The organism is Streptomyces rhizosphaerihabitans (assembly GCF_025399795.1).
Taxonomy (GTDB): domain Bacteria; phylum Actinomycetota; class Actinomycetes; order Streptomycetales; family Streptomycetaceae; genus Streptomyces; species Streptomyces rhizosphaerihabitans.
Genome location: NZ_JAODTZ010000020.1, coordinates 114,948 through 157,205 on the forward strand (window position 1 = coordinate 114,948; position 42,258 = coordinate 157,205).

The 42,258-nt window shown below is 71.0% G+C and carries 40 protein-coding genes and 2 pseudogenes (1 of these 42 cut by a window edge); 31 read left to right on the plus strand and 11 right to left on the minus strand.

Translation table 11 applies throughout. The annotated features are described in order from the left end of the window. From N4G66_RS21270 to N4G66_RS21280, 3 genes are all read left to right on the plus strand, one after another. A protein-coding gene (locus tag N4G66_RS21270) for a hypothetical protein (RefSeq protein ID WP_261705727.1) crosses the window boundary here: on the plus strand, positions 1 to 271 show its 3' portion. It extends 353 nt beyond the left edge of the window; only the last 271 of its 624 coding nucleotides appear in the window; its start codon lies off the left edge, out of view; it ends in the stop codon at positions 269 to 271. 241 nt (positions 272 to 512) lie between these two features. Further along, a complete protein-coding gene (locus N4G66_RS21275) occupies positions 513 to 1,067 on the plus strand; it encodes a hypothetical protein (protein WP_261705728.1) in 555 nt (184 codons plus the stop codon). A 104-nt stretch (positions 1,068 to 1,171) separates the two neighbouring features. Next, positions 1,172 to 1,540: a VOC family protein gene (locus N4G66_RS21280; protein ID WP_261705729.1), complete on the plus strand. Its 369-nt coding sequence runs from the start codon at positions 1,172 to 1,174 to the stop codon at positions 1,538 to 1,540. Positions 1,541 to 1,785: 245 nt separating this feature from the next. Here N4G66_RS21280 and N4G66_RS45930 read toward each other — a convergent pair whose 3' ends face one another. From N4G66_RS45930 to N4G66_RS21295, 3 genes and pseudogenes are all read right to left on the minus strand, one after another. Further along, the gene (locus tag N4G66_RS45930) at positions 1,786 to 2,328 is read right to left on the minus strand and encodes an aromatic-ring hydroxylase C-terminal domain-containing protein (RefSeq protein ID WP_391858846.1); all 543 of its coding nucleotides are present in this window, start codon (positions 2,326 to 2,328) and stop codon (positions 1,786 to 1,788) included. After that, positions 2,265 to 2,486: pseudogene (locus tag N4G66_RS21290) on the minus strand (tyrosine-type recombinase/integrase); the annotation flags it as partial. The pseudogene N4G66_RS21290 and the gene N4G66_RS45930, both read right to left, overlap by 64 nt. Positions 2,487 to 2,915: 429 nt before the next feature. Then, positions 2,916 to 3,161 carry a hypothetical protein gene (locus tag N4G66_RS21295; RefSeq protein WP_261705731.1) on the minus strand — a complete coding sequence of 82 codons (246 nt, stop codon included), beginning with the start codon at positions 3,159 to 3,161 and terminating at the stop codon, positions 2,916 to 2,918. 550 nt (positions 3,162 to 3,711) lie between these two features. Here N4G66_RS21295 and N4G66_RS21300 point away from each other — a divergent pair. From N4G66_RS21300 to N4G66_RS21315, 4 genes and pseudogenes are all read left to right on the plus strand, one after another. Beyond that, positions 3,712 to 3,885, plus strand: a complete 174-nt coding sequence (locus tag N4G66_RS21300) for a CsbD family protein (protein WP_261705732.1) — start codon at positions 3,712 to 3,714, stop codon at positions 3,883 to 3,885. 84 nt (positions 3,886 to 3,969) lie between these two features. Further along, positions 3,970 to 4,155: a hypothetical protein gene (locus N4G66_RS21305; RefSeq protein WP_261705733.1), complete on the plus strand. Its 186-nt coding sequence runs from the start codon at positions 3,970 to 3,972 to the stop codon at positions 4,153 to 4,155. A gap of 355 nt (positions 4,156 to 4,510) precedes the next feature. Then, a pseudogene (locus N4G66_RS21310) lies at positions 4,511 to 4,615 on the plus strand (PRC-barrel domain containing protein); the annotation flags it as partial. Positions 4,616 to 5,256: 641 nt separating this feature from the next. Continuing rightward, complete coding sequence (locus N4G66_RS21315) at positions 5,257 to 5,832, plus strand: DUF5994 family protein (protein WP_315903667.1); 576 nt, start codon at positions 5,257 to 5,259, stop codon at positions 5,830 to 5,832. A gap of 442 nt (positions 5,833 to 6,274) precedes the next feature. On the opposite strand, the gene N4G66_RS21320 is transcribed toward N4G66_RS21315, so the two are convergent. Then, positions 6,275 to 6,670 carry a DUF5994 family protein gene (locus N4G66_RS21320; protein ID WP_261705734.1) on the minus strand — a complete coding sequence of 132 codons (396 nt, stop codon included), beginning with the start codon at positions 6,668 to 6,670 and terminating at the stop codon, positions 6,275 to 6,277. 1,577 nt (positions 6,671 to 8,247) lie between these two features. Between N4G66_RS21320 and N4G66_RS21325 the strand changes: the two genes are divergently transcribed. Together N4G66_RS21325 and N4G66_RS21330 are read left to right on the plus strand one after the other, a co-directional pair. After that, entirely contained in the window at positions 8,248 to 9,600 is a 1,353-nt protein-coding gene (locus tag N4G66_RS21325; RefSeq protein ID WP_261705735.1) for an alpha/beta hydrolase, read from the plus strand. Beyond that, positions 9,600 to 11,186, plus strand: a complete 1,587-nt coding sequence (locus N4G66_RS21330; RefSeq protein ID WP_391858848.1) for an alpha/beta fold hydrolase — start codon at positions 9,600 to 9,602, stop codon at positions 11,184 to 11,186. The genes N4G66_RS21325 and N4G66_RS21330 overlap by 1 nt, the downstream gene beginning before the upstream one ends. 101 nt (positions 11,187 to 11,287) lie before the next feature. On the opposite strand, the gene N4G66_RS21335 is transcribed toward N4G66_RS21330, so the two are convergent. After that, positions 11,288 to 12,322, minus strand: a complete 1,035-nt coding sequence (locus tag N4G66_RS21335; protein ID WP_261705737.1) for a cupin domain-containing protein — start codon at positions 12,320 to 12,322, stop codon at positions 11,288 to 11,290. Between the two features lie 59 nt (positions 12,323 to 12,381). Continuing rightward, a complete protein-coding gene (locus N4G66_RS21340) occupies positions 12,382 to 13,425 on the minus strand; it encodes a nucleotidyltransferase family protein (RefSeq protein ID WP_261705738.1) in 1,044 nt (347 codons plus the stop codon). Positions 13,426 to 13,856: 431 nt separating this feature from the next. On the opposite strand from N4G66_RS21340, the gene N4G66_RS21345 reads away from it, so the two are divergent. Genes N4G66_RS21345 through N4G66_RS21365 form a run of 5 tightly spaced genes read left to right on the plus strand, consistent with a single transcriptional unit; the run spans position 13,857 to position 18,454 of the window. Then, positions 13,857 to 15,074 (plus strand): M16 family metallopeptidase, encoded by a 1,218-nt coding sequence (locus N4G66_RS21345; RefSeq protein ID WP_261705739.1) that lies wholly within the window; start codon positions 13,857 to 13,859, stop codon positions 15,072 to 15,074. Continuing rightward, a complete protein-coding gene (locus N4G66_RS21350) occupies positions 15,071 to 15,859 on the plus strand; it encodes a hypothetical protein (RefSeq protein ID WP_261705740.1) in 789 nt (262 codons plus the stop codon). Before N4G66_RS21345 ends, N4G66_RS21350 begins: the two co-directional genes overlap by 4 nt. Continuing rightward, a complete protein-coding gene (locus N4G66_RS21355; RefSeq protein WP_261705741.1) occupies positions 15,856 to 16,878 on the plus strand; it encodes an ABC transporter ATP-binding protein in 1,023 nt (340 codons plus the stop codon). The genes N4G66_RS21350 and N4G66_RS21355 overlap by 4 nt, the downstream gene beginning before the upstream one ends. Further along, complete coding sequence (locus tag N4G66_RS21360) at positions 16,878 to 17,645, plus strand: ABC transporter permease (protein ID WP_261705742.1); 768 nt, start codon at positions 16,878 to 16,880, stop codon at positions 17,643 to 17,645. The genes N4G66_RS21355 and N4G66_RS21360 overlap by 1 nt, the downstream gene beginning before the upstream one ends. A 32-nt stretch (positions 17,646 to 17,677) precedes the next feature. Then, entirely contained in the window at positions 17,678 to 18,454 is a 777-nt protein-coding gene (locus N4G66_RS21365) for an ABC transporter permease (protein WP_261705743.1), read from the plus strand. Here N4G66_RS21365 and N4G66_RS21370 read toward each other — a convergent pair. Next, the gene (locus N4G66_RS21370) at positions 18,448 to 19,071 is read right to left on the minus strand and encodes a hypothetical protein (RefSeq protein WP_261705744.1); all 624 of its coding nucleotides are present in this window, start codon (positions 19,069 to 19,071) and stop codon (positions 18,448 to 18,450) included. The two genes, N4G66_RS21365 and N4G66_RS21370, sit on opposite strands and share 7 nt — an antisense overlap. A 350-nt stretch (positions 19,072 to 19,421) precedes the next feature. Here N4G66_RS21370 and N4G66_RS21375 point away from each other — a divergent pair, with 350 nt between their 5' ends. The 12 genes from N4G66_RS21375 (at position 19,422) to N4G66_RS21430 (ending at position 31,873) form a co-directional block, all read left to right on the plus strand. Next, a complete protein-coding gene (locus tag N4G66_RS21375; RefSeq protein ID WP_261705745.1) occupies positions 19,422 to 20,681 on the plus strand; it encodes a nucleotide sugar dehydrogenase in 1,260 nt (419 codons plus the stop codon). Between the two features lie 215 nt (positions 20,682 to 20,896). Next, positions 20,897 to 21,052 (plus strand): hypothetical protein, encoded by a 156-nt coding sequence (locus N4G66_RS21380; protein ID WP_261705746.1) that lies wholly within the window; start codon positions 20,897 to 20,899, stop codon positions 21,050 to 21,052. Between the two features lie 113 nt (positions 21,053 to 21,165). After that, positions 21,166 to 22,530, plus strand: a complete 1,365-nt coding sequence (locus N4G66_RS21385; RefSeq protein ID WP_261705747.1) for a protoporphyrinogen/coproporphyrinogen oxidase — start codon at positions 21,166 to 21,168, stop codon at positions 22,528 to 22,530. 26 nt (positions 22,531 to 22,556) lie between these two features. Continuing rightward, entirely contained in the window at positions 22,557 to 23,228 is a 672-nt protein-coding gene (locus N4G66_RS21390) for an AAA family ATPase (protein ID WP_261705748.1), read from the plus strand. Then, complete coding sequence (locus N4G66_RS21395; protein WP_261705749.1) at positions 23,225 to 24,109, plus strand: glycosyltransferase family 2 protein; 885 nt, start codon at positions 23,225 to 23,227, stop codon at positions 24,107 to 24,109. The genes N4G66_RS21390 and N4G66_RS21395 overlap by 4 nt, the downstream gene beginning before the upstream one ends. Continuing rightward, the gene (locus N4G66_RS21400; RefSeq protein ID WP_261705750.1) at positions 24,106 to 25,260 is read left to right on the plus strand and encodes a hypothetical protein; all 1,155 of its coding nucleotides are present in this window, start codon (positions 24,106 to 24,108) and stop codon (positions 25,258 to 25,260) included. The genes N4G66_RS21395 and N4G66_RS21400 overlap by 4 nt, the downstream gene beginning before the upstream one ends. After that, positions 25,238 to 26,248 carry a phosphotransferase family protein gene (locus tag N4G66_RS21405; RefSeq protein WP_261705751.1) on the plus strand — a complete coding sequence of 337 codons (1,011 nt, stop codon included), beginning with the start codon at positions 25,238 to 25,240 and terminating at the stop codon, positions 26,246 to 26,248. The genes N4G66_RS21400 and N4G66_RS21405 overlap by 23 nt, the downstream gene beginning before the upstream one ends. 174 nt (positions 26,249 to 26,422) lie before the next feature. Further along, the gene (locus N4G66_RS21410; protein WP_261705752.1) at positions 26,423 to 27,424 is read left to right on the plus strand and encodes an NAD-dependent epimerase/dehydratase family protein; all 1,002 of its coding nucleotides are present in this window, start codon (positions 26,423 to 26,425) and stop codon (positions 27,422 to 27,424) included. A gap of 136 nt (positions 27,425 to 27,560) precedes the next feature. Then, on the plus strand, positions 27,561 to 28,673 hold the full coding sequence (locus N4G66_RS21415) for a radical SAM protein (protein ID WP_261705753.1): 1,113 nt from the start codon (positions 27,561 to 27,563) through the stop codon (positions 28,671 to 28,673). A 13-nt stretch (positions 28,674 to 28,686) separates the two neighbouring features. Continuing rightward, positions 28,687 to 29,661: a hypothetical protein gene (locus tag N4G66_RS21420; protein WP_261705754.1), complete on the plus strand. Its 975-nt coding sequence runs from the start codon at positions 28,687 to 28,689 to the stop codon at positions 29,659 to 29,661. Positions 29,662 to 29,692: 31 nt separating this feature from the next. Next, positions 29,693 to 30,673 (plus strand): aKG-HExxH-type peptide beta-hydroxylase, encoded by a 981-nt coding sequence (locus N4G66_RS21425; RefSeq protein ID WP_261705755.1) that lies wholly within the window; start codon positions 29,693 to 29,695, stop codon positions 30,671 to 30,673. Between the two features lie 45 nt (positions 30,674 to 30,718). Further along, positions 30,719 to 31,873, plus strand: a complete 1,155-nt coding sequence (locus tag N4G66_RS21430) for an aminoglycoside phosphotransferase family protein (protein ID WP_261705756.1) — start codon at positions 30,719 to 30,721, stop codon at positions 31,871 to 31,873. Between the two features lie 191 nt (positions 31,874 to 32,064). Here N4G66_RS21430 and N4G66_RS21435 read toward each other — a convergent pair whose 3' ends face one another. Further along, positions 32,065 to 32,655, minus strand: coding sequence for a histidine phosphatase family protein (locus tag N4G66_RS21435; RefSeq protein ID WP_315903668.1), 591 nt, complete (start codon positions 32,653 to 32,655; stop codon positions 32,065 to 32,067). 132 nt (positions 32,656 to 32,787) lie between these two features. Here N4G66_RS21435 and N4G66_RS21440 point away from each other — a divergent pair, with 132 nt between their 5' ends. The 4 genes from N4G66_RS21440 to N4G66_RS21455 are packed head-to-tail and all read left to right on the plus strand — an operon-like array spanning position 32,788 to position 37,037. Next, positions 32,788 to 33,753 carry a class I SAM-dependent methyltransferase gene (locus tag N4G66_RS21440; RefSeq protein ID WP_261705758.1) on the plus strand — a complete coding sequence of 322 codons (966 nt, stop codon included), beginning with the start codon at positions 32,788 to 32,790 and terminating at the stop codon, positions 33,751 to 33,753. Then, on the plus strand, positions 33,750 to 35,378 hold the full coding sequence (locus N4G66_RS21445) for an MBL fold metallo-hydrolase (RefSeq protein ID WP_261705759.1): 1,629 nt from the start codon (positions 33,750 to 33,752) through the stop codon (positions 35,376 to 35,378). The genes N4G66_RS21440 and N4G66_RS21445 overlap by 4 nt, the downstream gene beginning before the upstream one ends. After that, positions 35,375 to 36,022: a 2OG-Fe(II) oxygenase gene (locus tag N4G66_RS21450; protein WP_261705760.1), complete on the plus strand. Its 648-nt coding sequence runs from the start codon at positions 35,375 to 35,377 to the stop codon at positions 36,020 to 36,022. Before N4G66_RS21445 ends, N4G66_RS21450 begins: the two co-directional genes overlap by 4 nt. A 13-nt stretch (positions 36,023 to 36,035) precedes the next feature. After that, positions 36,036 to 37,037, plus strand: coding sequence for an aldo/keto reductase family protein (locus N4G66_RS21455; RefSeq protein WP_261705761.1), 1,002 nt, complete (start codon positions 36,036 to 36,038; stop codon positions 37,035 to 37,037). Between the two features lie 162 nt (positions 37,038 to 37,199). On the opposite strand, the gene N4G66_RS21460 is transcribed toward N4G66_RS21455, so the two are convergent. Beyond that, positions 37,200 to 38,528, minus strand: a complete 1,329-nt coding sequence (locus tag N4G66_RS21460; protein WP_261705762.1) for a hypothetical protein — start codon at positions 38,526 to 38,528, stop codon at positions 37,200 to 37,202. A 623-nt stretch (positions 38,529 to 39,151) separates the two neighbouring features. Further along, positions 39,152 to 40,483, minus strand: a complete 1,332-nt coding sequence (locus N4G66_RS21465) for a helix-turn-helix domain-containing protein (protein WP_261705771.1) — start codon at positions 40,481 to 40,483, stop codon at positions 39,152 to 39,154. 467 nt (positions 40,484 to 40,950) lie between these two features. Here N4G66_RS21465 and N4G66_RS21470 point away from each other — a divergent pair, with 467 nt between their 5' ends. Beyond that, complete coding sequence (locus N4G66_RS21470) at positions 40,951 to 41,364, plus strand: helix-turn-helix domain-containing protein (protein WP_261705763.1); 414 nt, start codon at positions 40,951 to 40,953, stop codon at positions 41,362 to 41,364. A gap of 169 nt (positions 41,365 to 41,533) precedes the next feature. On the opposite strand, the gene N4G66_RS21475 is transcribed toward N4G66_RS21470, so the two are convergent. Further along, complete coding sequence (locus tag N4G66_RS21475; RefSeq protein ID WP_261705764.1) at positions 41,534 to 42,076, minus strand: GNAT family N-acetyltransferase; 543 nt, start codon at positions 42,074 to 42,076, stop codon at positions 41,534 to 41,536. Positions 42,077 to 42,258 lie beyond the last annotated feature (182 nt).

Genomic DNA, 42,258 nt, shown 5'->3' on the forward strand with positions numbered 1-42,258 from the left:
CGGCATGAGTGGTGACGTTCCGCTGCACATCGGCGAACCCACCGACGTCGAGTTGGAACTGGGTGTCGGACAGCGCTGGCTCGAAGACGGATGGCAGGACTGGCGGGAATCCGAATTGGACGCCTGGTCCGCCGCCATGCCCAGCGAACACCATGTCATGCGAATCGCCCAGAATTGGGGTATCTGCCCCCTCGATATCCCGGACGACGCGGTCGACGTCCCAGGTATCCACGGCTTCCCGTCAGGCGTCGAGCCCAGCCACAAACCCTGACGTTCGATCGAGAAAGGCCCTCACCGCGTCGGCGCGCGGTCCGGCACGCGCCGCGGGTGGTCAGCGGTCCGGCAGAGCCTCAACAACTCGGGCAGGCCAACAGGTTGCGGCTGACGGCCCGCGAAGGCCCTGGCCTTCCAGATGTGAACCATGGTCAGGGCCGCCGGTGAAGTCTCGTCGACCGGTGAGATGGTTTCCGGGGATCTTCCGCTCCCACCACCGTGTCGGAGATCATCACCATATGAACTCTGAGCACGCGGCCTATGAAGCACGCTTCGGCTGGACCGCCCGAACGGTGCTGATGACCCTGATAGGCCTCGCCTTCTTCGGTTGCGCCTTCCTCCCGAACGCACCGCTCCTCATGGCCGTGTCGGTCGGCGCGTTCGGGCTCGTCGGCCTCCTGACGTTCAGCGTGGGTGCGCTCTCCCGCAAGGTCGCGCTCCGAGTCGACGAGAACGGCGTCACACTGGGGGGAAGCCCGCTTCCCGTCGGCTACAAGACGGACGTCGTGCCTTGGACGGACATCATCTCCGTCGTGCTGTGGACTCAACACGTAGGCCGGAAGAAGATGCCTTACATAGGACTTCAGCGGAAGCAGGGATCTCCGCAGCTTCCCGGCCAGCCGTACGGCCCTCATCGCCAACGGATGTACGAGACTTTGATTCCTCATGTATCACCCGAAATCGTCCATGCAAGCCGACCGGTCAACTTGTGGAACCTCGACCGCGCTCGCCTCGAATCCGCAGTGGAAACCTTCGCGCCACAGGTCGAAGTCGTCGACATCAGCCATAGATGAAGCCCGGCTGACCGCCCCGGTTCAGGGCGAGTTCTCACCGAGCCCTCGCGGGTGCCAGGGACGACGGAAGTCGACGACGCGTCTGCCGCTGCCAGAATCAGCGCATGCTGAGGATCGGATCCATCGTGATGGGTGTCTCGGATGTGCCGCGCGCTGCCGCGTTCTGGACGGAGGCTCTGGGTTACGTCCCGCGCGAGGAGATGGAAGACGACTGGGTGGTGCTGGTGCCGGCGGAGGGGTACGGGCCCCAACTGTCGCTCGGCCTCAGCGAGACGGTGGTCCAGACGTATCCGCGGGTCCATCTGGACCTCTACGCCGGGGACGCGGCAGACCAGGCGGCCGAGGTCGAGAGACTGGTGGCCCTGGGCGCCCAGCGCGTGGACTGGGATCTCTATCCCCACGACGCGGATTTCATCGTGCTCGCCGACCCCGAGGGCAATCGGTTCTGCGTCATCGACACCGGTCACGGTTGACGGACTGCCGGCAGCCGCAGACAACTCGCCGAGGGAGCCGTACGGGAGGACCGGCGGCGCCCTCGCGGCCATGCGCTGGGGGCTTCTGACCGTGATCTACAACGACGCGTGTGGGCCGCTCTCCTGAATGGCCCCAAGGTGTCCGCCCTCGGACGGTGGCTGAATGGTCCCAAGGTGCCCGCCCTCACGGCAGGAGGCGGGGCTGCCGTGCTCGGTACCTAGGCGCGCAGGCCGGCGCCGCGTGATCACCCCGCCGCACCGAACCAGGTCCGCAGCGGCTCGTCGAGGTCCTGGCTCGGAGCCGTCCAGCACACATGCCCGTCAAGCCTGACCAGCACCGCCTCCACGCCGTCCCACGGCAGCGCTCCCACCAGCACCGCCTTGATCCGGTCCCGGTAGGACAGAACCGGCGCGAGATACTTCTCGTCGGTCATCAGCAGCACTCCCTGGCCCGTGTGGAACAGGTCGCTCGCCCAGCCGTCCTCGACCTCGAGACTCGACCAGCTCGTACTCGTCGCCGTAGAACAGGCGGAAACGGCGGGCCACTTCCTCGGTCGTGACGTCGGCCAGCTCGATGTCCCCGCCGGAATACACGAACCGGGCCAGGCCCGGCTCGCCGATCGGTACGACGCTGGCGAAGCTCCCGTCCGGCCGACTCCTCCGGGCCTGGCCCATCGACGTCCATCCGGTCGGCGGCTGCGCCGTACCGGCGCCGAGCACGACACTCGTACTCGCGAAGCAGGTCCTCGATACGCCGGTTGGCGACGTCCCGCCGTCCGTCGAGACACTTCGCATAGCGGGTCAACAGGACCTCGACGCTGTTGCCGGCGCGCTCGGCCACCTCGGTAGGGTCGACGCCCGCGTTGAGCCACGTCGACAGCGCCGAGTGACGAAGATCGTACGGGCGACTCGCGAGCGGCGACATCGCGACAGCCGGTGGAAGGGCGCACGGGGTGGTCCGCGGACACGCTCACGGGCCGGACGGCCGCCGCCGCTGGTGCGCGGCGGCGGCCGTGGTCGCAAGGACGCGAGGCCCCCCCGGGCCATCGTGTTCTCACGCACTGCCCTCCGTGGCGGCGGGGTTGCGGGAGCACCCCGAGTGGAAAACGCCGGGAGGACGGAAGCTGGAGCCGCGTTCTCCGACGATGCGGCTCCGGCCGGCCTCGATTGCGACTCGGGGGCTGGGAGCCTGGGGAGGGGACTTGCCGGTTCCGTCGATACCCGAACCGAAGTCCCGCCTGCCCTGTTGGGAGCCTAGAGCAGTTGCAGGACGAGCGGAACAGGGCGTGACGTACGCGTTCTCGCCTCGCGGCGGCTTCGGCACCTGGCAGGCACGGCTGGCAGAGGGTGTGCGCACGCCCGGAGACCGCGTCGGTCACCCGCGGCGTCCGCGGTCCCGCCGGTCCTCGCGATTCCAGCGCGCTCGGTGCTGACGGCTGTAGCGGCGGTCCCAGCGGTCCTGACGGTCCCGGTAGTCCTGGTACTCAGCGAAGTCCGACCCGCCACCACGGCCGTAGCGGGTGGCTCCGAAGGCCAACACAGCCGCGGCGACCCACCAGATGGGGTTCAGGAAGCCGAAGCCGAACAGGACCACGATCAGGACGAGAAGCAGAACGAACACAGTGGTCCTCCCAGAGAGCGGAACACAGCATCGGTACCGGGGACTGGGGCCTTACCCACAGCGTAGTCCTGCCTGAAAACTGCCGATAGCGCGCGACACATCGTCTACTGCCGCACGTCGATGGCCACTTGACACCCGTCGAGGAAATACGGGCAGGGCTCGCGTACGATCCGCCGCCCCTGCCCCCGGCACAGCGACCCCGACGCGGCCTGGTGGAAGGAGCATGTACTGCCGCCGACCGAGCCGACGGACACCCTCACCGAGGGCGCCTCCACCCCAGCTGCCCCAGGCCTGCCCCTGGAACTCCCCTATACCGACGTCGTGTTGACACTGGAAGGCGCCGGGCGTTGACTGACAGCACGCGACGTAGGGGCATGCCAATCCGGATCATTCGGGCGACGCATTTCCTCCTTCCCGCTCCGCCCTGCCCCCGCGGAATCACGAGTCTTCCCGCGATCCGGAGGTCCGGCGATGCCGCGGATTCCTCTCCTTCCGCCGATCCGTACCGACCGCGGTCGCAGGTAGTCCACCTTCAACGACGAGGCCGACCATGAGTGTTGGACGAACCGTCAAGAACAGGTCGCAGGAAATCAAGGGCCGGATCACCGAAGCGTTGGGCCGGGCCACCCGCAACGGGAAACTGGAACGGCGGGGCAAGGTCGAACGGATCTCCGGCAATCTGAGGCAGGCGGGTGAGAAGGCGAGGCAGGCCTTCAAGCGGTGAACGCAAATACCGCGGGCGGTTCCCCCGTCGTACGAACACGGTCTCGTCGGCATCGACGCGGAATTCGCCAGGAGGACTGAGGGAATGGCAGCCGTGTTCATTGTCGTGATCACCACCTTGATCGTCCTCGCGACGACGGCCGTACTCGTGGGACGTGGACCGGTCCGGTACAGCGGCGGCCCGAGCCTGCGCTTCGGACCCTCGTACGACCCTGCCCTCACCCATGACGAAGACCCCGGCGTGGCTGATCCGAGACCCGGCCGGCATTGAAGCCGTACGGCTCCCTCCGAAAAGATCACCGATGCGCGTCCGACCGCCTCAGCCCAGGCGGCAGAGGCTCCGAAATCGGCCCATGGCGACCAAAGGCGCAGGTATGTCAACACGCATGTGTGCGTATCGACGTCATCCTGGACCGAAGGCGGTGATCGCCGTGGCCGCCACCGCCGCGTTCCGGGCGCCGCGAGGCCGGCCGGGAAGACGTCCCAAAGCCACAGACCGCAGTACCGTTGGTTTTGGGTTGGTTCACTCTCACGTGCAACCGCCCGGAAGGGCGGCTCCGGCGTGTTTGCGCCGGAGCCGTTGACTCATGCCTCGTGAGGATGCCGCGCCTGGAAGGGATGGGGCCACGGACGACATCCTGCCCGCCGAACAGGAGAAGGGGATCTTCCAGCACTACGGCATGACCTACCAGCCAGGTGTGAACGGCGAACGCCAACTCGCGCGACGCTGAGCGACGCTGAGCGACGGCACCCTGTCCCACCCGGACCGGTCCGATCCGATCCGATCCTTGCCAAAGAAGGCGTTCAGACGATGGTGCTCTTCCTTCTCCTCGTCCTCGCTGCCGTCATCCTGGGAATCATCGGCGTCACAGCGCAGGGCCTGGGATATCTGCTGGTCATCGGCGTCGTGCTTCTCATGGCCGATGCCGCCATCGCATACGCCCGATGGTCCCGGAGCACCAGGTGTCGCCCCCATCCGCCGGCGGCGGGCGACGGGCGACCGCGCGTCCGGCACACCGTGGAACCCGCACCACGGGAACCGTCTGCCGGACTCCGGCCAGGCGCGCACAGGCTCCTGCCGCTCTCCTGCACCTCCGGCCACGGGGCCCCTGATGATCCCACCCGAGACCGACGCCGTCTCCGGCCGCCCGGTTGATGACCACCGCCCCGGATCCGGGGGTGGGTGAACGGTGGGCTGCACAATGGGCGGTGTTCGGAACCGGTGCCTCGACAGGGCCCGTCCGACGTGCGTGGGAGTAACGTGGAGGCATCGAGAGTACTTCGCACACCGGCCACCATGCCCGTGTCGTTCTCGGCGAGTGACGACACCGGGCCGCCACGTCAAGCGGCGGCCGGGAGACAGGTGCCCGCGATGTCCGCGACCACCAACCACCCCCCGCTGCGGATCGCGCCCTTCAGGGCTCCGACCGCTCGTCTCGCACTGAAGACCGTCAGTACGTCCCGAGGCTCTCTCGACGGTGCCTGGTGGCCCCACTCCCGGGACCTGGCTCACGAACTCTCTGCTCTGGCCGACGTACTGGACCCACTGTCCGGACGGATCACCCGGATCGCCGTCAACCCGACGTACTGGCCGGCCATCCCGAGCAGCGTGCCCGTCAACGGTCATCTGGTGAAGCTCCGTTGGTTCACAACGGAGCTGGACCCCCACAAGATCCTGCTGCTCTCCCACACCACGGGCAGCTGGAACCTGCTGGTGGTACCGCCGGAGGCCGGGGCCGCGGCGGCCGGACGCCTGATGACCGCCGCGAGCGACGGCTCCGGCCCTCCGACGACCGCGAGCGCGCTCATCGCGGCGGAACACGCCCTCCATGGTGGTTCCGTGACTGACCGGGACCAGGATTCCGAGGAACCCTGGGAGGAGGGCGATGACGCCTCCTCCTGCCGGACAGCCGGCGCCCGAACCAGCCTCCTGATCACGGCGAACTGAGCATCATGGTCACCGCCGTCGCCTTCAGCTCCCTGCTGATCCTTACCGTTGTGGCCACCCGTGTGATCACTCGGCTCAGCGCACGGCGCGCGGAGAACAGCGATCTCCGCGCGTACGGCAGCCCACCGGCCGGGGGGAACATCCCGGAGGGGCCGAGCAGTAGCGGGACGCCGTCGCGGACTCCCATGTCGCGGCCTGCCACGGGGCTGCGGGGGCCGAACACCGCGACCGCCAGAGCTTTCTGAGCCGCTTCGAACAGCATGTGCAACGCCCGGCCTTCGACACGGTGGTCGCCGACAACGGGCGTCCTGGTCGGCCGCCCAGGGGTTCCGAATCGCCCGTACCGGGGACTGGTGGTCGAGCTTTCGAGCAGAGAGGCTCCCGCGTCGGTCCGGACACGGACGAGCAGCCCGTGTGGCGCGGGCGCCTGGAGCCGGGGCTGTCAGCAGTCGCCGACCGCCGCAGCCGCCATCAGCGGCTCAGCGTCCGCCGCGTCGACCTCCGGCGGCACGACCAGCAGGTCTCTACGGCCCCGGCCCTGGCTGAGCAGACTGATGGTGTGTCGCCCGTGCGGCCCGGCCGACCTGCGCAGCAGTACGACGTGGTTGGCGACGAGCATGCGTCCGGGCGACATCGGCCACATCGCCGTATGGACCGTCACGGCGACGATCTGTCCCCACAGACGGGGCAACGTGCCGATCAGAAGCGGGAGTTCGCCGAGGAGATCGCGTGAGCGTGGCCACCATGCCCCGTCGATACGCCGGGGCAGGGCACTGTGCGGCGCCAGCCGCACGCGGGCGAGAGGCAGGGAGGACAGGGGTTCGAGGACAGTGGCCATGGAAACTCCGGTCTGGGGGCACGTCTTCGGTGCACCGAGGCTCGCGCCGCGACCCGGCGGCGAGCGGGACGCCTCGGTCGAGCCGAGGGCCGGACAGGACTCCTTGAGCTCGTTGGCCTCGTTAGTCTCGGTGGCCTCGGTGGCCTCGGTGGCCTCGGTGCGAACCGTACGGCCGCGGACTGGGGCTGCCTTCGTACAGGGGCGGGCGGGCCCTCGATCGATGGCCCCGTTCCCGCTCTGCTCGTCGTCGACAAGGCGCGGGCGAAATATGCGCGCGGCAGACACTCCGCCTCGGAATGGGCGTCGGTTCCAGGGTCCGTGCGTCGGCCCGCACAGCGTGGCTGGAGCGGCCGGGTGACTCCGGCCGCCGCACAGCCGAGCGGAGGGCGGACGCTTACGGCCGTCATTAGGGCGGCACCTGCTCCGGGCGATGAGCCGCCCGGCGTCGTCCTGCGCCGGGGACGAGACCGGCCCGATCACCGGCGTACGACGTGCCCTCGGTTTCCCCACCGTACCCCGCCCGACGGAAAACGGGACTGCGGAGACCGCACGTCGTGCGGAACCGCCGCCCACGCCCCGCCCGTTGCGGCCTTCGCGATCCGCTCCGCCGATCCGAGACGGGCTCTCGACGCAGCCTTCGATGTCGTCGTCAACGGCGCGTCAACCGTGTCCGGGGCGGCCGGAGAAGCACAGCGCGACTGAGCCGCAGGTTGCTGCCGGCCGGGTCCTTCTCAAGCCTTCGTCACCCCTTTCGACCTGGACGTCCGGTGAAGCGGGCCGCGGCGATGTGACGCGACGGGCCCGGTTCGTCGAACGCGTCCGCGGAGCAAGGCACAAGCCTCCGGAGCCGGTCGGGGCCCGGAGGCTTCCTCGTCCCGCGCTCCGCCCATGGCCGCCTTGGCCGCTGCAGGAGGGCGGCGCAAACGTTCGTTGCCGAGACCGCGTCACCTGCCCGCGTGCCACCGCCGACGAAGCTGTAGGCGCTCGTTCCCCGGATCCGGCCCGCTCGGGACATGGGAGTCGCACCCGGACAGCTGGGGCGAGCGCGGCGGGCCGTGTCGGCGGACGTGCGCAGGGATCCCGGCGGCCGCGAGCTGCGCGGCACGGCGGGGTGACCGGCGTCCGGGTGACGCCGAGGCCCCAAGTGGAGCCCACGAGTGGTGGACGTCTCCCCGCCGACCCAGGCTGGCGGACGCAGTGCCCGCCCCGGCCATGCGGCGGCGGGTGGAACCACGCCCCGGCCGTCCCGGTCGAGACGGCCGGGGCCGTCAGAGAGACGGGATCACATGAGGGAACAGGACATCGGTCCATGTTGCCTGCCGTCCGTTCGCGGGAGTGGCAGGACCCTACGAAGGAGGGCGCACCACCGGTACACACGGCGACGTTCACGGAGCGCGCGCACCACGATGGCGCTCGTCGCAACCGCTCTGGTCTTCCTGGGAGCGGCCGGTACGGCACCGGCCGGTGCCGTGTCATCACCCGCCGGCGAGCCCCGGTCGAAACCCCCGGCGCGATTCGTGCCCGGTCCTTGCCCGAAGACGCCCGAGCCGGTCCCCGGGCGATGCGGGGTCCTTGAGGTGCCCGAGAACCGCGCCCACCCGGCAGGGCGGACCATCCGGCTGGCCGTCGCGATCATTCCGGCCGCGTCGGCGACACCGGCGAAGGACCCGGTGGTGTTCATGACCGGGGGTCCCGGAGGCGACGCGATCGAGGAGATTCCTTTCCTGATCGGCGCCGGTGTGAACCGGGACCGCGATCTCATCGTCATGGCCCAGCGCGGAACGCTGCATGCGCAGCCGAACCTCGCCTGCCCGGAGATCGACCGGTTCTACGCGGACGCCGTGGGGCTGCGCTACGACGCGCCGTCGACCGGACGTCTCCTGGTGCGCGCGACGAAGGAGTGCCGGGACCGTCTGACGGCCGGCGGAGTCGAGCTGAGTGCCTACAACACCACCGAGAACGCCGCCGACTTCGCCGATCTGCGCACGGCGCTGGGCATCCACCGGTGGGACGTCTACGGGTACTCCTACGGCACCGACCTGGCCCTCACCTTCCTGCGGCGGCACCCCCAGGGGATTCGTTCGGTGGCGATCGACTCCGTCGTACCTCCGCAGATCGTGAGCCTGCCGTGGACCTGGGACAGCGCCCGGGAAGGGATCGGCGCGATCTTCGCGGCGTGCGCGGCCCAGCCTCGCTGCGAGAGCCGCTACCCCGATCTCCCGCGCACGCTGACCCGGCAGGTCCGGCGGCTGGAGGCGCACCCCCTGGCAGTGACAGCGCAGCCGCCGGGTGGCGGAGACCCGGTGAAGGTCGTCCTCGACGGGGGCGCGCTGGTGAATCTGCTGGTCGCCAACGCCGTCCCCGCCGTCGACGTCCCCGCGGCCCTCGACGAACTCGCCCACCGAAACCCCGAGCGCTTCGCGCAGGCCCGCGCCGCCGGGGCGAATCCCGTCATCGGCGAGTTCGCCCACGGCCTGACCCAGTCGGTGGCCTGCAGCGAGTGGGTGCCCGGCCATCCGAGGTCCGACCTGCTGAAGGCGGGGCGCAGGGCGTTCCCCGGATGGCCGGACTCGGTCCTGGCCCAGGCACCCCAACTTCCCTTCGAGCACGACGTCTGCCGGGTCTGGAACGTCCCGGACCGCACCCCCGTCCAGCGGATCGCGACCGTCAGCAACGTGCCGACGCTCATCCTCTCCGGGACCTTCGACGCGAAGACCGGAGCGCGCTGGGGGCCCTACACGGGCCGTACGCTGCCCCGCTCGACCGCCGTGCGGATTCCCGGCATCGGCCACTGGGTGGTCCCCCAGTCGCCCTGCGCGGCAAGCGTCCTGGCCTCCTTCCTCACCCGTCCGGTCTCGCCCGACACCGCCTGCGTGGCGGGACTCGCACCGAAACCGTTCACCATCACCCCCGCCCCGGAGAACTCATGATGTCCATCCGCCCGCCCCACCACCGGCGCACTCTGCGACGGTTCCCGGCCGCACTGGCCGGAGCGACGGCCGGTGTCCTCGCCTTCGGTCTCGCCGTGACACCCGCGCGAGCCGAGGGCAGCCCCGCAGCGCCGCTCGGCACGGTCGCCCGGACGGTGGGCGACGCCCGCTTCGTGCCGGGCGCCTGCCCGAGGACGGCGGACCCGATCCCCGCTCTCGAAGGGGCCCGGTGCGGAACGCTCACCGTGCCCGAGAACCGTTCCCGTCACAGGGGGCGGAAGATCACCCTCGGAGTCGCGATCGTGTCAGCGGCCGCGAGCGGACCGGCACGCGATCCGATCGTGTGGTTCGCCGGCGGGCCCGGCGACGACGCGGTCTCCGAGGCCCAGTTGGCGATCGACGGTGGCCTGAACCGCGACCGGGACGTGATCTTCATGTCCCAGCGCGGGACCTACTCGGCGGACCCGGTGCTCACCTGTCCCAACGTCGACGAGTTCAACGCACGCGCCGTCGGACTCGTCTACGGTGCGCCGTCCACCGGGCGCCTGCACGTCGAGGCGACGCGGGCCTGCCGCGACCGGTCGGCGAGCCGCGGCGACATCAGCGCCTACGACAGCACCGAGAGCGCCACCGACTACGCCGATCTGCGCGTCGCGCTGGGCATCAAGCGGTGGAACGTGTTCGGTATCTCCTACGGCACCGATCTGGCTCTCCAGTACATGCGTGACCATCCCAAGGGCATCCGGTCGGTCGGCATCGACGGCGTCCTGCCGCCCTCCCTGGCGGGCGGGGCAGTGACCTGGAGCGCCGCACGGCAGGGCTTCGACGGCCTGTTCAAGGCCTGCGCCGAACAGCCCGCCTGCAACAACCGCTATCCGCATCTGTCGGACACCTTCGAACGCCTCGTCCGCCGGCTCGAAGCCCGTCCGCTCACCACCACCGTCACGCTGCCGGGGCAAGCGGCGCCGGTGAAGGTCGTGCTGGACGGCGGGGTCCTGGTGAACTGGCTGACCTCCGCCACCCACGTGGCGGCCGGAGTGCCCCGGTCCATCGACGAACTGGCCCACGGCAACCCGCAGCGCATCGCCGAGCAGTGGGCGGGAGGCAAGCTCAGCCCCCAGGCCATGGGCAGGATCGCGCACGGGCTCGCCTATGGCGTCTTCTGCCGCGAGTGGACACCGTTCGAGAGCGAGGCCGACGTGATCCGGGGCGGCCGACGGGCGTTCCCCACGTTCCCCCTCTCGGTGCTCGCCAACGCTCCCCAACTCCCCTTCCTCCATGCGGACTGCCGCGCCTGGGACGTCCCGGCCGCGCCACGCTCGGTGCGCGCGGTGACGCGGAGCGACATCCCGACCCTCGTCATGTCAGGCGGGTTCGACGCCCAGACCGCGCCGAGCAACGGTGCGTACGTGGCTCGTACGCTGAGCCGGTCCACCACCGTCACGGTTCCCTACGTCGCCCATGTCGCCTTCGCCGAGTCCCCGTGTGCCCAGGCGATCACCATCTCGTTCTTCAACAGCCCGACCGCGCCGAACACGGGTTGCCTAGCAGGTCTGCAGCCGCCCGAGTTCGACACCGGATCGTAGGACCCGGGCTGCAGGAACCGGACCGTAGGAACCGGGCCGTAGGACTGGGGGCAGTCACCCGCCCCCACCGGTCAGGTGTCCCTCGGGACTGTGCCACATCGTCAAACCGCGCCCCGGCCCGTACTCTCCCGGGACAGTACGGGCCGGGGCGCGGGCGGTGAGGTGTCGGTGGCCCGCGGTGTCTCCCAGCGGGCCGCCAGTTCCGCGAAGGAGGCGGCCTCAGGTGCCGACGGCATGCCGGCCCGGCCTCGCCCCCTCGCCCGGCTCACCAGTTCCTGCGGGGTCAGCGCGGCGAGGCGTTCGGTGGTGTGGGCGAGCAGTCGGGCGGCCGTGGCGGTGAGGGCTTCCTCCCCCAACGGCCGCTCCGGGAGCCGCAGTTCCTCGGCGAGGAGGGCCCGCAGTGTGTCGACCAGGTCAGGGGCGCCGACTTCACGGACTGTCAGGGAGAGGTGGGCGGAGAGCCCTTCGTCCGCGGAGGCCCAGTGAGCGAAGCCCCGGGGCACGTACAGGACGTCACCGGTGTGCAGTGTGGTGCGCAGGATCTCGGCCGGACGGGGCCCGTCCTGCTCGGTGACCCGGCCCGCGTGCCAGTTCTCGTCCGTGGGACCTTCGTGAATGTGCCAGGTCTTGCTTCCGGCCACCTGGACGACCAGGACGTCGGCGTCGTCGCGGTGCAGGGGGAGCCCTTGACGCCCCGCCGGTGTGACGAAGAAGAACGCTTCGACATGCCGTCCGAGTTCCTCGGCCAGGGAGACGAGCAAGGTGCGGGTGGGGGCGTGCCACTGGTCGACACAGCGCAGGAGCAGGGTGGCGCCCTTGTCGAGCAGCTCCCGGATCTTGCGGGCATCGGCGAATCCGCCCGGTGTGCTGCGGGCGACGGTCCGGGCGGTGGTGAACTTCCTCGTCGGCAGTTTGTCGCCGTCCCACATCTCGACGTAGGGCTCCCGGAAGAATTCCGTGGATATGGCGGCGTCGAGGTCGTCCAGCGTGAAGGAGCTGTAGCCGCCGCCGGCCGGTTGAAATACGCCGGGGCGGCTGTTCCAGTAGGAGATGAGGAACTCATCGGGGTTTCCCACCCATTGGGCGAGCGTCGGCGCGTGCATGGCCGTCCCTTCTTCGGATATGCGCTCGGTCACGGTTTTCCATGCATTTCAGGGCACCCTGACGTATGCCGGGCCGCCGGGCTTTCGGGGTGTCATACGGGCAGGACGGCCTCGGGATACCGTTCCAGGGCGGCGTGGGCGAGTTCGAGCGGAACGGAAAGCGTGTCGACCATCAGAAATCCGCCCACGGGGCACCGTACGACCGTCATGTCGGCGTCCTGCTCGACGACGACGCCGGGTGCGCCCAGTGCCGGGCCGAGAGGGAAGCCGTAGTGCGTGACCGTCGTGGCGCCGTCCGCCGATCCGGCCGCTGTCCGCCGTGCTCGTTCCCGCTCGGCGGAGCCGGAGAGCTCCTGCGCCAACCGGCGTGAGGTCCCGGTTGCCAGGCCGGGCACGGCGTTCACCCGTTGCACCGCCTCGTGCGCCTCCGGTGCCAGCAGCCATCGCTCGGCCGCGTCGCGCAGCTCCGTCACGTCCTGCTCCGTCAGTGCGTCGACCAGGACCGCGACGTCGACCACGTCCCGCCCCCGCAGGGGCTGCTGGAACAGTTCCTCCGCGATGAGCAGCAAGTGGGCGACCGTCTCGTCAGCGGGCAGTTCCGCGCGCAGGGGCACGGTCGCGGAGTTTCCGACGAAGGGCGCGGTGAGGAACTCGGCCGCGTACACGTAGTCCAGGTCCGACTCCGGGGAAGGCCAGTTCAGGGCCACCGCCCAGTGGCGCCGACCACCGCTCACGATCATGCTGACGCGGGCCTCGTCCACCGGCCTGTCCCGCGAGACCGCGGCCACGGCCGCCCACAGCTCGGCCTCGTCCGGCATCAGCAGGTCCACGTCCCTGCTCGTGCGCAGCACGCCCGGCGGGTAATAGCGCTGCAGGGCCGCTCCCTTGAGGACTTCCGCGCGGCCCACCCCGCGCACGAGCGCGATGATCCGGTCGTGCTCGTCGCGTCGTGCCCGCTCCACGTCGAGCAGCACGTCGCCGAGCCGTCCGAGCCTGCGGCCCTCGGCGGCAGCGAGCGAGCACACGGCGCCGGTCAGGCGCTGGTCGCGCCGGGCGGCCCGCTCCAGGACCAGCCCCAGCCGCACGTCCGGGGCCACACCCATGACCTCCCGCACGGTCCGCAGCGACAGATCCATGGTGCACCTCCAGGGAAAGGGCCGGCCGGTGCGCCAGGGGAACGGGAATACCGTCGTACGCCTGCCGACGCACCCGTGGCACAGCGGAATTTCGAGCATCGTAGCTTCGCGGGGCGGCACCGGACCCGCGTGATGCGGATTCCGGAAAACATTCGGCTCCGGGCATGACACGGGTTCTTGAGGTGAGGGAAGCCGCGACGTGCGGATTACGGAAGCAGCTGTTGCCGGGGCAATGGGGCCCGCCTACAGTCCCTTTCGTTCGACCAACTCCCAACGAAGGAGAATCACATGATGAAGCACGCTTCCATCCTGCGTCCGCGTCTCGACAAGGTGAAGCCGCAGAGCCGCTGAACCAGTATCTGAAGTGGAATGCCGCCACCTTTCGTGTGGCGGCATTCGCTTATACGGATCATTGAGGGAGAGTGCTTTCCTTGTACGAATTCCGGACCATCGACGGGCCGCTTCCGGTCATGGCGGTCGTCGACGAGCGGCTGAGCACGACCACGGTCTGTCTGAGCTCGAAGTACGGTTCGCGGGACGATCCGTCGCGGGACTGCGGTCTCGCCCATGTCCTCGAACATGTGCTGATGTCCGCGCCCGTGGGCCCGGTGCCGTCGTTCAGCGAGTACGTCGAGCGGCTGGGCGGGCACGCCAACGCGGAGACCGGCCTGGACCGCATGCTCTTCTACGCGCAGGTGCACGCCGACGACGCCGAGGAGATCACCGGTCTGCTGCAGCACGCGGTGCTGGACCCCCGGTGGGACGAGAGGACGCTGCCCCAGGAAAAACGGGCGGTCTTCCAGGAGTTGGCGACCGCCGCCGCCGATCCGAGCGACGTGGTGCAGGACGCCTTCCTCGATCACCTGTTTCCCGGCCACCCGCTGGGCCGGCCCGTGGGCGGCACACGGGAGACGGTCGAACGCTTCGATGTCGCCGCGATGGCGGCGGGGCACGAGGAACGGCTGCTGACCGCCCCGTTGTCGCTGATCGTGGTCGGCCCGGCCGTCCCCGCCAGTGCGGACCCGCTCCTCGCCGGTGTCCCGGCAACGGCGCTGGCACGACTCGGCACCGCGGAGCGTGACCTGGCCTCTCTGCCCGCACCCGGTCCGGAGCAACCGGTGCGCTGGCCGGACGAGTTCGCCTGGGTCTGCGCGGGAGCGCGTTCGGTCGGCAACCACGATCCGCGCCGCCCCCACTTCAACGTCCTCGCCCAGTTGCTGGGTTCGAGTCCGTCGTCGGTGCTGTACCGGCGGCTGCGCGGCGAGGCCGGTCTCGCCTACGCGTTCCAGTCGTGGAACCGCGGCTACGGCGAGACGGGCGCCTGGCGGGTGCTGGCCGGCGTGGACGCCGGCAACGGCGACGCCGCACTTGCCGTGATCCGAAGGGCACTTGAGGAGATCGCCACGGACGGCCCCAAGCCGGACGACCTGGACTCCGCCCGGCGCCAGGCGCAGATGCGGATCTTCACCTCCGTCGACGCCCCGCTGGAATGCGCGCGTTTCCTGGCCCTGCGCAGCGGTGGCCCGGCCGACTGGTCACCCGCCGCCGAGGTGGCGAACATCGCCGCGGTGAGCGCCGCCGATCTCCGCGAGGCGGCCGCGCAGGTGCTGAACGGCTGGCGGGCCGTGGTCCGGCCGGAGGCACCGTGACGGCCACGCGGGAATACCTCCGCCAGGCGGCCTCGGCCGGACTGGCCGACGAGGCAGCCGGGTTCGGCTTCGTCGCCGACCGCTGCGACGACCCGTTCACCGGGCGCCGGCAGGTCCTGGTCGAGTACTGCGACCCAGGACTGCCCGCCTCCCCCGCCGCACTGGAGGCGTTGCGCACCGCACTGCGCGCCCGCGGTCACGAGGCCGACACCGTGCTGCTGCGGGTTGCCGGCGATCATCGGCTGCCCACGCCGTGGCGACCTCGGCTGACGTACGTACGCCACGACCGGAGCCCGGCCACCGGGGCGGGCAACACCCCCTCCCCCGCCGGCCTCACGGTACGACGGGCGACCCGCGCCGACGATCCACGCGTACGCGACTGGCTGGTGCAGGCGTTCCGTAACGCCTATCCCGGCCAGGAGATCCGGTCCGGGCACCCCGGTGTCGCGGGCATCATGGCCGCTCCGGGCCGGTTGTCGTTCATCGCCGAACTCCATGGCGAACCGATCGGACACGGCACCGTGCTGACCTCCGAGCAGGACAGCGTGACCGGCGAGGAGTTCGCCGAGCTGGTGGACACCCTGGTGGACGACGCGCAGAGCCGGCGGGCCGCCATCGCCGCGCTGGTGGCAGCCGCCGTAGAGGCCACCGAAGGACGCCCCTTGTGCGGCCATGTCGTACACCCGTATGAGCCGGAGGCGGCGCGCGGAGCGGACAGCGTGCTGCGCGCCCTCGTGGCCGGTGACTGGTCGGTCGACCACTGTTTCTGGGAGAGCCCGTGGTGAGCAATGCGGAACAGGGTCCGGTGCGCCAGGAAGCGCCGGAGTACGCCCCGGGCGGGAGCGCGGCGACGGACGCCATCGTCGTCGAGGACGTCGGGCGCGTCTACGTCGACCGGCGCAGCCGCCCCACCCGTGAGGTGACCGCGCTGAGCGGTGTGAGCCTGCGGGTGGCGCCCGGTGAGGTGCACGGCCTGCTGGGTCCGAACGGCGCGGGCAAGACGACGCTGTGCAAGATCCTGACGACGACCCTGGAGCCCACCACGGGTTCGGCACGGGTGCTGGGCCGGGACGTGACCGGGCAGTCGCGGGCCGTCCGGCGGTCGATCGGCCTGGTCTTCGGTGGTGACCGCGGACTGTACGGGAGGCTGAGCGCCCGGGAGAACCTGTGGTTCTGGGGTGCGATGTACGGGCTGCGACGGTCCCGACTGCGGGCCCGTGCCGAGGTGTTGCTCGAACGCGTGGGCCTGGCGGATCGTGCCGACTCCCGGGTCGACACGTTCTCCCGCGGGATGAAGCAGCGGCTGCACCTGGCACGCGGGCTGGTCGGGGATCCGCGGGTGCTGATCCTCGACGAGCCCACGGTGGGCATGGACCCGGTGGCGGCGCTGGACTTCCGCGCGCTGATCGGAGAGCTGCGTCGCGAGGGCCGGACCGTCCTGCTGACCACGCACGACATGGCGGAGGCCGAGGCGGTCTGCGACCGGGTGTCGCTGATCGACCGGGGCCGGCTGATCATGACCGAGAGCACGGACGCCGTCGGCCGGCTGCTGTCGGGCTACGAGCGTGTGGTCGCCGACGACGTGCCCGCCGAACTGGCGCGGCGGGTCGAGGCGCTCGACGGCGTCGTTGCCGTGCGGCACGAGGCGGGCCGGGTCGAAGTGGAGACGGAGCAGCCGTCCGCCACCTCCGCGGTCCTCTCGGTCCTCGCCGGAGCGGGGGTGCACCGGGTCAGCACCGCGCGGCCGGACCTGGGCGAGGTGTACCTGCACCTGGTGGGCCGGCGGGGCATGGCGGTGACCTGATGTCACTGTTCCTGGTGTCCCTGCGCTTCCAGTTGCGCCTGGCTCCGCGCTCCCCCGGCACCTTGCAGGTATGGGCCACCGCGCCGCTGTTCACCGCGGTGTTCCTGTCGATCGCCGAGCACGCGGGGCGGACGGATCTCACGTCGTACGCGATCGTCGCACCGACTCTCATGGGGCAGTGGGCACTGGCCCTGGGCATCGCGGGCGAACTCATCACGGAGGAGCGCAGCCAGGGCACTCTGGAGGCGATGATCGCGACACCGTGCCGACTGTCGGTGGTCGTCGTGGGCCGGATCTGCGCGGTCAGTCTGCTCGGCATCACCGCCATGGCGGAGGCCTGGCTGGTCGCGGGCCTCGGCTTCGGCCGGTGGATCGCCGTACCGCACCCCTTCGTGCTGGGCGCCGCGCTGCTGGCGAACGCGGCGGCCATGGCCGGGACGGCGAGCATCCTGTCGTCGCTGTTCGTGCTGATGCCGTCCGCGCGCATCGTGCAGAACACGCTCAACTATCCGCTGTATCTGCTCAGCGGAGTCCTGGTGCCGCTGTCGACGCTGCCGGGATGGCTCAGGCCCTTCGGTCGTCTGGTGTTCCTGAGCTGGAGCGCCGACCTGTTCCGGGACGCGCTGGACGGCGCGGCGGTCTCCGGGCCGGCCGCGCGGATCGCCGTCGTCGCCCTGCTCGGGCTGTCCGGCTACGTCATCGGGGCGCTCCTGCTGGCCCGCGTACTGCGCCGGGTCCGTCGGCTCGGCACCCTCACGCACACTTGAGAGTAGATGTGTACCCATCCGCACTTCACCTCGTGCGCTACGGCTTCCTCAACGCCGTGGCCGACTTCAAGGCCACCTACACCTGGCGGAGCTGGCTGTTCGGCTGGCTGGGCAGGATGTTCGCCCAGGTGCTGTTCTTCACCGGTCTCGGCCGGGTTCTGGACCAGCCCGGTGCGGTCCGTTATCTGGCGCTCGGCAACGCGCTGATGACCTGTGTCGTCGACACCATGGCCGTGGTGGCGACGACGAGCGGGGAGCGCCGGGCCGGGACGCTCTCGCTGCTGGTGGCCAGTCCCGCCGATCCGGTGTGGGTGTTCGTCGGGCGCAGTCTGCACTGGCCGATCAGCGGCGTCGCCACCGCGTCGGCGGCCCTGTTCGGCCTCGGCCCGATCTTCGGGATCACCTGGAGCGCGTCGCAGGTTCCGCTGGTCGTGCTGCTGACCGCGCTCACCGCGCTGGGCACCTACTGCGTCGGCCTCTTCCTGGCCGTGGTGGTGGTCAACGTCCCGCGGCTGCGCAACGTGGTCTCCAACTGCGCCTATCTGGCGATGATGGCGTTCTGCGGCGTCCAGGTGCCGGTGGGCTTCTGGCCGCGGGGGATACAGGCGGTGGTCCAGGCGGTTCCGCTGACCCATACGCTGCGGGCGCTCAGGGCCGTCAGCGACAACCGTCCGGCGGCGGATGTGTTCGGCCCGGTCGTGCCCGCGCTGCTGACCGCCGGCCTCTGGCTGATCGCCGCGGTCGTCACGTTCCGCTGGCTGGTCGCGGTGCCCGCCCGGCGGGCGGGCACCCTGGACCTGTCCTACTGACGGCGGGGGTCCGAGACCGGCCCCCGCTCGCCGCCGGCACAGCCGCACGGTTCGTCCGCCACGGGCCGCCGGCCGAGCAGCCGGGCGGTGAGCACCGCGGTCGCCGCGTCGACCGTCGCGAAGTAGGCGTCCGCGCCGGCGCCGGGCGAGGGCTCCAGCCCCAGGTCGAGCACGGGGTAGGTGCGCCCGGTCCGCCCGCACGTCAGGTCACAGGTGCTCAGCGTGATCCGGACCGGTGCGGGAACGTCGGGGGCCGCCGCGCGCACGGAGCGGCACAGGGCCGCCCCGGCCCGCGCGAACTCGTCCCGGGTACGCGGCAGGACGCCGACGCGGCGCCAACCGGGCGTGAGGGACGCGGAGTCGTAGGCGTGCCCCTGGCAGCTGTCGTAGGTGGCGAGCCGCCAGTCGCCCGTGGTGAGCGCGTCCACCAGGGGCCAGACACCCTCCTCGATGGCTGCACGCCACTGGGGGTGGGCGGGGTCGACATCGTCCGCCTCGTGGATGCCCGGCAGCCCGACCGTGTTGATGTTGCCGTCCGCGCTGGTGCGGAGCCGGGCGGCGCGACGCGGCGCCCCGGGCGCGTTCCACCGGCCGAGGAATTCCGGGACGTCAGGCATGACATTCGGGAATCGCGGGCGGTGCGTGAGCGTGTGGCAGCGTGCGAACGGCCCGTTCACCCCCGCGGTGATTCCCTCTTCCGTGCTCGTCACAATTCCCTCCGGTTTCCGGATACTGGCACTGATCGGGCGATCCTAACGACACGTCGTGCCGCAGCGGCCCGATTCCGCTGACGGCGGGCCAGGAATGCGTATTCACGCAACACCGCCAGGTGGCCCTTCCATTCTTCCGTTCGCATTTCCGCAATTTCTTGGCCACGGGATACGTGCCTCGGTCATCCTGCAGAGACGTGCCGCATTCGCGGCGGATCGCAGAATCCTCTTCCTGCGCACTGGAAGGAGTCGGGGCCGTGGCTGAAAAGTACGACCTGGCCGTCGTCGGACTCGGTTACGCCGGGCTTCCGCTGGTCGTCGCGGCTGCCCGCAACGGCATGCGGGTCGCCGGCTTCGATGTCGACGCCGCACGCATCAACTCCCTGGCCCGCGGGGTCAGTCACGTGGACGACATCTCGGACGAGGAGATCGCCGAGGCGCTGGCCTCGGGATTCGTCCCGGCGACCGACCCCGACGTCATCGCCGGGGCGAACGCCGTCACCATCTGCGTACCGACGCCGCTGCGGGACTCCGTACCCGACCTGACGGCCGTTCTGGACGCCGCTCGGCTGGTGGCGCCGCGTCTGCGCCCGGGAGCGCTCGTGGTGCTGGAGTCCACCACCTACCCGGGAACCACCACCGACGTCCTGATGCCCGTTCTCTCACAGGGCGTCAAAGCCGTCGGCGAGGACTTCCTGCTGGCCTTCTCACCCGAGCGGGTCGACCCGGGCAATCCCGCGTTCGGCCTGCACAACACACCGAAGGTCGTCGGGGGTGTCACCGCCCGGTGCACGGCCGCCGCCACCGCGCTGTACGAGCGCATGGTGCAGAAGGTGGTCACGGTGAGCACTCCGGCGGCCGCCGAACTCACCAAGCTGCTGGAGAACACCTATCGACAGGTCAACATCGCGCTGGTCAACGAGCTGGCCGTGTACTGCGACGGGCTCGGCGTGGACGTGTGGGAGGTGGTGGCCGCGGCCGGCACCAAGCCCTTCGGCTTCCAGACGTTCTCACCGGGCCCGGGGGTGGGCGGCCACTGCATTCCCGTCGACCCCGGCTATCTGGCCTTCAGCGGCCGGGTCTCCGGCCACCCGCTGAGACTTCCCGAAATGGCACAGGAGGTGAACGACCGGATGCCGGCCTACGTCGTCGACCGCATCGTCCGCCTCCTCAACGACCGCCGGCGCAGCGTCCGCGGCACGCGGGTGCTCCTGCTCGGGGCGACCTACAAGCCGGACATCGCGGACGGCCGCAACTCACCGGCGGTTCCCGTGGCCGAGCTGCTGCTGGACCTCGGCGCCCACGTACGGTTCCACGATCCCCACCTCAGCGCGCTGCGCCTGAACGGACACCTCGTCGCGGCGGCAGGTTCGCTGGAGGACGCGGTCGCGGAGGCCGATCTCGTCGTCCTGCTGCAGCCGCACCTCGACTACGACCTGGCCGCCATCGCCGACATCGCACCCCTGCTGTTCGACACCAGTGGCCGTACCGTCGGCGCGCACGTGGTGCATCTCTGACCCCCACACACGGAATCACACGGAATCACCCGGCCGGCATCCGAGCACGAAAAGGGATGCCCGCCGGGACATTCGCATTCCCAAGAACCGGCACTGCGAATAACTGCGGATATCGGAAATCAACGGTTCGGCATTTCATTGATCCAACCGTCGAGGCGCTGCTAATTTCTTTCCCGGGAATCAAATTTCCCCGTCTCCAGAGGAAGAGGTTCATCATGTCCGAGAAGAACGAGATCTCCTTCGACGCGTTCGTCGACGCCGTCAAGTCGTACGACTTGGAATCCGTCAGCGCCAAGGACACGGCTCACTCCTCCGCGGTCTCGGTGAAGCCGTGGGAGCACATCACCGAGCAGACCTCGGACGCCGTCTGACCTGCGTCACCAGAACCGGCGGGCGGCTGTTCGCAGCCGCCCGCCGGTCCCCGCGCCCGCCGCGCACCAGCGGCTCGGCGTTCGTCCCCGCCGGCACTGCGAGGTGGCTCGTCATGCACAACCCGTCCCCGTGGGCGGACCCCGCCGACCGTGAAGTGGAGACCGAGGTACTGATCCTCGGCGCAGGGCTGGCCGGCCTGGCCGCCGGTTCGCTGCTCGACGACCGTACTGTCGTCCTGGAGGCCGAGGACCGCCCCGGTGGCCTGGTGCGCACCGAGCGCATCGGGGAGTACTGGTTCGACCACGTCATCCATCTGCTCTACTTCAGCCACCCCGACGTCGAGGACCGCGTCAGATCGCTCCTCGGCGACGTCCTGCGCCCCTGTCCCCCGGACGCCCGGGTCGAGACCGGCCGGGGCGCCACCCGCTTCCCCGTCCAGCTGAACCTCTTCGGTCTCCCGCCCGACGTGCGCGCCGCCTGCCTGGCCGACCTGCGCGCCGCGCACGAGAAGACCACGCCACCGCGCGACTACGAGGAACTGCTCCTGGGCGCCTTCGGCCGCACCCTGTGCGAGCTGTTCTTCTTCCCGTACAACCGCAAGCTCTGGCAGCGTCCGCTCAGCAGTCTGTCGGCCTCCGGCTTCCACTGGAACCTGACCCGGCCCAGCGTCGCTGAGATCGAACGCGGCGCGAACTCCGCACGCCCGGCGTCCGGTTACAACTCCCGCGGCTGGTACCCACGCCCCACGGGCGACGGGCGGCGCGGCATGGAGGTGCTCTCCCAGGCGCTGGCCGGCCGTGTCGCCGACCTGCGGCTGCGGCACGTCGTCACCGCCCTGGACCCGGACGCCCGCACCGTGCGGACCCGCTCGCCCGAGGGCATCACCGACTTCCACTACACGCACGACTGCGTCTCCACGCTCCCCCTGCCCACCACGGTGTCGCTGTGCCGTCAGGCACCCACCGCGCTCGTCGAACGGTGCCGCGACCTGCCGCGCAACCGGGTCCGGTCGGTGGCCCTCGCCGTGCACGGCCCCCGGCCGCGCGACACCGGGCACTGGCGCTACTACACCCGGGAGGACGTTCCGTTCACGCGCCTCGTCTTCATGACGGAGTTCGACCCGGACACGGCGCCCGCCGACGGCTGGGGCGTCCTCGCCGAGGTGCTGGAACCGTCCGAGGGGCCGCGAGCTCCGGACGACTCGCTGGTGGCCGAGGTACTGCGCGGCGTCGAGGAGGTGGGCCTGCTCGGTCCCGGCAGCCGGATCGTCGGATCGCGGGTGTTCACCTCCGACCCCGGATACGTCGTGTTCACCGACACCGCCCGGGACACCGCCGCCGAAGCCACCCGGTTCCTCGCCTCCCGTGGCGTCACCCCGCTCGGGCGCTACGGCACATGGACCTATTCCTCCATGTCCCAGGTCATGGAGGAGGCCTTCGCCTGGGGGGCGGAGCGCTCGGCTCTGCCGACGACATGACCCGGACAGCAGACAGGGAGATCCCCTTGCCCAGCACCACGAACCACGGATTCCTCGCGCTGGAAGGCGTCGACGGATCCGGGAAGACCACGACCGCCCGGCTGATCGCCGAACACGTACGGGCCCAGGGGCGTCCCCTGTCCCGCATCGGCCAGCACTCCTGGCTCGACCCGCAGGCCGCCCGCGTCATCATCGACGTCCGGGAGGACCGGCCGCACCGGCACAGCCACCGGCAGATCACGGAGGCGTACTTCCGCGACAAGCAGCTCCAGGCCGGCGCGATCGGTGACCTGCTGCGCGACCGCACCGTCCTGTCGGACCGCTACATCTTCAGCGACGCGGCCTACTTGGAGGTGCTCTACGGCATCCCGGCGCGCGAGACGCTGGACCGCCACCACGCCCACGGCACGCTGCTGCCCGACCTCGTCGTCTACCTCGACGTCCCCGTCGGTCTCGCCGCGGACCGTGTCGTCGCCCGGGGCAAGAGCATGCGGCACTACGAGAACAGCTACACCCTCGACAAGGTCAGCAAGGTGTACCGCTCGCTGCTCCTCGACGACCCGCCGCCGTACCTCCCGCCGGTGCACGTCTTTCGCAACACCACCGGCGCGCACGAGGACAGCCGCCTGGTGGACCTGTTCCACGCCGTCGACGACGCCCGCCCGGCGCCCGCGCGTCAGCTGCTGGAGACCACGTGAGCCGGCTCGACGTCGTCCTCCCCTGCTACAACAGCGCGCACTGCGTCGGCCGCCAGCTCGCCGCCCTCGGGCGCCAGCGCACCGACGCCGACTGGGGTCTCGTGGTCGTGGACGACGGTTCCACCGACGACCTGGCCGGGGTCGTGGACAGCCACCGGCACGAGCTGCCCGCCGACGTCCGCGTCGTCACCCGTTCCGGGCGCGGTGGCACCGGGGTCGCGCGCAACACCGGCGCACGGGCGGCCCGCGGCGACCGTCTGCTGTTCCTGGACGCCGACGACGAGATAGCCGAGGACCACATCGACGCGATGGCGGCGGCGCTCGACAAGGCCGAACTGGTCACCGCCGGAATCGACTACCGGCGCCTCAACCCGCCCGCTGTGCTGCGCGGCACGCCCCCCGACCAGCTCTGCGACATCCTGACCGCCAGCCTGTTCAAACCGCATGTCCTGGGCGGGCTCATGGGCATGTCCCGGGCCCTGTTCGACGAACTCGGCGGCTTCGACGAGCAGTTGCCCGCCCTCGCCGACATCGACATCTCCTGGCGGGCCCAGCTGGCCGGGCACACCATCGGCGTCGCGGACACCGTCGTGTCGGTCAGCGTCCGCGGCACGCACCGCGGCAGATTCCGCCGGGGCCGGTTCCAGGGCCGCGACATCGTGGCCCTGCGCAGGAAGTACGTCCCGCACGGCGTCCCTCCGGTGACCTGGCGCGCGCACCTGACGGACTGGCTGCGTCTGCCGGCCACGACGGCCCGCGCGGGAGCCCCGGCCGGCCTGTCCGCCCTGATGTGGGAGCTCGGCTGGCAGGCCGGGGTACTGGGCGCGCTCCGGTCCCAAGTGCCCGTCCCCTCCCCCCTTCCGAGTCCGGAGACACCGTGATCGAACTGTCCCGGGGGCTGAACCCGCACGAGACCGCCCTGGCGGAACCGGTCGTCCCGGGCGAGCCTCCTTTCGAACTGCTGCGCGGCAGCCCGTCGTACATCAATGTGCTGGACGCGCTCGGCGCCTGGGAGGCGGTGTGTGTCCTGCGCGGTCACACCGGTGCCGCCGCCTGCGCCTCGTTCAAGCACACCTCACCGGCGGGCATCGCCATCGGCGTGCCCTTCGCGCCGGGCGACGAGGCATTCCACGACGGGGGACCATTGCCGGCCGGCGCCTTGGGCCGGGCCGTCCTACGGGCCCGGTCCACAGCGCCGAAATGCTCCTACGGCGACTTCGTCGCGGTGTCGGAGCCGATCTCGCCGGCCGAGGTACCCCTCTTCGCCAACGCCATCGGCGTCATCGCGCCGGATTTCGCCCCCGAAGCGCTCGCGGAACTCTCCCGGTTCCACCACGGCCGGTTCATCGTGCTGCGCGGGAACCCGGCCGGGCAACCACGGGCAGGGAGCGCGGACGCGCGGGAGACCGTGGAGACGGCGGGCCTTCGGCTGACACGCTCCGCGGCGCCGCTGCCCGAGTTCGCCGGCGGTGTGCGGACCGAGTGCGGCACACCCGGTCGCGCGGACGACCTCGCCGTGGCGGTCACGGCGGTCCGGCACGCCCAGTCGAACGCCATGGCCTTCGTCGTGGACGGCGCCACGATCGGCATCGGCATGGGGCAGCAGAACCGCCTGGACTGCACCCGGCTGGCGGCCGCCCGCGCCCGCACCTGGCAGCGCCGCCGCCACCCGGACGTCCTGGGCCTCCGGTTCCGTGACGGCGTCGGGCCCGCGGGGCGCGCGGTGTGGCGGGCGCGCCTCGCCGAGGGCGACCTGACGCCCTCGGTCCGCGCCGAGTTCACCCGGGTGCTGGTCCACCCGGAGGACGCCGACCGGGAACCGGACTGGAGCGCGACGCCACCGCTGTCCGGGGTGACCCTGGCGGCCGACAACCACTTCCCGTTCGTCGAGGTCGTCGAACTCGCGGCCCGCCTGGGCGTCACCCAGCTGGTCACGCCCAGCGGTTCGACCGATGCCGACGCGCTGCGCGAGGCGTGCGCCGCACACGGCATGAGCTGGGTCGTGACCGGTGAACGCTTCTTCCGGCACTGACACAGGACCCGTCGCCCGGCCCTGGCTCCTGCCCGGCTGGCGGGACCGGGCGGTCGCCGTCGTCGACGCCCAGCTGGCCTTGGCGGGCCTGCGGCGCACGGGACCCGTCGAGGACGTCAAACGATGGTCGCTCTCGGTCGTACTGCGCTGCCCGACCAGCGGGGGCGCCGTGTTCTACAAACAGTCCCTCCCGTCCCTGGCGCACGAGGGCCGGGTGCTGTCCCTGCTGGCGGCCCGCCGGCCCGGGCTCGTGCCCGCAGTCGTCGCCCCCGACGCACCGCCGAACGACGGATGGTGCACCCGGGAGGTCCACCTGCGGCCCGGCTCGGAACTGCCGCACGACGCGCGGGGCCGGGCCCTGGCCGTCCTCGGCGGCGTACAGCGGGCATGGCTGGGCCGGACGGCCGAACTCGCCGCCACGGGTTGCTGGGTGCGCACTGCGCGCGCGCTGGCCGATATGGTCCCGGCGGCCGGACGGAGCGACCTGTTCGGCCCTGCCTCGGGTCTGCCGGGCGCGCTGTCCGCACAGGAGCAGCGCCGACTGTCCGACGCGTGCGCCCGGTTGCCCGAGCTGTGCGCCGCGCTCGCCGCGGCACCGCCCGGCGAAACCCTCGTGCACGGCGACCTCCACCCGGGCAACTGGGGCGTGGCGCGCGCATCGGGCCGGATCGTGCTCCTGGACTGGGCGGAAGCCGCCATCGGCCACCCGTTCCTGGACGCCGTGGCAGCCCTCAGAAGCTGTCCGGAACCCGGGGCGCGGGCCCGCGCCCTCGACCGGTACTTCGCGAGCTGGTCGGCGCTGATGTCGCCCGCACAGTGCCGGGCCGTGTGGCGGCTCGCCGAACCGATCGCCGTGTTCAACCAGATCGTCACCTACATGCACTTCCTCGACGCGGCGGAACCGGACGAGCGACCGGGCTGGGCACCACGGCTGCTGTGGTGGGCACGGCGACTGCCGCGGACGGTCGACGACGCCGTCCGCGGATGACCGAGGCGCACGGGCCGCCGGATCGCGGCCGACATACCACCCGGCCTCCCGTCCCTCAGTCCACCGCCGTCATCCCCACTGCTGTCCCCGAGCCGCCCCATTCACCCCATCAGCCTCTGGCAACTCTGGCGCCCCTGGCGGCCATCCCCGTTCCATCACGAAGGAGACACCGACATGTGGTCCTCCACCGCAACGTCCCAGCCCGTCCTCGTCACCGGCGGCGCCGGCTTCATCGGCAGCCGCCTCGTACGCTCCCTCGCCTCCGCGGGTCACCACGTCCGGGTCCTGGACGACCTGACGACAGGCCGGCCGGAGTCCGTCGACGCGATCCCCGGAGTCACCCTCGTCCGCGGCAGCGTGCTGGACCCGGACGCGGTGGCCGAGGCCGCGCGCGGTACGGGACTCGTCCTGCACCTCGCGGGCGTCGTCGGCATGCGCCTCGCGGCGCAGCAGTCCGCGTACGCCTACGCAGTGGGACACGACGGGACCGCGAACGTCCTTGCCCGTTCCGGCGACACACCCGTCGTCCTGGTGTCCAGCTCCGCCGTCTACGGGCTCAGCGACAGCGCCGCCGTTCTGCGCGAGGACCTGCCCCTGGACCGGGCCGTCCCGCTCGCGTACGACGGCGGCGCCCCGGGGTACGCCACCGGAAAATGGGAGATGGAACGACTGGGTCAGCAGGCCGCGCATCAACGGCCGGTGCTCGTGGTGCGCCCCTTCAACGTCGTCGGACCGGGCCAGTCGGGCCGCTACGGCATGGTCCTGCCAACCTTCTTCCGGCAGGCCGGGGCCGATGTGCCGCTGACCGTCCACGGGGACGGCACCCAGCGACGCTGCTTCACCGACATCGACCAGTTCACCCGCCGTCTGCTCGACCTCGCCGCGTCCGACGCCGCCTGGCGACCGGACGGCAATGTGTTCAACATCGGCTCCACCACGGAGACCGCGATCGGTGACCTGGCCCGTCTGGTCCTCGACGCCACCGGCAGCACGGCCGGGGTCGTCCACGTGCCCTACGAGTCGGTCTTCCCCGGCCGCACCGACGTGACCGGCCGCGTGCCCCGCCTGGACCGGCTGACCTCGGCCGTCGGCGAGACCGACTGGCTGTCGGCCGCCGCGCTCGTACGCAAGACGGCACAGGCGCAGCAGGGCGGTGCGGTCGCCGCCGGGCGGTGACATGCGGGTTCGCGCAAGAAGAACGGCATTTCGTTGACGCATTTCCACGGCCACGAGAATCTTTTCTCAGCCATTCGATGTGAGGAGCTGCACCATGGAACTTCAGTTGCCGGCTCCCGGGGAAACCATATTGGCCATGCTCAAACTCCCCGGAGAAATGTGCAACATCAACTGCCATTACTGCTACGAACGACGGAAGCCGTACCCCAATGCCCTCATGCTGAAGCCGGAGGTGCTGCGGAAATTCCTCGCCCTGTGCGGCGGGCGGCCGCTGGCGGTCGAACTCCACGGTGGTGAGCCGCTGCTGATCGGCCGACGCAGGATGGGCGACCTGTTCGCGGAACTGCGGCGGTACGAGGGGCCGGTGACGGTCTCGATGCAGACCAACGGCATCCTCCTCGACAAGGCGTGGCTCGACTTCTTCGACAGTGAATGGCCGGACATCGAGATCGGCATCAGCCTGGACGGCGACGAGGAGGGCAACGCACACCGCGTCGACTTCAGGGACCGCCCCACCTACCGCAAGGTCACCAAGGCACTCGAGATGATGGCGGCCCGGGGGCGCAACGTCGGTGTGATCGTCGTGGTCACCCGCCGCATCCTCGGCCGCGCCGCGGACGTACTGGACTCGCTCGCCAAGTTCGAGGCCGTGAAGGTCGTGAAGCTCTCGGGGTGCCTGGACTTCAACGTGAAGAGCAAGGACTACCGGACGCCCAACCGGCAGTCGCTGCAACTGCTCAACCCGGACGGAGTCGGCATGCCGGGGTGGGCGACGACTCCCGACGAGTACGCGGACTTCCTGATCGAGGCCTTCGAGCACTGGTCGTCGACCCGCTCCTACGGTTCGTACGTGCTGGAACCGTTCTTCAGCGTCATCCGGTCGCTGTCCGGGCTGCCCACGAGTTACACGAGCTTCAGCGACCGCAAGGAACCCTTCGTCGTGACGCTCTACCCCGACGGACGCATCGGCAGTTCCGACGAACTGAGCATGCCCGGCGCGCTGCTGGGCTCCGTGGACGCGGCCACCGGCATGGACGAGCTGCTCACGCTGGACAGCAATCCCAAGCTCCGCACCGATCTGTCCGCCCTGCTCAGCAAGTGCGCGGGCTGCTCGCACGAGGCGTCGTGCCGTGGCGGCGCCCTCCCCGACCGACTCCGCTTCGAGGGAACCGGCTTCGAGGAGGACTACTGCGACTACCGCCGCAAGGTCATCGACCACGTGGCCGCGGCCCTGCCGGCAGCGGCCTGAAAGGGAAAGCCCGATGTTCCTTCTCCCCGTCATCGACGACGACGAGACGCAGAACCGCTATTGGAACGCCTCGCTCGACGGCCGCGCCATCCACTCCTTCCTGCTGTGGGTCGAGCCGCACAGCAACGCCTGGGCCCGCCGCGCCGCCGCGGCCGGTGTCGTGGCGCCGGCCGTCACGGCCGAGGCCGCGCCCGCCCCACTCCACGCGGTCGGCCGTGCCCTCGTCGGCCTCACCCGCAGTCCGGCCGTCGCCTTCGACCCCGCCGAAGTGACCACCGCCCTCGTGGCCCTGCCGAACGGCCCCCGGATCGCGGTCCTCGACGGCGCGACGGACGGCGGCCTCCTCGGGCTCCGGCCGGCCGGAGCGCACGACCGCGAGGCGGTCGCCGACGCCGCACAGGTACTGAACGACGTGGGCCTGCGCCATGTCGTCGACCTCGCCGTCGGCGCCGTCGTCCTCGGTGACGATCCCGGAACCGCGTCGCTCGCCGACGTGTGCGACGTGGCCCTGCCCGGCCGGCCCGGGCCCGACCCGCTGTCGTTCGCGGAGGCGCTGCTGCGCGAGGGTGCCCGGTCCTGGATGGGCCAGTGGCTGCGCACGGAGGAGGCCGTCGGCGCGCGCACCGGCCCGCTGTCCGTGACCGGCCGGGCATGGCTGACCGGCGTCTTCGCCGACTCCCTCGCCTTCCAGTTCTACGACCGGCTCGCCCTGCGGCAGCCGCGGGGCACGGCGGGGCCCGTCGCCCGGCGCCACCGGGAGATCCACGACCAGCTCCGCGCCCTGCGTGCCGAACTGCCGGGCAGGGTGGGTGAGACGGTCGGCATGGGGATCGTCGCCGAGCTCATCGCCACCACCTATCCCTGCTGGAACCGGCGGCAGTTCGCCGTGAAGTCCCCCTTCGACTACATCCGTGAGATCAGGCCGCTGACGGACGCCGAGAAGGCGGAACACCTCGACCGGTGGGCCACCCCGAGCGCCGTACGCTGACCGCCGCCGCCCTGAAAGGACGGGAACCACCATGACCGAGACCGAGACCGTCGAGACGGCCACGCCCGCCGCGCCGCTGCAGGCCGACCTCACCGCGCGGCTGGTGGCACGCCGCTCCGAGCGCGCGCGCACCATCCTCGCCACGCTGCGAAGGCTCGCACCGGGTACGGACCTCGGCGACCTGGACGGAACCCCGGACGCCTTCGACCACGCCGTCCTGCACCACGCCTTCCAGCAGGCGCAGATCGCCGCGCGAACCCGGGACGCCGATCGGGCCCGGCGGGCCGTGGAGCTGTGGCAGAACCGGGCGGCGCTGCGCGCCGAGGCGGTGCACACTGCCGTCGGGCCGGTCATGGTGGTGCGGGCCGCGGACTGCGAGGCCGTGGACGACGACCGCCTCGGCAGCCAGATGTACCTGCTCGGCGCGTCGCCCGAGCGGGACGCGGCGGAGCGGGAGCGCATCGCGCGAACCCTGAACGCGGCCGTGGACGCCGCTCTCGCCGTCGGCAGCGAGGTGCTGCGCTCGTCCACCGCCGTCGTCATCTGGACCGAGGCCGTGCCGCTCGGCGCGACCTGCCGCAGCTACACGTTCGACTTCCTGCCGGGCACCGTCGTCCTGAACTGGACCGACGAACCGCTGCGCCTGGGAGAGACCCTCGTGCACGAGGCCACGCACTCCTGGCTGAACGAGTCCTTGGAATCCGAAGGGGTGGCCTTCGAGGACGGTGGTGACCTCTTCCACTCGCCGTGGAAGAACGAGGACCGTCCGGTGTTCGGCATCGTGCACGCCGCTCTCGCCTTCGCGAACGTCATCCAGTACCTCTCACGCATCCAGCCGGCGGGCGGCGACGGCTCGCAGCTGGCCGCCGTCCTGCGCCGACGCCTGGAGGTCGAGCTGGAGTCGCTGGAGATCGGTCACGCGTCGGCCCTCGCGTGCTTCGACCAGGTGCACAGCGACCGGCTGCGCACCTATCTGCGGGCCGCCGTGGCCGACGCGCGGCGCGCGGTCTGAGGGGCGGCAGCTGTGTCAGGACCGCCCTACCGTCACCTGGGCACCTTGCCCGGCCTCACTGCCGAGGACCTGCGGGAGCCCGTGCGGGCGCTGCTGGCCGACCCCACGGCCCGGGTACGTGCCTTCACGGGCGAACCGGTCGGCTACGAGAGCTGGAGCAGGGCGAGCGACGGGCTCTACGTGGTGCGCGGCACGGCTTCGTCCGACGGCGGCGACCGCGCCTGGGAGGTCGTGCTCAAGCAGGTCCGGTACCGCCGCTGGCAGCCCGGCCGACGGGATCTGGCCCGTCAGATCGACGACGGGGGCGACGGCCCGGCGGACTGGGCGTACTGGCGGCGCGAGGCACTGGCCCTGGCCTCGCCGCTGCTGGACGCCGCCGCCGACGGCGGTTTCGCCGCCGTCCGGTGTCTGGGTGTCGTGCCACTGCCCGGGGAGCGGCTCCGCCTGTGGCTGGAGCGGGTCGACGGAACGCCCGGCGACGCGTGGACGGCCCGCGAACTGCTCGACACGGCCGAGTGCCTCGGTGGCTTCCACGCCCGCTCACTGCGGCAACAGCCCCCGCACCGGGCGTGGTGGTGCAGGCCGTTCGTGGAACAGGCCGCGCTGCACGCCCGGTTCGCGCTGATCGACCGGGTCGCGGACGCCGCCACCAGCGCGGACCCCGCGTTGCGCCGGCTGTTCCCCCAGGAGACCGTCACGGCCCTGCGGATGCTGTCGCGCCGTCACGACGAGGCCGTACGGATGCTGCGGTCGCTGCCGGCCGGGCTGGTGCACCGGGACCTGACCCCCCGCAACCTGTTCCGGACCGCTGGTCGCACGGTCGCGATCGACTGGGGCCAGGTGGGCCTGGGACCGGCCGGCGAAGACCTGGCCACCCTCACCCTGTCATCGGCGGTGGCCGCGAACCTGGAGCCCGGCGCCACGCTCGCCCTCGGTGCCGAGGCCGCCGCGCGCCATCATGCGGGGACGGCGGCGGCGGGCGGTCCGTGCGATCCGGAGGCCGTGGCGCTCGCGTTCCGGCTCGTGGCCGCCTACCACTTCGGGCTCCCTCTGGTACGGGTCGCGGACCGGCTGCTCGCCGGGGACGCCGCGGCCCGGAGCGAGGCGGCCGACGACCCGGACATCCGGCGGCGCGTCGCCGTCATGACGGCCCTGGTGGAACAGGCGCAACCGGATCTGCGGACCCCCGCACGCGGGTGAAGGCGTCCGCCTGGACCCCGGCACGGGGCGGGCCCGTCCGCCCGGGCGATGGCGTACGGGCCCGCCCTCTGACCGACCTCGTCGGACCAGCTCCGTCGCGCCGGCTCCGTCGGACGGCTCCGTCGGACGGCTCCGTCGGACGGGTCCGTCGCGCGAGGTCGGCCGCACGGGGTTCGGCCGGGCAAGATCCGTCAGACGAGACGGGTCGGACGAGATCCGTCGGGGCGCATACCGGTCATGGACAGCCGGCCGCGCTCCAGCCGCAGCCGGAACCAGCTGCCCCGCCCCACGATCTGCGGCAGCTCACAGCCGTACGCCGCCGCCAGGTACACCAGCACGGCGGGGATGGCGTCGCCGTGGGAGCAGGCGACCGCGTGGCCGCCCTGGTGACGGGCGGCGATCTCCGCCAGGGCGCCCAGAGCACGGCCGGCGGCCCACGCGCCGCCGAGCGACGGGCCGATGGGCTCGAACACGCCCTGGGTCCAGGCCGCCGGTTCGGCGAACCCCCGCGCCTCGCGCAACCGGTCCTCGGACACGACCGGAACCCCGCCGGCCGCCGCCAGCGGGGCGACCGACTGGCGACAGCGCAGCGAGGGGCTGCTGTACACGGCGTCGACTCCCAGTTCGAAAACCTCGCCGAGGACGGCCGCCTGCCGCATTCCCTCCTCACTCAGCGGTCGCAGGTCGTCGTCACCGCTCCACTCCGCACGCGGCGAGGAAGCGCAATGAGGGACCAGATCCAACACAACGGTGCATGAATTGGCGAACATGCCGCGCATCATGCCCGGGCCGACCGGCGGAGTCCAAGAATTAGCGGGTATCCGCAAATCCGTTGACCACGGCGATCCCGCGCACAGAACCTGAACGTGAAATGGAGCGCGGGGCGGGCACGTTCCGCAAGCTACGGAGTCAGTATGGAACTCGTCGACAGAACACCGCGGGAAATCGCCGCGGAATTCCTCGAGCACGGCGCTCAGTCCCTCCGGCCGGACCTGCCCGATATCGCCGGCATGGCCCCGGACCGTATCGCCGAACTGCCGTCCCTGCCCTACGGCGACCTCGCGTTCAGCGGCCGTCTGCTACGGGAGCAGACCGACATCACGACGACGGACTCCTCCCGCCCGCCGAGCGTCGTGGCGCGTCAACTCGCCTGGCTGCGCGGGGTGATGCCCGACTGGCGGGCGGGCCGGGTGCTCCACCCGCTGTGCGGTCCGGGGCACTACACGGCCGCCCTGCGCGAGCACGGCATGACCTCCTACGTCGGCGTCGACGCCGGGCCCGCCGTCGTCGACCACGCCCGGCGCCGGTTCGCCGGCCGGGACGACACCCGCTTCCTGCTCGAAGACGCGGCGGACACAACGTTTCTGACGGCGGATCACGACACCTACGACACCCTGCTGCTCACCTATGACGCGGCCAACTTCTTCGCCCCGCACGCCCTGCGGGAGCTGCTCGGCTCGCTCGTGCGGAATCTGCGCAGGGGCGGCACCGCCGTCCTCGATCTGCGGCTCGTCGAGGACGGCGCCGCCGGCTTCGACGAAGGACGCCAAGTGCACCGGCGCCGTGCCGGATCGGTGTTCCGGGACGGCCCGCACCTGCTGCTCAGCGAGGGATTCGTCGCCGCGGGCGGTGCGCTGCTCGGCCACCGGATCATCGCGGTGGGCGACGGCAGCGGCGGCGGCCCGCCCGAGGTCTTCCACTCCGTCCTGCACGTGCCGACCGCCGAACAGATCACCGCCCATCTCGCCTCGGCCGGACTCGAAGTGTGCGTCCGGGGACGGCCCTTCGCCGGCTCCGCCGATCCGAACCTGGCGCGGCATCTCGTCGCGGCTCGCAAGCCGCACACCACCCACCGCCCAGCTCCCTGGAGGCAGCCATGAAGATTACGTTCCTGGGGCACGCCGGTGCCCTCGTGGAGGCCGACGGCGTGAAGCTGGTCTGCGATCCGTGGTTCTCCCAGGGCGGCGCCTTCGTGTCGGGCTGGCACCAGCTCCCCGACAACAGCCCGTACTCACCGCTCACGTACGACGCGACGCACGTGTACGTCTCGCACGACCACCAGGACCACTTCGACGCCGGAGTACTGAACGCACTCGACCCGTCCGTCACCCTGCTGATGCCCGACTACCCGCTGCCGAGCTGGAAACGGCTCATCGGCTCGCTGCGCGGCCCGGCCCCCGTCCTGCTCGGTGACCAGGAGGTCTTCCGCGCCGGTCCGCTCCGTCTGCGCCTGATCCACTCCCCCACTCCGCGGCACCAGGACTCGGCCCTGGTCATCGAGGACACCACCACCGGTCAGGTCGTGGTCAACCTCAACGACTGCCAGGTCGACCGCGACCAACTGCGCGCCATCCGCCGGCTGCATCCGCGTATCGACGTCGTGATGGCCCAGTTCTCCGGTGCCACCTGGTTCCCGTTCGCCTATTCCTTCGCCGCCGAGGAGCAGGTGGACGCGGCGGAGCGCAAGAAGGTCAACTCCATGCGCCGGTGGACCCGTTACATGCACGCCCTCGACCCGCGCAGCGCCGTCGCGTTCGCCGGGCCGCCGGCTCTGCTCGACCCGGAGCTCGCCCCGCACTTCTTCGCGGAGTCCTCGGTGTTCACCACCCCGCCCGAACTGCTGGCGTGGCTGGGGCAGGAGCACCCGGAGCTGGCGGAACGCACCGTGGCTCCGCTGCCGGGCGACGAACTCGACGTGACCACCGGCCACTTGAACCCCGATCCGAAGATCCGCGAGGAGTTCGACTGGGCGGACCTGCCGGCCTACGTGGAGGACTACGCCCGCAGACGGGCTCCCGCCATCGCCGACGTTCTCGCCCGTCACCCGGAGCCGCAGCGCAGCCTCTACGGCGACTTCGCGGCCCACTTCGCTGCCTTGTTCGCGGCGGGCGAGAGCCTGTGCCGCGCCGTCGACGCCGTCGTCGCCTTCGACATCGGCGGCTCCGGCGGCGGGTTCTGGCTCGTCGACTTCCGTTCCCTGGAGGTCCGGGAGGGATCCGGGCCCGAGGCGGACGCCCACGACTACCGGTTCACCCTGCCGTCACGGTTCCTCCCGGACATCCTCGAAGGCGAAATGAGCTGGGAGGAGTTCTTCTTCTCCTTCCGCTTCCGGGCCTGGCGTCCGGGCATCGGGGCCTACAACGAGGAGCTCATGTCGGTGCTGCGCTGCAGCGCGCCCGACGACCTGGCCGAGTACCTCCTCCGCACGGCCCCCGACCGCGAACGCGAGCCCGGCGCGTTCCGGCTGGAGACGGCCACGGGGGCCTATCTGGTGTCCGACACCTGCCCCCACCTGGGCGCGCGACTCGGCCCACAGGACTACGACCCGGCGCTCGGGTCCGTGGTCTGCCCCCAGCACGGCTGGCGCTTCGCCCTGCCGGACGGTGCCTGCTCCAACGGCCGCGCACGGCTCGGCGTCTCCCCGGCGGGCCCGGCGGCAGACCCGGCCACGGACATCCCGTCGGACGCCCCCCGGCGTCCTGAAGAAAGGCAGGAACAGAAGTGATCGACTACGCGGCCGTGGAACGCCGGCTGAACGCGGCGGACGAGCCCTGCTTCCGCCCTGATCCCTTCCCTCACTACGTGTGGGACGGGATCCTCCCCGCCGAGACCCTGCGCGCGGCCGCGCAGGCCTTCCCGGACACCTCCGCGATGACGGCGAAACCGGGCATTCCCCGCTGGCACTCCCAGGACCGCGGCCTGGCCGGACCGGCCCTGCGGGAGCTGTGCGAGGCGCTGCTCGGGGACGACCTCGCCGCGTTCCTCGGGAAGGTGACGGGCGTGGAGGGCCTGCGCACGGAACCGGACGGGGACTGGGGCAGTTACCGGCTCGCCGGCCATGGCGCCGTCCATCACGCGCATGTCGGCTCCAACCGCCACCCGGAGACCGGCCGGCTGCGCCGGTACTCGTTGTTCACCTACCTCAGCGAGGGCTGGCGACCGGAGGACGGCGGGTGGCTGGAGCTGGGCGAGCCGGTGCACGGGCGGTCCCCGGTGAGGATCCTGCCCTCGTTCGGCCGCAGTGTCCTCATCGAGACGACGGCACGCTCGCTGCACGGAGTGTCCGCCGTGCACGCCCCGGCGCCCGTCACACGCAGGACCGTCACCGTCCATTTCTGGACCGACCCGGCAGAGGACGGCGCGGCATGAGGGGAATCACCCGGTGAAGCACCGTCGGCTCGGCCGCAGCGGTCTGTACGTCAGCGAGATCGCGTACGGGAACTGGATCACCCATGGCGGGCAGATCGACTCGGACGCGGCGCTCTCCTGCGTACGGGCCGCGCTGGACTGCGGTGTCACCAGTTTCGACACGGCCGACGGCTACGCGTTCGGTGCCGGCGAGGAGATCCTCGGCCGCGCGCTGGCGGGCGAGCGCCGGTCGAGCGTCGAGATCTTCACCAAGGTGTACTGGCCGGTCGGCCCGGGGCCGAACGACCGGGGTCTGTCCCGCAAGCACATCATGGAGACGATCGAGGTCTCGCTGCGGCGGCTCGGCACCGACTACGTGGACCTCTACCAGGCCCACCGTTTCGACCACGGCACCCCGCTGGAGGAGACGATGACCGCCTTCGCCGACGTCGTCCGCTCGGGCAAAGCCCTCTACATCGGTGTATCGGAGTGGCGGGCGGAGGAGATACGCGCCGCGCAGGCCCTCGCCCGCGAACTGCGGGTGCCGCTGGTGTCCAACCAGTCCCGCTATTCGGCCCTGCACCGCGTGATCGAGGCCGAGGTGATGCCCGCCTGCCGGGAACTGGGCCTGAGCCAGCTCGCCTTCTCCCCGCTGGCACAGGGCGTCCTCACCGGAAAGTACGTGCCCGGCCGACCGCCCCCGCCCGCGTCGCGCGCGACCGACACCAAGGGGTTCGGGGGGCACTTCATGGAGAAGGTGCTCCGCGACGAGATCCTCGGTCGTGTGCAGCGGCTGCTGCCCCTGGCCGAGGCGGCCGGCATCTCCCTGCCCGTCCTGGCCCTGTCCTGGGTCCTGCACGAACCGAATGTGGCGAGCGCGGTCATCGGAGCCAGCAGACCCGAGCAGATCACCGCCAACACGGCGGCCTGCGATGTGGTCCTGGACGACGACCTCAGGGCTGCCATGGACGCCGTCCTCGCCCCGGTGGCACTCACGGACCCGGCCCTCACCACCAGTCCGCACCACACGCCCTGACCGGGCGAGCGCCCGCCCCCGCACGCTGCCCGCCCTGCGCGCGCTCCGCCCCGCCCGTGGCAACCCGCCACACCGCAGAAGACGGGCCGCCCTCGGCCGGGGCACGTCCCGTCGGCCGAGGGCGGCCGCATTTCTCCTGCCGCGGACCGCCCTGGTGTCACGTCACACCCGGGTGCCGGGCGGCCCTGCGGGCATCGTGGTGTCCCAGAGGTCCGCGAGTGCCAGGTGCACGAGGGGCAGTTCCATCCCCGCTTCCCGGCACCAGCGCAGCGACAGCGCGAGCGGCACCCCCCGCTCCGACCGGAGCCGCATCAACTGCCTCGCCGTCTCCCACGGCCGGTCCGAGAGGACGCCGGGGCGCATCACCTGGCTGCGCCCCCTGCTCAGCACCTTGAGGAAGGCGTCCCGCTCGTGCGTCAGGTGCGCCCAGGAGCGTGCGGACAGCCGGGGAAATCCAAGGGGGGCCCGATAGGCGACTTCCGCGGTGGCCATGACCGAGGTCAGCAGCGCCGGCGGGAGACCGTGCACAGCCAGTTCGGTGCCGATCATGCGCAGGAGCCGGCGCAGGACGTACGGACCGCCGCGGGGCCCCGGTGCCATCCCCTCTCCGAGGAGCAGTGAAGCGGCGCTCGACGCGTCCGCCAGGAAGACGGGACTCGGGCCTTCCGCTCCGGTCACCCCGGCCAGCAGATCGGAGATGCCGGCGATCAGCGGCCCCAGCAGCGGAGACACGGGCGGCCTCGGCCGGTCCGGCGTCAGCGCCCCCGCGCGGGGGCCGTGCGTCAGTGCGTGTTCGGAGACGATCATCTCGAACAGCGGGTGGCGCAGCGGCGCCACGCGTCCCGCCGTCCGTCGGCGTTCCACGAACTGGATGTGCGCGACGGAGACGCGACAGCCACACGTGCACCGGCCGTCGCAGTGGGCGAACACAGGCGCCCAGGAGAGGCGTCGCAGCGTGAGGCACGGCCCGAGTTCGGGGTCCATGCGCATCGGAGTCTCCGGCAGTCGGGTGCCGTACGCCATGCGCTCCGGCTCGACGCCCAGGCCCCGCAGGGCAGTTGTCACGGGGACGGCGTCGTGTGGTTCCGCACGGAGCAGGAACGTGAGGTCAGCAGGTCCGGTGCCGGCCTCCAGCAGGGCCTCCAGGACGTCGCGAAGCGCCTCCTCGTAAGCACGGGTGCCCGTCCAGACGGCTCCCACCGTGCGTCCGGCGCTGGGTGGCGAGGCGGGAGGCAGCGCCACCAGCCGACTGGTGTTCAGCACCCACTGGAGAACTACGGCGCCTCCCGGCTCGGGCCTCGGATGGCCGGTCAGGGACCTCCGCCAGGCCGGTGCCGCGACGGAGGTGAAGAGAGTGGCGCCGCCGTCCTCGGCGAGCAGGGGCCCGGGTGGTCGTCGACGGTAACCGAGCCTTACCAGGCATTCGGCGAACGCCGACGCGGCATGGGCACCGGTCCCGGTCGGCCACCCCTGCGGCGCGCTCTCGCGCACTCACATCACCCCCCGCTTTCACCACAGCAGAACTTGACTCTAAGTCACAAATCTTAGTCATGCCGCGCGATTCCACGCATCCGGGTTTTCTCGGCGCTCGTTTCGTGTCGAATAAATACCTTTTGCGCCATCACAAAAAAGCCGCAAAGAGTCACATGTGGCGCGACACGCATATTTCGCTTCACTTAATTCCCGTGTTGACCATCCCAGTCATGCCGTGTCAGCATCTTTCCACCGGGACAGTCAAGTGAGTCATCAAAATGAGTCACTGACTGAAACCAGGTGCGTCAGCCGCTCATGAGAGATACATCGGGGAGAGAAGTAGAAATGATTCGCTCAAGGCGCTTTTCCATAGCCGTCGTGCCGCTGCTGTGTGTCGCCACCCTGGGGGCGGTCGCCGCTCAGGGCGGGCAGCCGGATCACCCCGGGGCACCGACCGGCACGACCACCGTGATCGCGGCGCCCTCGCCCTTCGATCCTCCGGTCGACAAAGGGGGGCCGGACGTCCCCCTCTGCTGCTGACCGTCCGGTCGGCAACACGTGAGGGCGGCAGTGACGTCCCCCTGCCGCCCTCATGGCGATCACCTTCGGCCCAGCACTGTCCTAGGCGCCCCTAGGTGTCCCTAGGTGCGCGATGTCAGCCTCTGCCCCGTCAGGAAGGTCTCCCGGTGCCCCATGCACCGCATGCTCTGCCGGTACGCCCACACCGCACGCTCGTCCTCGCCGCAGAGCTTCAGAATCTCGGCGAGCTCGGCCCAGGCGAACGCCGCTTGGCGGTTGGCCTCCGACGCCTCCAGCATCAGGGCACCCCGCTCATAGGCGTCCTGGGCGGACTTCTTCTCCCCGCGGGCCAGGCGGGCCGCAGCCAGCACCAGATGGTTGCGGGCGCTCTGCAGACGATGGTCGGGACCCAGCAGCTCCAGTGCGTGTTCGGCGTGATCGATGGCGGCCGCCCCGTTCCCGAGACGCAACTCGGCCTGGGCCAGGGCCGAAAGGCAGTACGCGACGTCCACGCTGCTGCCGACGTCGCGCAGGCTCGTGAGGCTCTGGCTGAGGACGTCGCGGGCCACCTCCGGCTGTGCCGTCTCCGACTGCAGAAGCACCATGGCGTAGGCGTTGCGCAACCGCGCCAGGGCTCGCTGGTCGTCGCCCTCCGCGTAGATGGCCAGCGCCTTCTCGATCAGCGTCAGCGCGTCCGCGGTGTTGCCGTTGCGGTGCATGACCACGCTGGCGTTCCAGTACGCGGCACCCAGCGCGCGGGAGTCCGTGATCGTGCCCGCCTGCTCGATCGCCTTGGTGGCCAGGTACGACGCGCGGTGCATGTCGCCGCGCTCCATGTACACACCCACCAGGGTGGACAGCAGCTCGACTCCGATGACCGTCGGCCCGAGCTGGAGCTTCTCCAGCTCCGCGAGGGTGGCCTCGGCCACCTCGATGGCATGGGAGAGGTCGCCCAGTTCCCGGTAGCACCGGCACAACGCGATCACGGTGGTGAGCCGGGGCACCAGGTCGGGACGCTCCAGGGACGCGGAATGCAGTGCCTCGAGGCGGGCGACCGCCTCCTCGAGGCGGCCTCCGTGCTCCAGGGAGCGGGCCATTCCGTGCTCCGCCTTGTACCAGACCTCGGGCTGGGCGGAGACCGTCACCTTTTCCTGGACGGTGCGGTACGCCTCGAACGCCGCGTTCGGGTCCCCGTTGTTCAGGGCCATCTCGGCGTAGTTCAGTTCCACTTCGAGCTCATTGACCGGGATCTCCGCGGGAGCGCCCGTCAGGTCGGACAGGTCGCAGTCCAACCGCCGGGCCAGCTGTGCGAGCACCTCCGTCGACGGCGTCCGCTTGCCGGCTTCCAGCAGCGAGATGTAACTCGCGGACAGATCGCCGCCCGCAAGATCGGCCTGGGACATTCCGGCGGATCGGCGCAGGCGTCGGATACGCGTACCGACTTCACCCGACATCTTCACACCTGCTCCTCGGCCGACTTGACGGGCATTACCAATGAGTCAAGTTTAGCCCAAACGATTGCCCAGCGGTGAACCGTGTTCGTAAGTCATGCATCCGCCGAACGGCCATTCCTCCCGTACCCGCAACTGCCACCGAGGCCATCACCGCAGCTGGACACGCTCGTCGAGGACGCCATCAGGCTCATGGGAGCGGTACCCCTCGCCGGGTTTCGATTCCGCTTTCGGCACTTTTGGTGCGAGCGGGGACGGGTTATTGACCGTAGTCACTCCAGCTGTCAACCATCGAGCACTCGAAAAGGCATGAATGACCGTTTCCGGGCCTCGGTTCTGATCCGAGAGGCCCGAGCACGTCCTTAGCTCTCTCGGTGTCGCCATCACGCCGAACGGGGTCGGCCACGACCCCCGTGAGGCACACCCGGCCACCACGCAACACGCCAGATCACACCGACCAGGGGAGTCCCGTGCGTACCTCACCGAACCCCACACCTCTGCGCCGCGGCAGCCTCCGGATGCCCGGGAACGATCAGCGGCCCGTCCCCCTGCGGCCGAGCCTCGAGGACCGGCTCGCCGCCGTCATGCCGCTGGACGAACGTCAGCGGAAACTCGTCGCGTTGCTGCTCGCGGGGCACACGGACGCGAGTGCCGCCGGCAGGCTCGGCGTCAGTCCACGGACGGTGACGAACATCCTGCGCTCGCTCATGGACAGGCTCGGCGTAGACAACCGTTTCCAGCTGGGGGTGGCCCTCGGCAGTCGCATGCGCACCCCCGACCGGCCGAACCGCCCGCCCCGCGGGAACTCCTTACGAGGCGAAGCGGCGGCCGGGGAATTGGGCGTCCGGGCGTCGCCGACCCTGCACCGTGGCGCCGACGCATAGACGTTTCACGGCGCCGATCGGTTCGCAGGCCATGACACTGTGACGCCGTGGTGGCGTTGGGCAAGGAACCGGTCTCGGCGACTCGGCCTCCTGCAGTAACCCGCCGGGCGGGCCTCGACGGTCGTCGTGCGACTGCGCCCAGGAAGGCCCCCAATGAGGAGGCTGAAGGTCAGGGGCGGTTCAGACCCCACGTCTGCAGGGCGTAGGGCCGCCCCTTCTCCTCACCTGTGATCAGCGGCACGTCGAGCGGTCCGAATCCCGCCTTGGTGGCCACGGCGACGCTGGCGGCGTTCTCGGCCTCCAGCTCCAGGATCACCTGGCCCGCGCCCAACTGCTCGAAGGCGTACGCGGCCATCACCCGTACCGCCCGCGCCGCGAGCCCCTGGCCGCGGTGCGCCGGACCGACCGCGTAGCCGAGCTCCGTGCCCTCGGGGGCGCGCCGCAGCATGACCTCCCCGAGCGGTGCGCCGCCGTCGACAGTGATGGCGAGGAGGACGGCCGTGCCCTGCGCCCGCAGCTGACGGTCCCGGTCCAGGCGTGTGCGGGCGGCCGCTTCGTCGAACGGGGAGACGAGCGGAGTCCAGTACGCGATGTCGGGGTGGTCGAACAGCTCCGGCATCACTGTCAGGTCCGCCTCCGTCCAGTCACGGAGGACGAGCCCCTCCCCCGAGAGCTCGATCCGCTCGGGAAAGGGCGACATGGTGCTGTTCATGGTGCGGAACCTCTCTGGCCTGTTCAGGACGAGGCAGGATAACCGGGGGCAGGCAAAGGAGCCCATCCGCGTCTTCCCGGCGAGGCTCACTCCCCCGGCCCGGGTGGCCCGCCGGCTCCACCGACGGCTTCGGCCGCGGTAGAGGCGGAGATCTCCGCCTCTACCGCGGCCTCGCTCTCCGC

Coding starts and splice junctions, on each gene's coding strand:
- N4G66_RS21280 (WP_261705729.1), top strand. CDS start 1,172: ATGCTGAGGATCGGATCCATCGTGATGGGTGTCTCGGATGTGCCGCGC.
- N4G66_RS21305 (WP_261705733.1), top strand. CDS start 3,970: ATGGCAGCCGTGTTCATTGTCGTGATCACCACCTTGATCGTCCTCGCG.
- N4G66_RS21340 (WP_261705738.1), bottom strand. CDS start 13,425: ATGGATCTGTCGCTGCGGACCGTGCGGGAGGTCATGGGTGTGGCCCCG.
- N4G66_RS21475 (WP_261705764.1), bottom strand. CDS start 42,076: ATGAACAGCACCATGTCGCCCTTTCCCGAGCGGATCGAGCTCTCGGGG.
- N4G66_RS21315 (WP_315903667.1), top strand. CDS start 5,257: ATGTCCGCGACCACCAACCACCCCCCGCTGCGGATCGCGCCCTTCAGG.
- N4G66_RS21330 (WP_391858848.1), top strand. CDS start 9,600: ATGTCCATCCGCCCGCCCCACCACCGGCGCACTCTGCGACGGTTCCCG.
- N4G66_RS21300 (WP_261705732.1), top strand. CDS start 3,712: ATGAGTGTTGGACGAACCGTCAAGAACAGGTCGCAGGAAATCAAGGGC.
- N4G66_RS21360 (WP_261705742.1), top strand. CDS start 16,878: ATGTCACTGTTCCTGGTGTCCCTGCGCTTCCAGTTGCGCCTGGCTCCG.
- N4G66_RS21420 (WP_261705754.1), top strand. CDS start 28,687: ATGTTCCTTCTCCCCGTCATCGACGACGACGAGACGCAGAACCGCTAT.
- N4G66_RS21410 (WP_261705752.1), top strand. CDS start 26,423: ATGTGGTCCTCCACCGCAACGTCCCAGCCCGTCCTCGTCACCGGCGGC.
- N4G66_RS21275 (WP_261705728.1), top strand. CDS start 513: ATGAACTCTGAGCACGCGGCCTATGAAGCACGCTTCGGCTGGACCGCC.
- N4G66_RS21415 (WP_261705753.1), top strand. CDS start 27,561: ATGCTCAAACTCCCCGGAGAAATGTGCAACATCAACTGCCATTACTGC.
- N4G66_RS21445 (WP_261705759.1), top strand. CDS start 33,750: ATGAAGATTACGTTCCTGGGGCACGCCGGTGCCCTCGTGGAGGCCGAC.
- N4G66_RS21370 (WP_261705744.1), bottom strand. CDS start 19,071: ATGCCTGACGTCCCGGAATTCCTCGGCCGGTGGAACGCGCCCGGGGCG.
- N4G66_RS21380 (WP_261705746.1), top strand. CDS start 20,897: ATGTCCGAGAAGAACGAGATCTCCTTCGACGCGTTCGTCGACGCCGTC.
- N4G66_RS21320 (WP_261705734.1), bottom strand. CDS start 6,670: ATGGCCACTGTCCTCGAACCCCTGTCCTCCCTGCCTCTCGCCCGCGTG.
- N4G66_RS21425 (WP_261705755.1), top strand. CDS start 29,693: ATGACCGAGACCGAGACCGTCGAGACGGCCACGCCCGCCGCGCCGCTG.
- N4G66_RS21435 (WP_315903668.1), bottom strand. CDS start 32,655: ATGATGCGCGGCATGTTCGCCAATTCATGCACCGTTGTGTTGGATCTG.
- N4G66_RS21440 (WP_261705758.1), top strand. CDS start 32,788: ATGGAACTCGTCGACAGAACACCGCGGGAAATCGCCGCGGAATTCCTC.
- N4G66_RS21465 (WP_261705771.1), bottom strand. CDS start 40,483: ATGTCGGGTGAAGTCGGTACGCGTATCCGACGCCTGCGCCGATCCGCC.
- N4G66_RS21385 (WP_261705747.1), top strand. CDS start 21,166: ATGCACAACCCGTCCCCGTGGGCGGACCCCGCCGACCGTGAAGTGGAG.